50 protein-coding genes and 1 other RNA gene (1 of these 51 running past the window's edge) are annotated in these 57671 nt (G+C 45.9%); 28 read left to right on the top strand and 23 right to left on the bottom strand.

Annotated elements, in window-relative coordinates; all coding sequences use genetic code 11:
- Positions 1–430: 430 nt before the first annotated feature.
- Entirely contained in the window at positions 431–1705 is a 1275-nt protein-coding gene (locus FS373_RS25370) for a CinA family nicotinamide mononucleotide deamidase-related protein (RefSeq protein WP_144044536.1), read from the top strand.
- An 80-nt stretch (positions 1706–1785) separates the two neighbouring features.
- Here FS373_RS25370 and FS373_RS25375 read toward each other — a convergent pair whose 3' ends face one another.
- The 3 genes from FS373_RS25375 to argE form a co-directional block, all read right to left on the bottom strand.
- Entirely contained in the window at positions 1786–2328 is a 543-nt protein-coding gene (locus FS373_RS25375; protein ID WP_144044537.1) for a DUF1439 domain-containing protein, read from the bottom strand.
- Positions 2328–4961: a phosphoenolpyruvate carboxylase gene (gene ppc / locus FS373_RS25380; protein ID WP_144044538.1), complete on the bottom strand. Its 2634-nt coding sequence runs from the start codon at positions 4959–4961 to the stop codon at positions 2328–2330. Before ppc ends, FS373_RS25375 begins: the two co-directional genes overlap by 1 nt.
- Positions 4962–5117: 156 nt before the next feature.
- Complete coding sequence (gene argE / locus FS373_RS25385; protein WP_144044539.1) at positions 5118–6269, bottom strand: acetylornithine deacetylase; 1152 nt, start codon at positions 6267–6269, stop codon at positions 5118–5120.
- 264 nt (positions 6270–6533) lie between these two features.
- Between argE and argC the strand changes: the two genes are divergently transcribed.
- The 5 genes from argC (at position 6534) to argH (ending at position 12073) form a co-directional block, all read left to right on the top strand.
- Positions 6534–7514 carry an N-acetyl-gamma-glutamyl-phosphate reductase gene (argC, locus tag FS373_RS25390; protein WP_144044540.1) on the top strand — a complete coding sequence of 327 codons (981 nt, stop codon included), beginning with the start codon at positions 6534–6536 and terminating at the stop codon, positions 7512–7514.
- Positions 7515–7537: 23 nt separating this feature from the next.
- Positions 7538–8323: an acetylglutamate kinase gene (gene argB / locus FS373_RS25395; protein WP_144044541.1), complete on the top strand. Its 786-nt coding sequence runs from the start codon at positions 7538–7540 to the stop codon at positions 8321–8323.
- A gap of 105 nt (positions 8324–8428) precedes the next feature.
- On the top strand, positions 8429–9337 hold the full coding sequence (locus FS373_RS25400; RefSeq protein WP_144044542.1) for an ornithine carbamoyltransferase: 909 nt from the start codon (positions 8429–8431) through the stop codon (positions 9335–9337).
- Positions 9338–9413: 76 nt separating this feature from the next.
- Positions 9414–10637, top strand: a complete 1224-nt coding sequence (locus FS373_RS25405) for an argininosuccinate synthase (RefSeq protein ID WP_152830872.1) — start codon at positions 9414–9416, stop codon at positions 10635–10637.
- A 71-nt stretch (positions 10638–10708) separates the two neighbouring features.
- Positions 10709–12073 carry an argininosuccinate lyase gene (gene argH / locus FS373_RS25410; protein WP_144044543.1) on the top strand — a complete coding sequence of 455 codons (1365 nt, stop codon included), beginning with the start codon at positions 10709–10711 and terminating at the stop codon, positions 12071–12073.
- Positions 12074–12230: 157 nt separating this feature from the next.
- Here the strand turns inward: argH and FS373_RS25415 are convergent, their stop codons facing one another.
- Positions 12231–14759, bottom strand: coding sequence for a penicillin-binding protein 1A (locus tag FS373_RS25415; protein WP_144044544.1), 2529 nt, complete (start codon positions 14757–14759; stop codon positions 12231–12233).
- Between the two features lie 186 nt (positions 14760–14945).
- Here FS373_RS25415 and FS373_RS25420 point away from each other — a divergent pair, with 186 nt between their 5' ends.
- The 9 genes from FS373_RS25420 to FS373_RS25460 all read left to right on the top strand — a co-directional run bounded on the left by FS373_RS25420 (position 14946) and on the right by FS373_RS25460 (position 23944).
- Positions 14946–16025, top strand: coding sequence for a pilus assembly protein PilM (locus tag FS373_RS25420; RefSeq protein WP_144044545.1), 1080 nt, complete (start codon positions 14946–14948; stop codon positions 16023–16025).
- Positions 16013–16588, top strand: coding sequence for a PilN domain-containing protein (locus FS373_RS25425; protein ID WP_144044546.1), 576 nt, complete (start codon positions 16013–16015; stop codon positions 16586–16588). The genes FS373_RS25420 and FS373_RS25425 overlap by 13 nt, the downstream gene beginning before the upstream one ends.
- On the top strand, positions 16585–17202 hold the full coding sequence (locus tag FS373_RS25430) for a type 4a pilus biogenesis protein PilO (RefSeq protein WP_144044547.1): 618 nt from the start codon (positions 16585–16587) through the stop codon (positions 17200–17202). The genes FS373_RS25425 and FS373_RS25430 overlap by 4 nt, the downstream gene beginning before the upstream one ends.
- Entirely contained in the window at positions 17203–17721 is a 519-nt protein-coding gene (locus FS373_RS25435; protein ID WP_144044548.1) for a pilus assembly protein PilP, read from the top strand.
- 20 nt (positions 17722–17741) lie between these two features.
- On the top strand, positions 17742–19787 hold the full coding sequence (locus FS373_RS25440; protein ID WP_152830874.1) for a type IV pilus secretin PilQ: 2046 nt from the start codon (positions 17742–17744) through the stop codon (positions 19785–19787).
- A gap of 218 nt (positions 19788–20005) precedes the next feature.
- Positions 20006–20521 carry a shikimate kinase AroK gene (gene aroK, locus FS373_RS25445; protein WP_144044550.1) on the top strand — a complete coding sequence of 172 codons (516 nt, stop codon included), beginning with the start codon at positions 20006–20008 and terminating at the stop codon, positions 20519–20521.
- 8 nt (positions 20522–20529) lie between these two features.
- On the top strand, positions 20530–21606 hold the full coding sequence (gene aroB / locus FS373_RS25450; RefSeq protein WP_152830875.1) for a 3-dehydroquinate synthase: 1077 nt from the start codon (positions 20530–20532) through the stop codon (positions 21604–21606).
- A 15-nt stretch (positions 21607–21621) separates the two neighbouring features.
- Entirely contained in the window at positions 21622–23055 is a 1434-nt protein-coding gene (locus FS373_RS25455; RefSeq protein ID WP_322619567.1) for an AAA family ATPase, read from the top strand.
- Positions 23056–23104: 49 nt separating this feature from the next.
- Positions 23105–23944 (top strand): Dam family site-specific DNA-(adenine-N6)-methyltransferase, encoded by an 840-nt coding sequence (locus tag FS373_RS25460; RefSeq protein WP_144044551.1) that lies wholly within the window; start codon positions 23105–23107, stop codon positions 23942–23944.
- Positions 23945–23984: 40 nt separating this feature from the next.
- Here the strand turns inward: FS373_RS25460 and FS373_RS25465 are convergent, their stop codons facing one another.
- Together FS373_RS25465 and FS373_RS25470 are read right to left on the bottom strand one after the other, a co-directional pair.
- Positions 23985–24170 (bottom strand): DUF2970 domain-containing protein, encoded by a 186-nt coding sequence (locus tag FS373_RS25465; protein WP_185976936.1) that lies wholly within the window; start codon positions 24168–24170, stop codon positions 23985–23987.
- A gap of 11 nt (positions 24171–24181) precedes the next feature.
- On the bottom strand, positions 24182–24538 hold the full coding sequence (locus FS373_RS25470) for a hypothetical protein (protein WP_152830876.1): 357 nt from the start codon (positions 24536–24538) through the stop codon (positions 24182–24184).
- Between the two features lie 205 nt (positions 24539–24743).
- Between FS373_RS25470 and rpe the strand changes: the two genes are divergently transcribed.
- From rpe to trpS, 3 genes are read left to right on the top strand one after another with little or no spacing between them, the layout of a single operon-like run.
- Entirely contained in the window at positions 24744–25418 is a 675-nt protein-coding gene (gene rpe / locus FS373_RS25475) for a ribulose-phosphate 3-epimerase (protein ID WP_144044553.1), read from the top strand.
- Between the two features lie 3 nt (positions 25419–25421).
- Positions 25422–26129: a phosphoglycolate phosphatase gene (locus tag FS373_RS25480; protein ID WP_144044554.1), complete on the top strand. Its 708-nt coding sequence runs from the start codon at positions 25422–25424 to the stop codon at positions 26127–26129.
- Complete coding sequence (gene trpS / locus FS373_RS25485; RefSeq protein WP_144044555.1) at positions 26126–27133, top strand: tryptophan--tRNA ligase; 1008 nt, start codon at positions 26126–26128, stop codon at positions 27131–27133. The genes FS373_RS25480 and trpS overlap by 4 nt, the downstream gene beginning before the upstream one ends.
- Before the next feature lie 277 nt (positions 27134–27410).
- Here the strand turns inward: trpS and FS373_RS25490 are convergent, their stop codons facing one another.
- Positions 27411–28292, bottom strand: coding sequence for a LysR substrate-binding domain-containing protein (locus FS373_RS25490; protein ID WP_144044556.1), 882 nt, complete (start codon positions 28290–28292; stop codon positions 27411–27413).
- A 126-nt stretch (positions 28293–28418) separates the two neighbouring features.
- Here FS373_RS25490 and FS373_RS25495 point away from each other — a divergent pair, with 126 nt between their 5' ends.
- Entirely contained in the window at positions 28419–29330 is a 912-nt protein-coding gene (locus tag FS373_RS25495; RefSeq protein ID WP_152830877.1) for a DMT family transporter, read from the top strand.
- Between the two features lie 149 nt (positions 29331–29479).
- On the opposite strand, the gene FS373_RS25500 is transcribed toward FS373_RS25495, so the two are convergent.
- The 4 genes from FS373_RS25500 to FS373_RS25515 all read right to left on the bottom strand — a co-directional run bounded on the left by FS373_RS25500 (position 29480) and on the right by FS373_RS25515 (position 33270).
- On the bottom strand, positions 29480–30049 hold the full coding sequence (locus FS373_RS25500; protein ID WP_144044558.1) for a BON domain-containing protein: 570 nt from the start codon (positions 30047–30049) through the stop codon (positions 29480–29482).
- 298 nt (positions 30050–30347) lie between these two features.
- A complete protein-coding gene (locus tag FS373_RS25505; protein WP_144044559.1) occupies positions 30348–30938 on the bottom strand; it encodes a phosphoheptose isomerase in 591 nt (196 codons plus the stop codon).
- A 79-nt stretch (positions 30939–31017) separates the two neighbouring features.
- Positions 31018–31368, bottom strand: a complete 351-nt coding sequence (locus tag FS373_RS25510; protein WP_144044560.1) for a YraN family protein — start codon at positions 31366–31368, stop codon at positions 31018–31020.
- A 12-nt stretch (positions 31369–31380) separates the two neighbouring features.
- Complete coding sequence (locus FS373_RS25515; protein ID WP_144044561.1) at positions 31381–33270, bottom strand: penicillin-binding protein activator; 1890 nt, start codon at positions 33268–33270, stop codon at positions 31381–31383.
- An 87-nt stretch (positions 33271–33357) separates the two neighbouring features.
- Between FS373_RS25515 and rsmI the strand changes: the two genes are divergently transcribed.
- Entirely contained in the window at positions 33358–34203 is an 846-nt protein-coding gene (rsmI, locus tag FS373_RS25520; protein WP_144044562.1) for a 16S rRNA (cytidine(1402)-2'-O)-methyltransferase, read from the top strand.
- A 189-nt stretch (positions 34204–34392) separates the two neighbouring features.
- Positions 34393–34752, top strand: an RNA gene (rnpB, locus tag FS373_RS25525) — RNase P RNA component class A.
- Positions 34753–34827: 75 nt separating this feature from the next.
- On the opposite strand, the gene FS373_RS25530 is transcribed toward rnpB, so the two are convergent.
- The 12 genes from FS373_RS25530 to nadC all read right to left on the bottom strand — a co-directional run bounded on the left by FS373_RS25530 (position 34828) and on the right by nadC (position 47018).
- Positions 34828–36090, bottom strand: a complete 1263-nt coding sequence (locus FS373_RS25530; protein WP_152830879.1) for a quaternary amine ABC transporter ATP-binding protein — start codon at positions 36088–36090, stop codon at positions 34828–34830.
- Complete coding sequence (locus FS373_RS25535) at positions 36083–36982, bottom strand: ABC transporter permease (RefSeq protein WP_144044564.1); 900 nt, start codon at positions 36980–36982, stop codon at positions 36083–36085. Before FS373_RS25535 ends, FS373_RS25530 begins: the two co-directional genes overlap by 8 nt.
- An 85-nt stretch (positions 36983–37067) precedes the next feature.
- Positions 37068–38072 (bottom strand): ABC transporter substrate-binding protein, encoded by a 1005-nt coding sequence (locus FS373_RS25540; protein WP_144044565.1) that lies wholly within the window; start codon positions 38070–38072, stop codon positions 37068–37070.
- Between the two features lie 487 nt (positions 38073–38559).
- Positions 38560–38970 carry an 8-oxo-dGTP diphosphatase MutT gene (mutT, locus tag FS373_RS25545; RefSeq protein ID WP_144044566.1) on the bottom strand — a complete coding sequence of 137 codons (411 nt, stop codon included), beginning with the start codon at positions 38968–38970 and terminating at the stop codon, positions 38560–38562.
- Positions 38971–38975: 5 nt separating this feature from the next.
- Entirely contained in the window at positions 38976–39188 is a 213-nt protein-coding gene (yacG, locus tag FS373_RS25550; protein WP_144044567.1) for a DNA gyrase inhibitor YacG, read from the bottom strand.
- Between the two features lie 113 nt (positions 39189–39301).
- A complete protein-coding gene (zapD, locus tag FS373_RS25555; RefSeq protein ID WP_152830880.1) occupies positions 39302–40036 on the bottom strand; it encodes a cell division protein ZapD in 735 nt (244 codons plus the stop codon).
- Positions 40037–40044: 8 nt separating this feature from the next.
- Entirely contained in the window at positions 40045–40650 is a 606-nt protein-coding gene (gene coaE, locus FS373_RS25560) for a dephospho-CoA kinase (protein ID WP_152830881.1), read from the bottom strand.
- A gap of 44 nt (positions 40651–40694) precedes the next feature.
- Positions 40695–41606 (bottom strand): prepilin peptidase, encoded by a 912-nt coding sequence (locus FS373_RS25565; protein ID WP_152830882.1) that lies wholly within the window; start codon positions 41604–41606, stop codon positions 40695–40697.
- A gap of 59 nt (positions 41607–41665) precedes the next feature.
- Positions 41666–42937, bottom strand: coding sequence for a type II secretion system F family protein (locus tag FS373_RS25570; protein WP_152830883.1), 1272 nt, complete (start codon positions 42935–42937; stop codon positions 41666–41668).
- A gap of 29 nt (positions 42938–42966) precedes the next feature.
- A complete protein-coding gene (pilB, locus tag FS373_RS25575) occupies positions 42967–44676 on the bottom strand; it encodes a type IV-A pilus assembly ATPase PilB (RefSeq protein WP_152830884.1) in 1710 nt (569 codons plus the stop codon).
- 92 nt (positions 44677–44768) lie between these two features.
- Positions 44769–45182 (bottom strand): type IV pilin protein, encoded by a 414-nt coding sequence (locus FS373_RS25580; RefSeq protein ID WP_152830885.1) that lies wholly within the window; start codon positions 45180–45182, stop codon positions 44769–44771.
- 918 nt (positions 45183–46100) lie between these two features.
- Positions 46101–47018 carry a carboxylating nicotinate-nucleotide diphosphorylase gene (gene nadC, locus FS373_RS25585; RefSeq protein WP_144044574.1) on the bottom strand — a complete coding sequence of 306 codons (918 nt, stop codon included), beginning with the start codon at positions 47016–47018 and terminating at the stop codon, positions 46101–46103.
- Positions 47019–47346: 328 nt separating this feature from the next.
- Between nadC and ampD the strand changes: the two genes are divergently transcribed.
- The 7 genes from ampD to FS373_RS25620 form a co-directional block, all read left to right on the top strand.
- Entirely contained in the window at positions 47347–47922 is a 576-nt protein-coding gene (gene ampD, locus FS373_RS25590; RefSeq protein WP_227993265.1) for a 1,6-anhydro-N-acetylmuramyl-L-alanine amidase AmpD, read from the top strand.
- A gap of 96 nt (positions 47923–48018) precedes the next feature.
- Positions 48019–48870: a beta-lactamase regulator AmpE gene (gene ampE, locus FS373_RS25595; RefSeq protein WP_144044576.1), complete on the top strand. Its 852-nt coding sequence runs from the start codon at positions 48019–48021 to the stop codon at positions 48868–48870.
- Between the two features lie 216 nt (positions 48871–49086).
- Positions 49087–49839: a pyruvate dehydrogenase complex transcriptional repressor PdhR gene (pdhR, locus tag FS373_RS25600; protein WP_144044577.1), complete on the top strand. Its 753-nt coding sequence runs from the start codon at positions 49087–49089 to the stop codon at positions 49837–49839.
- 111 nt (positions 49840–49950) lie between these two features.
- Positions 49951–52611, top strand: a complete 2661-nt coding sequence (gene aceE, locus FS373_RS25605) for a pyruvate dehydrogenase (acetyl-transferring), homodimeric type (protein ID WP_144044578.1) — start codon at positions 49951–49953, stop codon at positions 52609–52611.
- A gap of 13 nt (positions 52612–52624) precedes the next feature.
- Positions 52625–54511 carry a pyruvate dehydrogenase complex dihydrolipoyllysine-residue acetyltransferase gene (aceF, locus tag FS373_RS25610; protein ID WP_152830887.1) on the top strand — a complete coding sequence of 629 codons (1887 nt, stop codon included), beginning with the start codon at positions 52625–52627 and terminating at the stop codon, positions 54509–54511.
- A gap of 423 nt (positions 54512–54934) precedes the next feature.
- Positions 54935–56365, top strand: coding sequence for a dihydrolipoyl dehydrogenase (gene lpdA, locus FS373_RS25615; protein WP_144044580.1), 1431 nt, complete (start codon positions 54935–54937; stop codon positions 56363–56365).
- A gap of 190 nt (positions 56366–56555) precedes the next feature.
- Positions 56556–57671: the 5' portion of a bifunctional diguanylate cyclase/phosphodiesterase gene (locus tag FS373_RS25620; protein WP_152830888.1), read on the top strand. 3363 nt of this gene lie beyond the right edge of the window; only the first 1116 of its 4479 coding nucleotides appear in the window; the start codon lies at positions 56556–56558; its stop codon lies beyond the right edge, outside the window.

Here is a 57671-nt window from a genome sequence, read left to right on the forward strand (position 1 = left end):
GCTTTTGAAATGAGCTTCTCACATGGGGAATATAGATAGCGTATGCGCAGCATGCATCCTTTTATATGCTAGTAGGGGGAAGCTCTTGCCCGAAGCCGGGCCATTGGAAGGCGCCTCCGCTCTTTGTTTCCGCATCCAAAGCGCTACTTCTCCGCCCCCATGTGGTTCGGCCTTCGGCAAGTATCATGACGATTCCAAGCCGGGCCATTTCCAGACACCCATGTGGCTTGCTCCCCAGCTGCAGCAAACCTGCTACGCGCTACGACTGTATGTTCGTCATTTTTACTTTTGACCAGCCTTGCTGATCTATTAAATCTCTCTGTCATTTTAAATGAACGTATTCTCAATTAAATCCTTAGCAGGTATTGCTATTGATAGTGGGCTTGTTACTTTAACTGCTATTAATGGATTGCTGGTTTATGGTGTATCGATGAAGCTAGAGATGATATGTACGGGCGAAGAGGTGTTAGCGGGACAGATAGTGGATACCAATGCCGCCTGGTTTGCTAATACGCTTATGGACAAGGGAATTGAGTGTCAGCGACGGGTGACTGTCGGTGATCGCCTGGAAGATCTGATTGCGGTGTTTAAAGAGCGTAGCTTAGAAGCGGATATCATACTGGTTAATGGTGGCTTAGGCCCGACGAGTGATGATCTTTCTACTGAGGCTATGGCCTTGGCTATGGGGGTTCCTTTAGTCGAGAATACCGAGTGGCGTACTAAGCTTGAAGATTGGTACGCCCGTAATGGCCGAGTTATGGCCGAGAGTAATCTTAAGCAGGCATTCCTACCTGAGTCAGCTCTGATGATTGATAACCCGGTTGGCACAGCTTGTGGCTTCGCCGTAAAGTTCAATCGTGCCTGGTTGTTCTTTACCCCTGGGGTACCATTTGAATTTAAGCGCATGGTCACTGAGCAGTTTATTCCCTTCGTTGAGGATAGGTTTGCGGCTTCGACTTCGGTTGCTGTGAAGAAGCTGCTCACTCTGGGTAACGGTGAGTCTGCACTCGCAGATCGATTGGAGGCTATTCCTTTACCCGAAGGAATCATCTTAGGTTATCGCTCTTATATGCCTTATATCGAGATTAAGCTGTTTGCACGAGGTGCAACTGCAATCACTTCTTTGCCTAGAATTGAATCTGAGATCAAGGCTTTATTGGGTAATGCGGTTGTGGCGGAAAATGTCACTACACTGGATCAAGAGATCCATAATAAATTAGTAAACTCAGGACTTAGTCTCAGCGTTGCCGAGTCATGTACCGGTGGCATGATCACCAGTGGCTTGGTTGCATTCCCTGGTAGCTCCTCATACTTAGATCATGGTTTAGTCACTTATAGCAATGAAGCTAAGGTCAAAGTTCTCGGGGTTAATCCTCAGACTCTGGATGATTACGGCGCAGTATCTATTGCAACTGTGGAAGAGATGGCCAAGGGAGCCCGTAATATATTAGGTAGTAATTACGCACTTGCGACCAGTGGCATTGCTGGTCCGGAAGGCGGATCGGCAGATAAGCCAGTTGGGACTGTAGCGATAGCATTGGCAACTAAATATGGTGTACATAGTCAGATGCTGAAACTGCCGAGTCGTTCCCGTGCATTAGTGAGAGCATTAAGTACTGCAGTGGCTTATGACATGCTAAGGCGTGAGCTCTTAGGTGAGGCTGTTATCGTGGATTACTCGTCTTTTAGCAGATTCAGTAAGTAAGGTTGGAACAGGAAATAGCCTAAAAGATAGCAGATTGCAATCAAGCGAGTCTTGATTGCAATCTGCTTAGATAATTGAACTCATTCGTCAAAGATTAACTGAAGTTTTCCTGGTTGTACCTGGATGCGTTTAGTCATCTCAGCAATGAGTGCCTGATTAGATTCATTGGTATCGAGCACATAGACAGGCTGAGTTTCCAGAAACTGAGTTAAGAAGAGCATCAGTTGGGGAGAAAACTGTTGGATGGCCTTATCGAAGTCTTTTGGGCTAGATTTTATCTCGACTAGCTTAAGATCTTTGAGATAGACGCTATGGTTCGCAGCGTCATACCAAGGCTTTGCCTCAAAGGTCGTTTCCAGTTCGGCTTTGAATGGCATCAAGGGGTTACGTACCTTGATGATACTCAAAGCCGAGACCGCCATAATATCTGCTTTATGTCCCAATTTGACTTCGATATTATTGATGCGCATATCGATTCCAAAGAGTTGATTACCCTCTTTAATTTCGAAATGAATCTCATCCGATAGATAATCTTCTAACTCGCTCTCTGTGATGCTGTATTGACTGACGCAGCCAGTCAAAAGCAGCAAGATAAAGCCAACTGTAAGGCTGAGTATTTTCATCAACCTGTGTTTCTCATGCCAGCAGCAACACCGGCAATGGTGAGCATTAAGGCGAGTTCAACATTAGTCGATGAATCTTCCTTGCGTGTTCTGGCTAATAATTCGGCCTGCATGAAGTTCAGTGGATCGATATACGGGTTACGTAAGGTAATCGACTCCTTGTTCCATGGAGTATGGGACATCAAGGTGTCAGATTGAGTCAATTCTAATACGGCCTTAACACCCGTGGCCAATCTTTCACGTAATGCTTCGCCCAGGTGATGAAGGTTCTCCGGTACCAGACAGGTCTCGTAGTATTTAGCCAAATTAGGTTCGGCCTTGGCATAAACCATCTCTAGCATAGATATACGGGTCTTAAAGAAGGGCCATTCTTGCTCCATCTCTTGTAGTAAAGCCATATCACCTCTGTCTATTGCAGCCTGAAGTGCCTCACCAGCACCTAGCCAGGCAGGTAACATCAAGCGATTTTGCGACCAGGCAAAGATCCATGGAATAGCACGTAAGCTTTCAATACCGCCGTCGACCTTACGTTTTGCCGGACGACTACCCAGAGGTAATTTCCCTAGCTCGACTTCGGGAGTCGCGGCGCGAAAATATGCCACAAAATCTGGCTCTTCTCTGACGATTGCACGATAGGCCTTCACCGATTCTTCGGCTAGCTGTTGCATACAGGCACGCCATTCTGGCTTAGGCTCTGGTGGTGGAAGTAAGGTCGCTTCCATTACTGCCGAGGTATATAAGGCTAAGCTCTGAACGGCTAATTTGGGTAAACCAAACTTGAAACGGATCATCTCACCTTGCTCGGTCACGCGGATGCGCCCATCGACAGATCCAGGAGGTTGAGACAGAATTGCTTCATGAGCGGGCCCGCCCCCACGGCCAATGGTACCACCTCGTCCATGAAACAGGGTGAGCTTCACATCGGCTTGTCGGCTTATCTCAACCAGTTGCTCCTGAGCATGATATTGAGCCCACGCCGCCGCCATAACGCCGGCGTCTTTGGCTGAATCTGAATAGCCGATCATTATCTCTTGATGGCCTTTGGTATATCCACGGTACCAATCGATGGCGAAGAGTGCCGACATACAAGTTGCAGCATTATTGAGGTCGTCCAGAGTCTCAAACAGTGGCACCACTCGCATTGGATGAGGGCAGCCTGTTTCTTTGAGTAGAAGTAATACAGTCAGCACGTCCGATGGCTTGCTTGCCATAGATATCACATAGGAACCAAGAGCCCTTGCAGGTTGGGTCGCTATCAGTCGACAGGTGCTTATGACTTCGGCGACATCGGCACTCGGTTGCCAATTCGTGGGGATTAACGGACGTTTACTGGTGAGCTCCCTTAAGAGGAATGCTTGCTTCTCATTTTCATCCCAGTGGTTGAAGTCTCCCATACCCAGATAGCGGGTCAACTCGGCAATAACATCACTGTGGCGTTCGGCGTCCTGGCGGATATCGAGTCTGAGCATATGTATGCCAAAACAGGCTATGCGACGTAACATATCTAACAAGAGGCCGTTGGCAATCAGGCTCATACCCGTATCGGACAGGCTCTTGTATAGCATCATCAGTGGCTCTTTGAGATCACTCTCATGCCAGATGATGGAGCTGTGATCCACTTCAGGATTATGGCCTTCGAGGCGCTCATTGAGGTAATCTATGGTGTTACGCAGTTTAACTCTGAGTTCGCGGAGCACATCTCTATAGGGCTCGTGGCTATTGTTAGTTAACGCGGATAGTTCATCGTTAGCCTCTTCCATAGAGAGGTCATTGACCAGTAAAACGATATCTTTCAGATATAAACGCGCCGCGGTGTGACGGTTTCTGTCTAGTACTTCTTGTGTGACTAGGGCCGTGACAAACGGGTTGCCATCACGATCTCCACCCATCCAGCTGGAGAATCGCACTGGTGAAATGTCGATAGGTAGCTGCTTGCCGGTACGTTCTTCTACTTGCTCATTGAGCTGTCTGAGAAAATCCGGTATAGCTTGCCAGAGAGAGACTTCTATGGTGCTAAGGCCCCATCTGGCTTCATCTACCGGAGTTGGTCGCTCGTGGCGTATCTCATTAGTATGCCAGATCTGAGCGATGAGTTGCCTTAGGCGAAGATGCTGTTGTTTCTTCTCTCGCTGGCTAAGTTGTGGGTTTTCAAGTGCGGCGAGACTATCGATAACCGATGAATATTTTTGGATCAGGGTTCGGCGGGATATCTCTGTCGGATGAGCGGTCAATACCAGATCGATATCTAGGTTCTGCAGGCAATCGAGCATCTTCTCTTGATCGATATTGCTGCTCAACACTCTACCTAATAACTGCTCTACTGGATCGGGAACACATACTAACTCGTCGCAATTGCGGCTGATGGTATGGAATTGCTCGGCGATATTGGCCAAGTTTAGAAATTGGTTGAATGCTTTCGCAAAGGGCACTAATTCTTTATCCGGTAGTGCGGTGAGTAACTTGAGCATCTCATCTCGTGAGGTCTCATCCCCTTGTCTGGAGCTTTTCGCTAATTGACGGATCTGCTCTATCTTATCGAGAAAAGCATCGTCTAAATTGGTGCGTATTGTGTCACCTAAAATCTGTCCTAAGGTACCAACGTTAGACCTTAAAGACGCATACATATCAGCCATACTTACTCCATAAAGAATTTCGCTAATCGACCACAATACCTAGGGTTAACGGCTTAGGTCAATATAGACAACCCAGATATTGTGAGCTTATGCGTGCCATATCACTTAAGACTGGAATAACAATTTAGTCTCGAGTGGCATTTAGTGCAAGAGAGCCTATTTAATACAGGCGTGATAGATGAGCTGTTTGAGCAGCTCGACGGTTTGTTTCAAATAGGCGGTGTCGAGAAACTCATCGGGCTGATGAGCCTGTTCGATACTGCCTGGGCCTAATACTAAGGTTTGGCAACCCAGTTTAGCAATATAGGGGGCTTCGGTCGCGTAGTTAACGACCTCTGGTCTGCTCGAAGATAACTCTGCCACCAGTTTACTCCAGCTGCTTTGTGCGTTGCCGGCGAAAGGCTCGGATCCTGGATAAAGCGGTGCAACTTGAATACTGCCGGGAAACTGAGCACTGATAGGTGCAAGGTAATTAAGGACTAACTGCTCGAGCTCTTCTAATGCCAGGCCAGGTAGTGGGCGAATATCGATATGCAGATCACAGCAGCCACAGATTCGGTTGGCTGCATCGCCGCCATGTACATGACCGAAATTCATCGTTGGATAAGGTACGCTAAATGCGTCTTCATGATAGTTGTCGGCTAGATGTTGCTTGAGTTTCAGCAGTTGTCCCATCACTTGATGCATTATTTCGATGGCATTTAGCCCTTTTGCAGGGTCAGAAGAGTGGCCACTTCGACCCGTGACTCTTATGCCTTGAGTCAGATGGCCTTTATGCATATAAACGGGTTTTAAGCTGGTTGGTTCGCCGATGATGGCGTAATCGGGTGAGATAGATTTTTCCTCGGCAAAGGCTTTAGCTCCATTCATGGTGGTTTCTTCATCGGCGCTGGCTAATATGTGTAGAGGACGTTTGAAATTCTTCAGTGGCATATCTTTTAGCGCTTCTAATATGAGGGCAAAGAATCCCTTCATATCGCATGTGCCAAGGCCGTACCAGCGGTTATCTTTTTCCGTTAGAGTGAATGGGTCTTGGCTCCAACGACCCTCATCGAATGGTACTGTGTCTGTGTGGCCGGCGAGTAGAAGACCACCACTACCAGCGCCAAAGGAGGCGATGAAGTTATGTTTATTACGGGAATTCGGTACGGCTTGAATCTTACATTGAAAGCCTAGATCATTGAACCAGGTATGCAATAGATCTATCACGCCTTGGTTACTCATATCTTGCTCGACTTCGAGAGCGCTAATTGAAGGTGTCGCTATGAGCTGAGTAAAACTCGTTTTCAGATCTGGAATTTGGGTCATATTTCACCTTTAAAATATATATTCAAATATATTGCATAAATAGTTAGCTGTGGTAGTCTAGCAAACAGCTAAGGCGAGTACCAGAATACAGTGCTAATTACTGAGAGTAAAAATGATAATTTCATACACTAAAATTAACAAAAAGGTCACATTAACAGACTTCCTGCGACGATAAACTTGTCAACATTGGTGTTTCTACCAGGGCTTAAGTTGTGCCCCCTCTTTTTCCTTTTATCTCGTTCAAAAATTAAGAAGTCATAGATTATGAAAAGCATTGCCATTATCGGCGCTAGTGGTTACACGGGCGCACAGATCACCTCTCTTATTTATGCCGATGCAAACTTGAAGATTCAAGGTCTGTATGTTTCTGAGAATAGCTTAGACAAAGGTAAGCCATTATCTGAGCTCTATCCCGTATATAGTCATATCTCATTATGCCTCTCTCCATTATCGCAAGAAGCTAAGACTTTAATTGTTGAACAAGCCGATGCAGTAGTATTAGCGACCGATCATAATGTCAGTTTACATCTGGCGGCCTGGTTTTATGAACAAGGTCTGGCAGTATTCGATTTAAGCGGTGCCTATCGGTTTGCCGATAAGGCTCTGTACCCCAAATGGTATGGCTTCGAGCATGACTATCCTGAAGTATTATCTAATGCCGTTTATGGCCTTGCCGAGTGGAATAGTGCCGAGATTGCCGACAGTAAGATGATCGCCGTCCCAGGGTGTTATCCAACTGCATCGCTCACCGCATTAAAGCCATTAGCATCTTTGTTAACCAGTACGCTGCCTGTGATCAACGCCGTGAGCGGTGTCACAGGAGCCGGTAGAAAGGCACAACTTCAAACCAGTTTTTGTGAAGTGAGTTTAACGCCCTACGGAGTATTGGGCCACAGGCATCAGCCTGAAATTGCCACTCAGCTAGGTCAGGAAGTGATTTTTACTCCACACTTAGGTAATTTTAAACGTGGCATACTCGCGACAATTACCACACAGCTCGCTGCGGGAACCACTGAAGCTGATATTGCCAAGGCATACTCATTTTATGATAACGCGCCTCTTGTTACGGTGAAGCACAACCAATTTCCTAAGGTGGATGATGTGGTCAATACACCCAATTGTCATCTGGGATGGAAGTTCGATCTCCAGACGGGTTATCTGGTGGTTGCGAGTGCAATTGATAATTTGATGAAAGGCGCAGCTAGTCAGGCTCATCAGTGCATAAAGATTCATTTTAAATACTAATTTCATTAGGCGAGTAGATAACTATGTCAACGAGTAACAAAACATTAGTGATTAAAGTTGGTGGTGCCTTACTGCAGTGTGAGATGGGCATGAACAGATTGATGGATACTGTGGCTAAGATGATTGCCAAGGGGCAGAAGATTATCTTGGTACATGGGGGCGGCTGCATCGTCGATGAACAGCTCACTGCCAATGGTATGGAAACTGAGAAATTAGACGGACTAAGGGTCACTCCTGCGGCACAAGTGCCTGTCATAGTGGGTGCACTAGCCGGAACCGCGAATAAATTGTTGCAAGCCGCGGCGATAAAGTCCGGTATTTCGGCCATCGGCATGAGCTTGGGTGATGGCGATATTGTAACGGCTCAGATTAAAGATGAAAGGCTAGGATTTGTCGGTGAAGTTTCACCTAAGAATGCGACTTATCTTGAATTTATTCTCTCTCAGGCTTGGTTACCGATTGTTAGCTCGATTGCAATCGACGCAAGTGGCCAGCAACTCAACGTTAATGCCGATCAAGCCGCGACCGTGTTGGCAAAACTTGTCGATGGTCAGCTAGTGCTGTTATCCGATGTCTCGGGTGTGCTCGATGGCAAGGGCCAATTAATTAAGAGTCTCAATAGGGCGCAGGTAGCAGAGCTCACTCATATAGGCGTTATAGAGAAAGGTATGAAAGTGAAGGTCGAGGCTGCACTGGACGTCGCCGAACTTATGGGCCAGCCAGTACAAGTGGCTTCGTGGAGAAGTGCAGAGCAATTGTTAGCCCTGTCAAATGGTCAGTCGGTGGGAACACAGATTCAACCTAACTAGTTTTCACTTTAAAATCATTATCATTAAATTTGAGCTAGCCGCGACGCAGCTAACTGAATACCAGAATAAGGGTTGGATTATGCTGCCAATCAGAGGAGAGTAACTATGAACCACCTGTTATCGATAAAAGATCTAACTCAAGAGCAACTGAAAGACCTATTGTCCCTGGCGAAAAAAATTAAGGCTAATCCAGCCGAGTATCGTCATGCCTTGGACGGTAAGAGTGTGGTGATGTTATTTGAGAAGCCTTCATTGAGAACTCGTGTTAGTTTCGATATCGGCATCAATAAACTTGGTGGCCATTGTCTCTACCTGGATCAGCAAAATGGTGCCTTAGGTAAACGTGAGCCGGTATCCGATTTTGCTGCCAATATATCATGTTGGGCCGACGCTATCGTGGCGAGAACCTATCTACATTCGACCATAGAAGGCCTGGCTGAGCATGGCAGTGTGCCTGTGATTAATGCGCTATCGGATCTCTACCACCCTTGCCAGGGCTTAGCAGACTTCCTCACTTTATCTGAGAAGTTTGACGATGTTAGTCAAGTTAAACTCGCTTATATCGGTGATGGTAATAATGTGACCCACTCATTGATGTTCGGCGCCGCAATTCTCGGCGCTAAGATGACGGTTGTTTGCCCTCCTGGGCACTTTCCCGATGGAGAAGTTGTGGTACAGGCGCAAGCGCTAGCGGCTAAGCATGGTGGCTCCCTGTTTCTGACCTCAGATATTGAGGCGATGGGTGAGCAAGATGCTATTTACACAGATACCTGGATCTCTATGGGTGACGAGACTGATATGGCCGATATCAAAACTAAGTTCGGTCCATATCAGGTCAATGCTGCTCTGATGGAAAAAGCGGGCGCTAACTTTTTCATGCACTGCTTGCCAGCATATCGTGAAGTCGAGGCTACAGCTGAGGTGGTCGATGGTGAGGGTTCACTTATCTTGCAGCAAGCTGAAAATCGAATGCATGCACAAAACGCCGTACTCGTGACCTTGCTGGGTCAGTAAGACAAGCTCTAGACGTAAACATATTTATCTCTCATCGAAGTTTCGGTGAGCAAGTATCAGGAATTAGGAAACAAAGATGTCGAATCAAGTAAAGAAAACAGATGTGAAAAAAGTTGTTCTGGCATATTCGGGGGGACTGGATACGTCGGCCATTATCCCCTGGCTAAAAGAGACCTATGATAATTGTGAAATTATTGCCTTCTGTGCCGATGTGGGTCAGGGAGATGCCGAGCTCGAAGGCCTCCATGCCAAGGCGATTGCTTCGGGTGCCTCCGAGTGCTATATCGTCGACCTTAAAGAAGAACTGGTTGCCGATTATATCTACCCAACCATAGCCACTGGCGCCATCTATGAAGGTACTTACTTACTCGGCACTTCTATGGCCAGACCTATTATTGCTAAGGCTCAGGTAGAAATCGCACGTAAGGTCGGCGCCGATGCCGTCTGTCATGGCTGTACCGGTAAAGGCAACGATCAGGTTCGTTTCGAAGGCTGTTTCGCCGCACTGGCTCCGGAGCTCAAAGTGATCGCTCCATGGCGTGAATGGGAGATGGTGAGTCGTGAGGATCTGCTCGACTACTTGGCCGAGCGTAATATCGAGACAAGCTCTTCGATAACCAAAATTTACAGTCGTGATGCCAATGCCTGGCATATTTCACACGAAGGTGGCGAGTTGGAAGATCCGTGGAACGAACCGTCTAAAGGTGTTTGGACCATGACAGTTGCACCTGAAGATGCACCGGATGCCCCGGAATATGTGACGCTGGAATTAGAGCAGGGCAAGATCACTAAGGTTAACGGTGAGGCCCTGTCTCCTTACGCGGCACTCATGGTGCTAAACGAAGTGGCAGGAGCCCATGGTGTAGGCAGAATAGATATCACAGAGAACAGGCTGGTAGGCATGAAGTCTCGTGGTTGTTATGAGACTCCAGGTGGCACTGTGATGTTTGCGGCGCTACGTGCCATCGAAGAGTTGGTACTCGACAAGACGAGCCGTGAGTGGCGTGAGCAAGTTGGCGCGCAGATGGCTCAGCTGGTCTATGACGGACGTTGGTTCACTCCTCTTTGTGAGTCCTTACTAGCAGCTTCCGGGCCCTTAGCTAAGTTAGTTAATGGTGAAGTCGTTATTAAGCTCTACAAGGGTCAGGCTCAAGCGGTTAAGAAGCGCTCACCTAACAGCCTGTATTCTGAAGAATTTGCGACTTTTGGTGAAGATGATGTGTATAATCAGAAAGATGCTGAAGGCTTTATTCGTCTCTACTCGCTCTCTAGTCGCATCAGAGCACTGAAAGCTCTGTAAATCGCGGCAGATTATTTAATTTAAATAAAGGGCGCTAAGCGTCCTTTTTTGTAAAAAATGAGGATACCAGCATGGCATTATGGGGCGGAAGATTTAGTCAGGAAAGCAGTGCACTGTTTAAATTATTCAATGATTCACTGCCTGTGGATTACCGTTTGATTGAGCAGGATATTGTCGGTTCGATAGCCTGGGCCGAAGCCATTACTCAGGTCGGTGTCTTGACTGAGCAAGAGTGCACTCAGTTACAGCAGGCGTTGAAAGACCTATTAGCCGAGGTTGAAGATAAGCCAGAGTTGATCTTGGCATCGGGCGCCGAAGATATTCATAGCTTCGTCGAGCAATCACTTATCGCTAAAGTAGGTGATCTGGGTAAGAAGCTACATACAGGTCGCTCCCGTAACGACCAGGTGGCTACCGATCTTAAGCTATGGTGCAAGAAGGAGGGTCAACAGCAGCTCGTATTGCTAAAGGGCTTGAAACAAGCACTTCTCGAACTTGCCCAAAGAGAGCTCGATGCTGTTATGCCAGGTTATACCCATCTGCAGCGTGCTCAGCCCATTGCATTTGGTCATTGGTGTCTAGCCTATGTAGAGATGTTTGAGCGTGATATTAGCCGCTTAGAAGATGCCCTCAAGCGGGCCGATACCTGTCCTCTAGGGACCGGGGCACTTGCTGGTACGGCTTATCCCATGGATAGATACAAGTTAGCCGAAGCATTAGGATTTGCCTCTCCGACCCTTAACAGTTTAGATTCGGTATCCGACAGAGATCATGTGATTGAGATCTGTAGCGATGCCTCAATCAGCATGATGCACCTTAGTCGTATGGCAGAAGATCTCATCTTCTTCAACAGTGGTGAAGCGGGCTTCATCGACTTAGATGATGAAGTGACTTCGGGCTCATCTCTGATGCCACAGAAGAAAAATCCCGATGCTCTGGAGCTTATTAGGGGCAAGACAGGACGAGTGTACGGTAGTCTGATTGGCATTCTTACGACGATGAAGGCGCTTCCTCTGGCATATAACAAGGATATGCAGGAAGACAAGGAGGGACTGTTTGATGTTATGGATAGCTGGGCTATCTGTCTCGAGATGGCGGCACTCGTCTTGAGTGGCCTCAAGGTTAATCGTGAGAATACCTTAAGAGCCGCCCAACAAGGTTATGCAAATTCGACCGAACTAGCCGATTACTTAGTGGCTAAGGGGATGCCTTTCAGAGAAGCGCATCATGTAGTGGGTGAAGTGGTGGTTAAAGCCATAGCGTTGAAGAAACCCCTAGAGGATTTTGAATTAGCGGAGCTACAAGCCTTTTCAAATATTATAGCCGATGATGTGTATGCCTGTCTGACCATAGAGTCTTGTCTGGCAAAAAGAGAAGCCCTTGGAGGTACTTCGCTGCCTCAAGTGAAAGCGGCACTGACCAGTAAGTTGACTTGAAAACTGAATAAATAGACCAAAATAAAAATATTCTTAGTCTATGTCAAAATTAAGTCACTAATTTTAAACATATATAACTAAAAAAGCACTATTGAGTTAATCACTCTATAGTGCTTTTTATTTAGTGTTTTATACTGGTTTTGTGAGCGAGAGACCTTTATTGGAATAGTTCATCGGCCGAATCTTCGATGAATATATCGTTTGACTCATTGGTCCCTGTGGCAAATTCTTTTGGCTCAGTTCCGGAGACAAAATACTCGAATGAGCTAGTGTAATCCGTTTTTCTGGTTAATTTACCCGTGGCCAAATCTATTCTGACAGAAATGATGCCCTTGGGAGGAGTCGTTGGGATCTCGGGCGTGCCAGCGAGTGCATCCTTCATAAACTCATTCCAACCCGGTCCTGCGGTTTTTGCTCCTGCTTCGGCAGCCGAGATCTGATCCTTAGCCCCATTGGCATCCCAGCTGGTTCTGCCAAGTTCCTTGCTGTGATCATCAAAACCAACCCATACGGTTGTTGCAAGCTTAGGGTTGAAGCCACTGAACCAGGTATCCCTAGATTCGTTGGTAGTACCTGTTTTTCCCGCAATATCACGGCGCTTAACCACGCGTGAGGCTCGCCAAGCTGTACCATTCCAGCCAGTACCCTTGCTCCAGTTACCGCCGCCCCAAATTACACTCTTTAACGCTTCCGTGACCAAGAATGCGGTTTGCTCCGAGATGATCCTCTTTGCATAGCGAGCATCGGGACCACCGCAACTATCTGCATCTGTAACCTGTTCAGCCTGTTTAAATTCTTCAGCCATAGCGGCAAAGGGATCATCACTGATAGGCAGTGGCTCGGCATTAGGGGTACAGGCTAATGTCGGGCTAGATTGCTCAATCACAGTGCCGTAGGAGTCTTCAATGAGTTCGATAAAGTAAGGTTCGACCTTGTAGCCACCGTTAGCGAAGGTGGAGAAAGCGGTGACGACCTGCAGCGGTGTTACAGAGTTCGAACCTAGCGCGATAGATTCGTTTCTGGGGATATCGTCACGGGTGAAACCAAACTTGACTAAGGTATCGATAGCCTTATCCAGACCAGCATAACGCATGGTCCTCACCGACATGACGTTGATGGATTGAGCTAGTCCTACACGTAATCGAGTCGGTCCCGTGTAGCGATCTGGGGAGTTCTTAGGGCGCCATGCGGTACCTTGTCTGGTATCTGCATTATTGATGGGTGCATTGTTGATGAGCGTCGCTAGGGTATAACCTTTCTCAATTGCAGCGGTATAGATGAATGGCTTAATATTCGAGCCTAACTGCCGCTTGGCTTGGGTGACACGATTATATTGGCTGGTGTGAAAACTAAAACCACCTACTAACGCCTCTATCGCACCATTCTGTGGGTCGAGCGACACGATTGCACTGGATACGACTGGGATCTGGGATAGCTGCCAGAAATCACCATTATTGCGTAACCAGACCTGTTCGCCAACTTTTAGTACTTGACCTGCCGTTTTAGGCGCTCTTCCTTGTCGTTTGTTGCTAATGAATTTTCGTGCCCATTTCAAACCTTGCCAATCTATCTGGATTGTTTCCCCTGAAGAGGTGAGCAAGGATGCACTCTGCTCTTCGATACCCATTACGGCGGCGGGCACCAAGCCTTGGAAAGCCTGAGTCTGTTTGAGTCGCGTGAGTAAATGAGAGGTTTCGAGTGGAGTATCTGTCCATAAAACAGCGGTAGCACCACGATAGCCGTGTCTTTGATCGTAGGAATAAACGTTATTTCTAAGTGCATGTTGGGCGTCTAGCTGTAGCTTGGAGTCTATGCTGGTGTAAACATTATAACCTCCGGTATAGGCCTCCTCTTCACCAAATTTATCAACCAGATAATCTCTGGCCATCTCAGAAATATAGGGGGCATATAAGCTGATTTCTGCTCCATGGTATTTTGCCGTTATGGGAGCCTGAATAGCTTCAGTATATTGTGACTGAGTAATATTCTTTTTCTCCAACATACGGCTTAATACCCAATTGCGCCGATTGGTTGCCCTGCTAGGGTTTCGGATTGGATTTGCTGCCGATGGTGCTTGAGGAAGACCGGCAATCATGGCCATCTCTGGTAAGTTGAGCTCTTCGAGCTCTTTACCATAATAAACTTGTGCCGCAGCCCCTACGCCATATGCACGGTTTCCTAAGAAAGAACGGTTCAGATAAAGCTCTAATATCTGCTCTTTCGACAGTGCTTTTTCAATTTTTATCGCTAGAAATATCTCTTTAACTTTGCGTATGTATGTCTTTTCTCGAGAGAGGAAGAATCCGCGTGCCACCTGTTGGGTGATCGTACTGGCTCCCTGGCTCTTTTTTCCTGTGGTGATCAATATGATAGCTGCGCGAGTTATACCGATAGGGTCTATGCCATGATGTTGGAAGAAACGGGCATCTTCTGTGTCTAAAACTGCATCGATAAGTAATGGTGGAACATCCTCAAAGGCAACGGGGATACGCCTTTTCTCACCAAATTGTGAGATCAGTTTTCCGTCACTGCTATAGATGCGCAAAGGAGTCTGTAGCTTAACTGTTTTCAGTGTATTTACGTCAGGTAGATCGGGTAATACATAGAAATATGCTGCAGCAATGGCGCCTATTCCTAATAGGATTAAACTAAAAATAGCGATGACAATACGTTTAAACCACTTCACCAGATAATTCCAATATTTATAGCAGGGACAACAGTATATAAGGGGATAGCCCAATGGTGAAGTTAAAAATAGTTGTCAAAAAAATGGCAATTGTAAAATCAAGAAACATTCTGTACAAATATCTATAACGAGTTGATTTTGTGCTAATCTAATTCCTGAACAATAACAAAAAAGTGACAATTGATTATGCTTTCGAAATTATGGAAGCGTCAGGCTCCGCAGATGGTTGGGATCGATGTTGGTTCCCACGAAATTAAGGCGATACTGCTGAGCAAGACGGCCGACGGGTATAAAATTGTAAGTCATGCAGCTGTACCTGTTAAAAAGGGTGCCGTTAATGATCATGAGATCAGAGATAATGATGCAATTACCGAGTCATTGAGGCAAGTAAAACGTAGCCTGCCTAAAAATGCTAAATTTGCTGCGGTAGCGGTATCTGGATCTGCAGTAATGACGAAAGTCATTTATATGGATGCGACCTTGAGTGAAGAGGAGATGGAAGCTCAAATTGATATCGAGGCAGATAACCTGATTCCATATTCTTTGGATGAAGTGAGTATCGATTTTGAGACCTTGAGTGTGAATAGCACGGACCCTACGAAAGTTGATGTCTTGTTAAGTGCGTGTCGTACGGAAAATATCGATGCTCGTGTCGATGCCCTAGATAATATCAATATAGAAACTAAAGTGGTCGACATCGAAGGTTATGCGTTAGGGCGATCATTTGAGCTTGTTGCAGCTCAACTGCCTGGTAAGGCCGAGAATAAGGTGGTTGCACTTGTCGATATAGGCGCCAATATCACGACCTTCGCGGTAGTTGAAAATGGCGAGACAAGTTTTATTCGGGAGCAAGCATTCGGTGGAGAACTATTTACTCAGTCGATACTCTCTTTTTATGGCATGTCTCATGAGCAAGCCGAAAAAGCCAAGATAGAGGGAGATCTTCCCCGAAATTACATGTTCGAAGTCTTATCCCCGTTCCAAACGCAATTATTGCAGCAGATAAAGCGGACATTACAGATTTACTGTACTTCAAGCGGGAAAGATAAAGTTGATCACATAGTGTTATGTGGCGGTACTTCTAAACTTGAGGGGATGGCCAACCTGTTAACCAATGAATTGGGTGTTCATACCATCATAGCGGATCCGTTTCAGGGGTGTTTGCATGCCGAGGATGATGTGAAAAATAGATTACAGCCCCATATCAGTAAATACATGGTGGCTTGTGGGTTAGCACTGAGGAGCTATTCTCAATGGCGAACATAAACTTACTACCTTGGCGTGAAGAAGCGCGAGAGAAGCAGAAAAAAGATTATATTGGCATTTTAGCTTTGGTTTTTTTGGTGTCTTCTCTAGTGGTTTATCTGGCACTGGGTTTCGTCGACATGATGACAGATAACCAAAAATCCAGGAATGCTTACTTACAATCTGAGATTAGCTTGCTAGAGAAACAGATCGCCGAAATTAAAGAGATTAAAACCCGAAAGAAAGATATCGAGCGGCGCACCGAGATTATTTTGAACTTGCAACAATCAAGAAATTTGCCGACCCATGTTCTGGATGAGTTAGTCAGGATTATTCCGCCGGGGATCTATCTTTCCAGTATCGAGAAGAAGGGAAGCTTGTTGTGGATTGAGGGGCGCAGTGAATCGAATAACAATGTCGCCAATATGATGAGAAAAGTAAAAACTTCAATGTGGCTACACAATCCAAATATGCAGTCTATTGTGGCTCAAAATATAGAACTGAGGCAGTTACAACGCTTTAGCCTGAAAGTGACTATCAAAGAAAGTGATCAAGCTGAAGCGGTACAAGGAGCGAGTAAATGAACCTCGATCTGGAGCAGTTTAATGATATTGACTTTGAGAATATAGGTGGCTGGCCGTCACTGGTTAAACTTGTATTCGCAGCCTTACTTGCCGTCTGTATTTTTGTTGCGAGCTATTTTCTGTTTATCTCGGATGCGATCGATCAACTCGATACAGAGCAGAGAGCTGAAACGACCTTAAAAAATGACTTCAAATCTAAGTACCAGCTGGCAGCAAACTTGAAACTCTATCGAGAGCAGCTTGCCAAAATGGAAGTGCAATTTGCAGAACTTCTTAAAATGTTACCTTCTCAGAATGAGATGCCTGGACTGGTCGATGATATTACCTTTGTGGCAACAGACTCAGGTTTGAGGATCGACAGCCTAGATTGGCGTGAAGAGATACAAAGAGACTTCTATATTGAGTTTCCTATCAGCATGTCGGTAAGTGGCGAGTATCATGAGTTAGGTCAGTTTGTCAGTGGTGTGGCTAAATTGCCGCGTATTGTGAGTTTACATGACTTTGTTATCAAGAAAACAGACGACGGCACCTTAGGCATGGAGATACTCGCCAAAACATACCGCTTCAAGGAGGGGGCTGATTTGCCACCAGAAGATAAGAAGGGGGCTAAATAGATGATGAGACTCCTTTCTTTAAGTATTTTAATACTTTTTTTATCTGGTTGTGTTGGCGATCGCAGTGATCTTGAACTATTCGTCACTTCGACTAAGGCACAGCATGTTGCTCATATCCCACAACTGAAAGAGACGCCTAAGTTTGAACATTTTGTGTATCACGCCAATCTGATGCGTAGCCCATTTGTTCCTCCTTCGCGTGAGTTGACGGAAGAGCTGATAGATACGACTAAAGATTGTCTTCAACCGGATCTTAAGAGGCGAAAGGGGCGACTGGAAACCTATGCGCTGGACAACTTAAAGATGCGTGGAACCTTGAGTGAAACAGACATCATCTGGGCCTTAGTTGAGACCAATGATGGTAGTGTTTACCGCTTAGGTATTGGTGAGTTTTTAGGACTCTATAATGGTCGTATTGCTAAAGTTACTCAGCAAATGGTCGAAATAATTGAATTAATACCAGACGGTTCTGGTTGCTGGACTGAAAGGTTAAGCAACATGGAACTTACTGGCGAATAACAGCGAAGGATGAGGGAATAATGGAATCTTCTGCCGCGATAAAAAACGTTTTTAATAAATCTTCTCTTTTTAGAGTTTTTGGCGCTTTTGTGCTGATTGTGAGTGCCTCATACGCTGCGGCCGAAAACCGCCTGGTGGATGTTAAATTCCACTCAGTTGTCGATCATCAACTGGAGCTGCAATTAATCTTCGAACATGAAGTGATGGCACCTGAAATCGATCTCAATGCATCACCCGCTGAAATTATCTTAGGTTTTAGCGGCAGTATCTCTGGGTTAGAGAAACAGACAATGCCAGTAAATACTGTCGGAGTTGAGAATATCAGTGTACGTCAAGTCGATGGCATGATGCGGGTGATAGTTACGCTGAATAAGGTCAAAGCCTATAAAGGCAAGCTTAAGGGCAATACCTATAATCTAACGATAAATGATGAGGTTGCCGATCGTAATGCCACGGCAGAAAATCCATTTATTAACGGGATTACAAATATCGACTTCAGACGAACTTCTGAAGGCGGCGGAGAATTATTAGTTAAGTTAAATAATAGTTCGGTGGCGGCTAACGTGAAGCAGGTTGGTTCTAAGCTAGAGCTGCAGCTTTATAATACCGATATTGGTTCAGATCTCTTGTATGTGATGGATGTACAAGATTTTGCAACTCCAGTGCGTAGCTTTGAAACTTTTAAAGAAGAATTAACGACGCGAATACTCATAGATATCTCAGGCCAATATGAATATAACTACAAACAAGAAGGCAGTCTGTTTCGCCTCAGCGTTAAGAAGGCTGATAAGCTGGCGGTAGTTAAAGAGGAGAAAAAATATGATGGACGCTCACTGTCTCTAAATTTTCAAAGTATCTCGGTGAGAACCGTGCTACAGATTATCGCGGATTATAACGACTTTAATTTAGTCACCAGTGATACCGTCGAAGGTGATATTACCCTGCGTCTGGATGATGTTCCCTGGGATCAGGCTCTGGACCTTATTTTGCAGACTAAAGGACTGGATAAGCGCATCGAAGGTAATATTCTTATGATAGCGCCAAGTGAAGAGTTGGCAATTCGAGAGAGTCAGCAGCTAAAAAATCAGCTTGAAGTAAAAGAATTAGCGCCATTATATTCTGAATACTTGCAGATAAATTATGCTAAAGCATCTGATATCGCTGAATTGTTGAAGAGTGAGGATTCGAGCCTGCTGACTTCACGGGGAAGTGCTGCCGTCGATGAACGTACCAATACTCTTTTAGTTAGAGACACCGAAGAGACGTTAGAGAATGTACACAGGTTAATCGAGGTACTGGATATACCTATTCGTCAGGTTCTCATCGAGGCTAGAATGGTGACGGTGAAAGATGATGTTTCGGAAGAGCTTGGTATTCAGTGGGGCATCACAGATCAACAAGGTGACAGAGGTACTTCGGGAAGTCTGGAGGGGGCCCAGAGTATAGCAAATGGCATCATCCCCGCTCTCGCTGACCGGCTAAACGTAGCATTACCCGCCGGAGCGGGGTCTGCAAGTATCGCGTTTCATGTCGCCAAGCTTGCCGATGGCACCATACTCGATATGGAGTTGAGCGCCTTGGAGAAGGAAGATAAGGGAGAGATCATCGCGAGTCCACGCATCATGACCTCTAATCAAAAAGCAGCTTATATCGAGCAGGGTGTTGAGATTCCCTATTTAGAGGCCAGTTCCAGCGGTGCTGCAACGATTAGCTTTAAAAAAGCAGTGTTGTCACTGCGGGTGACACCACAAATCACTCCTGATAATAGGGTTATATTGGATTTAGAGATCACTCAAGATTCTCAAGGCAAGGTGGTTTCTACCCCTCTGGGTGAAGCTGTTTCTATCGATACCCAGAGAATCGGTACTCAGGTACTGGTGAACCATGGTGAAACCATAGTCTTAGGTGGTATTTATCAACAAAACTTGATCAGCCGTGTGAGTAAAGTACCGATACTGGGTGATATTCCCTTCCTTGGTTTTCTTTTCAGGAGCACTACAGACAAGAATGAAAGGCAAGAGCTCTTAATTTTTGTTACGCCAAAAATTATCTCTGAAGACCTATAATATTAAATTATAACAAGTGGTTAGTCAGTACTTTGGTGCTGGCTATTTTGTTGGGTTAAGACTAATTTTACAATATGTGCGTACATGACTTGCCTTATGTGGTGTTTAACTGAGATAATCTGCGGTCAAGTCTCATTAGAGCAAGGTAACATTTTAGGTCGATTTTATTTTTCGAATCGACATCGGCAAACTTCATATAAGATTCAGACGTAATAGCAATGGCTGAGAAACGTAATATTTTTCTAGTAGGCCCTATGGGGGCTGGTAAAAGCACAATAGGCCGTCATCTAGCACAGATGCTGCACTTAGAGTTCCACGATTCAGATCACGAAATTGAGAAGCGTACTGGTGCTGATATCGCGTGGGTTTTTGATGTCGAAGGTGAAGAAGGTTTTCGCGTTCGTGAAACACAGGTCGTCGCTGACTTAACTGAGAAACAGGGTATTGTTTTAGCGACTGGCGGTGGTTCTATTCAGAGTAAAGAGATACGTAATAACCTCTCTGCTCGTGGAATCGTTGTCTATCTAGAGACCACAATTGATAAGCAAGTTGCTCGCACACAGCGAGATAAGCGTCGTCCACTGTTACAGGTTGACGATCCAAGAGAAGTCCTTGAAAATCTGGCTGTTACTCGTAATCCTTTGTATGAAGAGATTGCAGATGTCATCGTTAAAACCGATGAACAGAGTGCGAAGGTTGTGGCAAACCAAATCATCGAACAGTTAGGTTTCTAGGCGGAAAAATGAAGCAGATTCAGGTTGAACTAGGTGTAAGAAGTTACTCTATCGTTATTGGCCAGAATTTGCTGACTGGTGGTGAGCATCTTGCCCGTTACCTCCAAGATAGAAAGATTCTAATTGTTACGAATGACACTGTAGCGCCTCTTTATTTAGAGTCGCTACAGTCTCTCTTATCTGATTTTGACTGTGTTGAACCTGTCATCTTACCCGATGGCGAGCAATACAAGACATTAATTCAGATGGATGATATTTTTACCTCTTTATTGCAGCAAAACCTAGGCAGAGACACAGTTCTTGTTGCCTTAGGTGGTGGTGTGATCGGTGATATGACCGGCTTTGCCGCCGCGAGCTATCAAAGAGGCATAGATTTTATTCAAGTACCCACCACACTTCTCGCCCAGGTTGATTCATCTGTTGGCGGTAAGACGGCGGTGAATCATATTTTAGGTAAGAATATGATAGGTGCTTTCCATCAGCCTAAACTCGTGTTGATCGATACCAACTGCTTAGACACACTCCCCCCCCGAGAATTTGCTGCTGGTATGGCTGAGGTCATCAAGTATGGGATTATCTGGGATGGTGAGTTTTTTCAATGGCTAGAGAATAACGTTTCTCAGTTAAAGTCATTGGATAAAGAGTCACTAGAGTATGCCATAGGTCGATGCTGTGACATAAAAGCTGATGTGGTTGCCCAAGATGAAACTGAGAGAGGAGTGCGTGCACTGCTTAATTTGGGTCATACCTTTGGTCATGCCATCGAAGCTGAGATGGGTTACGGTGTCTGGTTACACGGTGAAGCAGTCTCTGCTGGCACAGTACTTGCTGCTAATACTGCAAGTCGGATGGGATTGATCGATGAGTCAATTGTTTGTCGAATCATTAAATTGTTCCAGGCTTTTGATCTACCTGTGGCCCCTCCGGAGTCGATGGATTTTGAACAATTCATCAAGCATATGCGGCGTGATAAGAAGGTACTTAAAGGTCAACTGAGGCTCATTCTTCCTGAAGCTATCGGTAAGTCAGGAATATACAGCGACGTGACCGATGAGATACTGGAACAGGTTCTTCGCCGCCCTTAGATTTTAGGTGTGTGAGTGATTTTAAACGACTCGATTTTACTACCTAGCCAAGAGACCTTAGTACAGAGGTTGCAACATGTTAGCCTCTATGGTCAACAGCTGATTGTTGTGACTGGCGGGCGAGGTTCAGGTAAGACAAGATTAATTACCTCGCTGGTTAATGAGCTGGAAGAGTTTAGCTCCGCGTTGGTAACTTGCCCCAAACACTGTGATAGCAGTGAAATTCGTCGAAAAATTTTAATTCAATTATTTTCAGAGCCAGTCTTTGATGATGAAATTTCTCTGTCTGAAACGATCCTCAGACTCGTATCATCTATGCCACAGGCGTCTTTTATTGTCTTGGACGATGCTCATTACCTTCCGATGGAACTCGTTGCTGAATGCATCGTGTTGAGCCAACTAAGGCTACCAGAGAAAACCATCTCCTTGACGTTAACCTGTGAGCTGGATTTTTTCGATGAGTTGGAGAGTCAGCTACCTGAAACCCTGAAAGAATCATTGCTGTCGATAAATATCGATCCACTCCTGATACAGGAGCGTGAAGCTCTGTACTACACTTTGCTGAGTCGTAGCGAACAAGATCCTTTTACTCCGCGAGAAATAGTCAGAAATCAGCTGGAGAAACAGACAGGGACGCCTCAAGAGGTAGTGAATTTATTAGAACTTTCTCTCAATGGGCTTACGGAGAAGGTGGTTGCAAACAAATGGTCTAAGCCTGTGATAGCAGGAGTATCAATACTCTTTTCCTTGTTACTCGCGAGTTATTATCTGTTTTCCCCTTCCGAGGTAAATGGCACATCGAGCGTCGCTCTAACAGTCATTGAACCTGATAGTGCGTCTTCCCCTTTGTCTCTATACGGGGAGCGGGTCTTAGCGGGTTATTTTGTTCTACATCACAGGCTAGCAGAGGGAAGAGAAGATTCTCAGGTTCCTGAGCCTGAGGAGCTAACCGAGCTTATTACTGGATCACTGGAGGGGGATAGCCATGAGGCTCAAGTTAAAAGCTCAGAAGAACAATCGCAATCAGCGGCCGATATTCAAGCAACTGGTGGCGGTGGCCCAGAAAGCTTCAAGATGGAAACCTTTAAAGGGTTAGAGGAGTTTGAGGCAATAGAGCTTGAGAAAGAGGAAGATAATTTCCCCATCGAAGAGGTCCATGAAAAGCGTACTCTTACCGGCTATACACTTCAACTTGCAAGTGTTAGAAAGATTAAATCCCTCAACAATATTTTAGCCGAGATAGAAGGAGAGCAGGATATTCAGCTTGCACGTCATGGAGAACGCTGGATAATACTCCTTGGTCACTTTCAAACTTTCGCTGCTGCGAATGAAAAATCCCGGGCGTTAATGCAAAAGTATCGTTTGAACTCTCTCTGGACCCGAGAATGGAAAAATTTAGTCGAATATCAGCTAGAAGAAGGGCTTGATGCTAATGATATTCCCCACTAAACAGAGTACAATCGTCACCTTCTTTTTTCTTAGCAATCAATCAATTTAGATGAGTAAAAAACAGAGAGCCTTTCTCAAATGGGCTGGTGGAAAATTTAAACTGATTGAAGCACTCTCAAAGCATCTTCCCGAGGGAGATCGTCTGGTAGAGCCTTTCGTAGGTGCAGGATCGGTATTTCTTAATACTGATTATACTACTTATCTACTATGTGATATTAATCAAGATCTTATTAATCTTTATAAGATAGTTCAGACCGAACCTGATAAATATATAGCCGCAGCTAAGGCCATGTTTGTACCTGAGATGAATGATAAAGAAGCTTATTACAAGGTGAGGACTGAGTTTAATCTCACCAAAGATCCTTTCATTCGCTCAGTTTACTTCCTCTATATGAACCGTCACGGTTTCAATGGCTTGTGTCGCTATAATCGAAAGGGCGGTTTCAATGTACCTTTCGGTTCCTATAAGAAGCCATACTTTCCCGAGAAAGAGCTGCGGGCTTTTTCAGAGAAAGCACAAGCTGCCGAGTTTAAGTGCGTAGGTTATGAGGAAGCATTCGAACTCACGGTTCAAGGAGACGTGGTGTACTGTGATCCCCCATATGCGCCATTGCCGTCTAAAGCGAGTTTTACTACCTATGTCGGTGCAGGTTTTTCCCTGGATGATCAGGCCTTGTTAGCCAGAAAGTCGAGACATACTGCTATTGACCGAGGTATTCCCGTATTGATCAGCAATCATGATACACCTCTAACCAGAGAGCTATATCATGGAGCGAGTTTAGATACGATTAAGGTACAGAGAAACATCAGCCAGAAAGGCAGTGCCAGAAAGAAAGTTGATGAGTTGATGGCCTTGTATGACCAACGCTACCACGGCGAGAATGACTAGCTTGGGCTATATACTTTGTGCTGAAGCTGGTTGTGAAGTACTAGCTCAGTACTAGCTTAACAATGAAGATAAGTGATAGTACCAGCCCAATCGCTAAGATAATTCCCATAATAATGAAAGGCAAAGGGGAGCTGCTTTGAAAGTCTCTTTGTCTGTTCTGCTCACTCTGAACACCCAGAAAAGCCGCTAAGGTACTCATAAAAAGTCGAAAGAGATTCGTTAGCACGACCGAGTAGTCTAGAAGCTATGTTGTGTATTGTTTGTCGGGGGGACATCGTCGAGTGGGCTCTCACTATGACCGTACAGCAGTTCCAATAGATCGACAAAATGTAGCTGGTTAGAACGACTCTTGCCCGCAAACCAAGTGGTCCAGCTCAGATCTTCTGTCTGACGTGCACAGCGGTTATTAGGATGGCTGGCTGGTAAAGAGGAGTTATAGCTGGAAGTGGAGCTGCTGCAGACGCAAGCTGAGGCCGACTCGGAAGCCGATAGGCTCTGGACACTCATCGCTGTGATTGCAATCGCACATGCAGTAACGGCAAGAACACTAGCAGATTTTATACTCGCTGTGAGCTTCTTTCCCTTTTCCATCATATTTCCCTTTATTCAACAGCCCTCGCAGGTCGCGTAATTATAACAAAGTAGATTGTATTTTGAACATATTTTTAAGCTGATTCATAATATCATATAAAGGTATGACTTTTTTGTACATGATCTTGTTTAATTTGACATCGGCTCTAGAGGCTTATGTCCGTAGAAGGTAGAATAGCGTACTTCTTAGACACTGTATGAGTTTGCTATGCGCCCTTTTCTTATCGCTCCCTCTATTTTATCTGCTGATTTTGCCCGTTTAGGCGAAGATGTAGATGCTGTTCTCAATGCCGGTGCCGATGTTGTTCATTTTGATGTTATGGATAATCATTATGTTCCTAACCTGACAATTGGTCCTATGGTATGTAAGGCATTGCGCGATTATGGTGTCACCGCCGATATTGACGTGCATCTGATGGTTAAGCCTGTGGATCGTATGATTGGCGATTTTGCCAGAGCAGGAGCATCGATCATCACATTCCATCCAGAAGCGACAGAGCATTTAGACAGAAGTCTGCAGTTGATCAAAGAGTCAGGCTGTAAGGCTGGTCTGGTATTCAATCCAGGTACACCATTACATTATCTGGATCATGTGATGGATAAACTCGATGTCATCCTATTGATGTCGGTTAATCCGGGTTTCGGTGGGCAATCTTTTATCCCCTCAACTTTAGATAAATTACGCCAAGTGAAGAAGCTGATCGATGCTAGCGGCTTCGATATTCGTCTTCAAGTCGATGGTGGCGTCAAGGTAGATAATATTGGCGAAATTGCCGCAGCGGGCGCAGACATGTTCGTCGCTGGATCTGCTATTTTCAATAAGCCGGATTATAAAGCCGTTATCGATGAGATGCGCAGTGAACTCGCTAAACTTGAGTCTTAATTTATGACATGTTGGAAAAACCTTAAGGCGATCGCATTCGATCTCGATGGTACACTCATCGACAGTGTTCCGGATCTTGCCGCCGCCACTCAGGCGACTCTGTCTGAGCTCGACTTACCAGCTTGTACTGAAGACCAAGTGCGCGGCTGGGTGGGGAATGGTGCTCAGATGTTAATGAGCCGGGCGCTAACTCATGCTCTGGAGCGAGAAGTCCTGCTGGATGAGTTAGAAAATTCCATGCCCAAGTTTATGCATCATTATCAAGATAATTTGCAACAGCATAGCCAGCTCTACCCCTATGTGAAAGAGATCTTAGCGCAATTAACGGCTCTTGGTTTTCCTCTGGCGATTGTCACCAATAAGCCCCATAGGTTTACCCTGCCACTGCTGGAAGCGTTCGACATCAGTCAACACTTCTCTCATGTTCTAGGTGGTGACTCTCTGGAAAGAATGAAGCCGGATCCCATGCCATTAACTCACCTTTTATCTCATTGGCAGCTCGAGCCCGATGAGCTCTTGATGGTTGGGGATTCAAAAAATGACATTTTAGCCGCAAAAGCCGCTGGTATTGCCTCGATAGGCTTGACCTATGGGTACAATTACGGTGAAGATATTGGGCTAAGTGACCCAGATGCGGTCTGTGAACAATTTAGTGAAATCATGGCGCTGGTAAACGGTAGCCTCAAAGTAACGGAGCAAGAAAACCTATGACTAACCCCGCAAAGCCCATAGTACTCAGCGGCGCACAGCCGTCTGGAGAGCTAACCATAGGTAACTACATGGGTGCATTGAAACAGTGGGTTGCTCTGCAAGACAGTCATGACTGTCTCTACTGCGTTGTCGATCTGCATGCCATCACAGTGAGACAAGATCCTAAAGCGCTCAGGGAAGCCTGCTTGGACACCTTGGCCTTATATCTTGCCTGTGGCGTCGATCCTAAGAAGAGTACGGTATTCATCCAGTCTCAGGTTCCCCAGCACACTCAATTAGGTTGGGCGCTGAATTGCTATACCCAGATGGGCGAGCTGAACCGCATGACTCAGTTTAAAGATAAGTCGCAGAAGCATGCTAGCAATATCAATGTGGGTCTGTTTGCCTATCCGGTACTGATGGCCGCCGATATTCTTCTGTATCAAGCCAATGAGATCCCTGTCGGTCAAGATCAGAAGCAACACCTAGAACTGACACGTGATATCGCGACTCGTTTCAATAATGCCTACGGTGAGACTTTTACCATTCCTGAGCCATTCATTCCTGAGCTTGGTGCTAAGGTTATGTCGCTGCAAGATCCGCTTAAGAAGATGTCTAAGTCTGACGATAACCGTAATAACGTTATTGGCCTACTGGAAGATCCTAAGAAGATCATGAAGAAGATTAAGAAGGCGATGACAGATAGCGATGAGCCACCTGTGGTTCGTTTCGATATCGAGAACAAGCCAGGTGTATCTAACTTACTCAGTTTGATGTCAGGTGTTACGGGTAAGAGTATTGCCGGTCTCGAAGCCGAATTTGAAGGCAAGATGTACGGCCATCTAAAAACTGCAACGGGCGAAGCGGTAGTGGAGATGTTAGAGCCACTTCAGGTGCGTTATCGTGAATTTAGAGAAGACACTACATTCTTGCATCAAGTGATGCGTGAAGGGGCTGAGAAGGCACAGGCTCGCGCCGAAGTTACCGTGAAGAAGGTTTACGAGAAAATAGGCCTTATTGTTTAGTCAGCCTATTTTCAGAGAAGTTAAGCTTGTCTAGCCTGACTTTATCAAATGAGTAAAACCAGTAGTCAGCACTACTGGTTTTTTATACAAAACTTACAGTTAGATTAATCCAGTCTCAGCGACGCTTTAACTACTGTAATCACTTCAGCTTACCGAGTATGAAGCTCATCTTATTTATTGTGTTAGTCATGTCACGATAGCGTGCGTGTATGGTGACCCATTACAATTTTAGTGTAGCCTTTTCCCTTGTCAAAGTGACCTTTATCTAACTCTAACTCTAATTCTGGCTCTGCTGGCTTAGCCAGTTGATGAAAGCGGCAATAGCGGGTTCTCTTACCCTGTTTTTTTTACAGCTAAAGTTAAATTCAAACCCGGTATAGATATCCGGTAGTTTTGGGCTGATAAGCCGGCCATCGGCAATATCTTTCATCACCATAAAATCTGAGGCTAGCGCAACTCCCTGTCCAGCAATCGCAGCCTCTATAGCAAGCAGAACGTGGCTGAATATATGTTCTTGCTGCGAGTCTGGAAACGACACCTTATTTTCCAATCCCCAGCGTTGCCAGTCGAGTCCAAGCGGCCCCTCATCTACGGTAAGTAGAGGCTGTTTAAATAAAGATGTGACTTCAATTGATTCACTTCTTTCGAAAAGTTCAGGACTACACACAGGAATGAGCCGTTCTTGGTGAAGCCGTTGATGCCAAAAACCTGGGTGGCCACTCTGACCGCTGATAAACATATCGGCGACGCTATCGGATAGCTCAGGATCATCGGTGATCATATTGAGTCTGATGTTGATGTCAGGGTGCTGTCGCCTAAAATCGCTAAGGCGTGGGATTAACCACTTTACGGCGAATGAGCTATAGACTGCGAGCCTGAGATCTTGGCTGTAACCACCGGATATTTTCTGATTTAATCTGCTTATGCTGTCGAGAATATGGCTCAATTCCTGATAAAGTAACTTGCCTTTCGATGTTAGTTGCAGCTGCCTTCCCTTCCGGATAAATAGCTTCTCAGAAAAATGCTCTTCGAGGACTCGTACCTGATGTGATACGGCGCTCTGAGTGATAAACAATTCATCGGCGGCACGGGAAAAGTGTTCCTGTCTGGCGGCGGCTTCGAACACTTGAAGTGCACGTAAAGGTGGGATTTTTCGCATATGTGAGTCCGGTATACTGGCCTTAGTATGAATCTAATTCATATAAGATGAGAAAGCATCATTTCAGCTTAAGTTTTTGTCTGGTTAACATGCCCCCCATTACACATAGATAATTTGAGAATTAACATGAAACCAACTGTCATGCTGGCACTAGGCTTACTCATCGGGGGCAATGTGTTTAGCGCACTCTATGATGTGTCCATAAAATGGCTTCCCGATGAGGCAAGTGCCGCGACTTTTTTGTTAGTCAGACAAGTGACATCGATCATGATGCTATTGCCCTTATGGTTTATTCTGGGTAAGCCTAAATCCAGTCATATAAAGCTGCATCTGGTTAGGGCGAATATTGGGGCTATTGGGGCTTTGTTGCTGATTATGGGGCTTATGTCGCTGCCACTCGCTACGGTAAGCTCACTATTTTACACGGCCCCGCTGATGATAGTCTTGATGGGCGCCTTGTTTTTAAAGGAGAGAATAGGGCCGATATCGAGTATCTCTAGCGCACTGGGGTTTATCGGTATACTCATCATACTAAGACCGAGTGAGATGAACTTATTCGGCATCTTGGTTCTGGCCGCGGCGCTAACATTTGCGATAAATCAGTTATTGTTGAAAAAGCTATCGGGGAGTGAGTCGCCTGTGGTGACGCTTATCTTGTATAACCTATTAAGTGTCCCCCCTGTGTTGGCTCTGGTGTTTTATCAAGGAATATCGGGACTCAGTTGGACTCTGGTGGGTATTGCTGTCGCTAGTAATCTATTCTTACTCCTGTACCAATGGCTGAGTGTTTTAGCCTATAGACGGGCTAAGGCGAGTGAAGTCGCCATTGCCGAGTACACGGGTCTAGTATTCTGTGTCTTCTTCGGTTGGTTGTGGTTTGGTGAGTGGTTAGATGGGCTGAGCTGGCTTGGCGCGGGATTTATTGTCTTGCCATCCCTGTTGTTGCCTTGGATATTTTCTGGCGTCAGCAAGCGTCAACTGATGGCTCGCATCGGTCAGTTTTATCCGAGCCAGAGAATGACTAAGAGGCGAAGCTAGAAAAGTAGAGGGTTAAGAATGGCTAGCAACCTGTAGATTCAAATCTGTTTGCTGTTTTCTGGCGTCAGCAAGCGTCAACTGACAGCTCGCATCGGTTAGTTTTATCCGAGCCATCGAATGACCAAAAAGATAGCGGCTACTGAGAGTGGTTAGGAGCCGGGAGACTCAAAGACCTTGACGACCTTGCGGACACCGGCGGTATTTCTGGCCACGTCGACCGCTAGGTCAACTTGATTTCTGGCTACAACACCGAGCAGGAAGACTTCGCCGTTTTCCGTGATCACCTTGATGCGTGTCACATCCAAATTGTCGGTATTTAACATCCGGCTTTTGACCTTAGTAGTTATCCAAGTATCATTACTTCTGGTGGTGAAGGAAGTTGGATTGCCTATGCGGATCTGATTGTGGATCTTACCGCCTAGCTTTAACTCCTGTACGGCACGGATCGCCTTATCCCTCAACATGGAATTTGGCGCCTGGCCGATCATCAATGTGTTACCGTTCATCACTACACCAGTAATGTTGGCCTGGTTTTTTACATCTTCAAGCTTGGCCAATTCACTGGAGATCTGGAAGTCTGCATTGGTATCATCGATCTGGGTCTGAAAACTCCGTTCATCGTTGACCATCATAGCGCCGCCGACCGCACCGAGCATTACGGCACCGGCGCAGCCTTGTAGCATGAGGATAACTGCCATTAACGGTAGTAATCGTCTCATGCTATTCTACCATTCCGAGTAAGTATCTGATCATTCAGCGGGAGTTCAAAGCGCTGTAGGCAAGGCGGATGTTTGAAGCTAATAGTTATTCTATATCGAGAACATGTAACGCAGCATAAAGGGCTTTGAAACCCGTACTGCGTGAGGCTCTCAGTGTTTCCACTTCGGTGTTGCATTGACTTAAAAGGGAATAACCATTTCCTCATCAATGCGCCTTGAATTGAAAAAAATGAGAGTCTCTGAACTGACCAGATACTTATATGGAATGGTATTAATCCTTGAATTGGCAGGTTTTGCATTACTGCTCATCCTGTGGGAAAAGAGTGCGATCTATGTTGTCACACAAGCAGTGAATGACAAGCAGGTGAACTTCTTGGATACGTGCCGTGCTGTTTGAAGGTACGCGTATCTCTACATCGTTGATACTAAGCAGGCCAGCCATAGGGCCGCCATCTTTACCCGTCAATGCTACGATAGTCATGTCTCGGCTTAATGCGGCTTCTATCGCTTTTATTACGTTGCCTGAGTTACCACTGGTTGAGATCGCCAGCAAAATATCGCCAGATTGTCCCAATGCTAAGATCTGCTTGGAGAAGATCTCGTCATAGCTGTAGTCGTTAGCTATGGCTGTAATAGTAGACGTATCGGTTGTCAGTGCAATTGCAGGTAGTGGCGGACGCTCCACTTCGAAACGATTTAATAGCTCGGCAGAGAAGTGTTGTGCATCTCCAGCGCTACCGCCATTACCACAGGCGAGGATCTTATTGCCAGCCAGCAGGCATTGAACCATCATCTGTGCCGCTTTCTCGATGGACTCAGGCAGAGCCTCAGAAGCATCGATTTTGGTTTGGATCGAATGAGTGAAGCTATCTTTAATACGTTCTAACATGGGGAAATCCTTAACTATATATCTGTTTGCTATCATGCCATAAGTCATTAGCTGCTTTGACATCAATGATTAAATTTTTTTAAAAAGCGTTCTTGAGCCAATATATTTGTGCTGGCTCTATCCCGATGAGATCGAATCGACAGATCACATCGAGATGTTTGAGCTGCATATAATGCTCGGCTGCCCGCCTCAATCTCTTTATTTGCTTCGCGCTCAGCGCATGTAACGGACCACCAAATTGACTCTTAGTGCGATATTTTACTTCGACAAAAATTAACGCTTTACCTTGGCGCATAACGAGATCGATTTCGCCAAATTTGTATCTGACATTTTGTTCGACGAAGGTCAGCCCCTGTTGTTCTAAGTATTTTCTCGCCTGGCTTTCGCCTAGCTGACCATGCTCATGTGGAATATGATTTTTATCGTCCATGATAAAGAGCCTTTATTGCGGGCGTAGACTGCCTCTCTGGTAACGACCCCAGCTGAGCTTGCGGTTAACCGTGCCATCTGGAGCCACAGATAGCATGCCGCTTCGACCCGAGAATTGGTAACCGGGTAGTGCACGCATCTGGGCAAGTTTCCCAACTAATTCCAGCGCATCATAACCCATGATGTAGAGTCGTTTCTGACCAAAACTCCAGGTTGGCCAAAGCTGCTCCACTAATTGAGTCTCGTTATTGCTGCTGATCAACCAGGGAATATCGCTGATGATCAGGTTGTTGAGTTCTTGAGATACTTCTCTCGAAGTATTTTCTACCCGACTGCGGCTGGTGGTGTAAAGTGGCACCGGCTCGGCGAACACACTGAAGTTGACGTCGATAAAAGGCTTTAACAGAGGTAGATCTTTATTGCCGGAGATCATGTAGATGGCATCTATATCACGGCGTGACCGAAAATCGGCTTTGACCTTGCTGCCCAATAATGCCTTGATCCGTGCGATTCGCTCCTTGCTGTCGATAACGCCAAGTGATTTTTGTACCGTGACTTTCATCTTATCGCCGGGATCGTAATAATGGACCTCGGCAGGTTTCTGGGTTAACTCTGCCCATGCCTCGCTGAAGCTGTCAGCCATTCTATGGCCAACCGAATTGTTACTGGCTAACACCAGAGGAGTGGTGATGCCATCGGCAAATAACTTCTCGGCTGCATCGCTTGCCTCATGGGCTGGGGATAAGGCGAAATAGAACTGGTCATCGTCAGGCGTAAAGTCATCTACATGGTTTAAATATAGCTGGGGTACTCGCTTTAACATGACTGGCGCTGGTGTTGCTAATTTACTTGTCTGCTCGCTATCGCTGGCAGGCGTGACAACGACGGCAGGAATTGGCTGTTGCAACTCTTCGACCTCAGATTGTAGCAAGGGGCCTATGATAAATTCGGCGCCTGCAGCAACGGCTTGTTGATAGGCGAGTTGAGCGCCATTGGCGGTATCGTAAAAATTAATCGAGACCTTATCATCCGGGTTGGCCAAGTAACGTGACATTATGCCATGCTTGACTGTGCTAGCGACCCGGGCTCTAGGGCCTGTCAATGGCAGCAATACGGCGATGTTATGTGGATTATAAGGTTTAGTCGTTAAGGCTTTCTCGAGATCCGTTGGCAATTTGATCGAGGCTGGGTGTGTTGGGTTGGTATGTTGCCAATTACCTAGGTGCTTCACTAGTTCATTGGGGTTGATAGCATAATGTTTGGCTATATATGCCAGCTGTAACCAACCAGAAAAAACCGGATCTGAAGAATCCTGGCTAAAACTCAGTAAAGTTTGTTCATGCAATGGCTGTAAGATGCGCCAGATACTGTTATTGACTTCACCAGCTTGAGCCGTTGGCAAAAGAGTGCTCAAGAGACTCAACTGTCTGGCTTGCTCTATGGGCTGTTTCGTCAGCTGGTATAAACGGGCTTTAAACTGGTAGTAGGCCACCATCTGCCAATCGGCAAGTTGCCATTTAGTCGGATAATTCAGTTCACGCAGGGCATCATCATAGGTCGATGTGAGCTCGAGTGCCCTTGCGGTTAAATATTTATGCTCGGCAACTAGCTCTGTTTTTTGTACCAGATTCGATTTAATTGAGGCTAATGTCTTATTCGCGGCATTTCCATCACCTTGATTGATAAAGGCGTGGGCGGCAAGGAGTGCGTATCGATTTTGTATTTCTGCGTTATCGGCACTCGAGGCCTTTGTCAGGTAATCTGCGGGCTGCAGAGGTGCACTAACCAAAGATACCTGAGTGTCCTTTGGTTTTATTTGACTTGGCGTTGACCCACAACCGATCAAAATAGTGGCTAAAACCGCAATAGAAATAAATTTAGTTGTATTCAGTCTTTTCAACACAGGTCTTCACTCTGGTAAGATGCAGCCAATAGTTTAACCTTCTCTTACGCTTGACGAAAGTCTTGTAATAGTCAAACTGAGGTAGATATGGATCTGGCGGTCGCTCTTTACATAGTTCCAACCCCAATCGGCAATCTTGCCGATATTAGTTCTCGCGCCATAGATGTGCTTAATAGTGTCAAATTAATCGCCTGTGAAGACACGCGTCACAGCGGTAAACTTCTGAGTCACTTCGGCATAGAAACCAGAAAAACGTCGCTGCATGATCATAATGAGCGAGACAGAGCCGATTGGATCATTCAAAAGCTTAGTAATGGTGAGCCTGTTGCGCTGATCTCAGATGCCGGCACTCCCTTGATCTCAGATCCCGGTTATCATCTGGTTTCTGCAGTGAGAGCGGCGGGATACGATGTCACTCCTTTACCAGGGCCATGTGCCGCTATTACCGCGTTGAGTGCTTCAGGCTTGCCATCGGATCGCTTCTCTTTCGAAGGCTTCCTACCATCAAAAGAGAAAGGTCGATTTGATAAGTTGACGGCCCTAAAAGAAGATCCAAGAACCTTGATCTTCTATGAGTCACCTCATCGCATTGTTCAGAGCCTCGAGTCATTTTTGGCGGCTCTGGGTGAGGATCGACAGATAGTGATGGGCCGTGAAATCACTAAGACCTTCGAAACCTTTCTTTCGGGGACAGTGGCTGAAGTGCTTGAGATTGTTAAAAGTGATTCTAACCAGCAGCGTGGTGAAATAGTGCTGATGTGTCACGGTCATCGTAGCGCGAAAGATGATGCAGATATTCCAACTGAAGTGATTAATACCCTTAAGTTACTTGTAGAAGAGCTCCCCTTGAAAAAAGCGGCGGCAATCGCTGGACAGATCTACGGGCTAAAGAAAAACGCACTCTACAAATATGGTTTAGAGATAGGTTTGTAAAAGCGGTTGCGAGCGCGGCCTAAGGCCTTCGAGGGCACGACTGTGTCGCTTCGAGAGAAAGACAATGTTGCTGTTATTTTTTCTTATATGACAAAAAGTCCCTTCGAAGTGAGCTTGTGACGGCCCAGGTTATTAACACTGGGCATTTAACAACTTGCCGTAATCGCCAACACTCGCTATAATCCGCGCCGAGTTGGCCAGACAGTTGCCGCGTTCGCAAGAGCGGGGAGGAAAGTCCGGGCTTCATAGAGCAGGGTACCAGGTAACGCCTGGGCGGTGTGAACCGACGACAAGTGCAGCAGAGAGGAGACCGCCAATCTTCGGATTGGTAAGGGTGAAAGGGTGCGGTAAGAGCGCACCGCACGGCTAGTAATAGTCTGTGGCAAGGTAAACTCTACCCGAAGCAAGACCAAATAGGGTTCCAGTACTTTTAATAGTTAATGCGCGGCTCGCGTTGGAACCGGGTAGGTCGCTTGAGCCTGTGAGCGATTGCAGGCCTAGATGAATAACTGTCCACGACAAGACCCGGCTTATCGGCCAACTCAACCTTTTAGAAAAGCCCGCCTATCGAAAGATAAGCGGGCTTTTTGCTGTTTGGTTATGAGATCTTGTGTCGCTTTTTAATCATTTATCCTTGGAGGTTGATCTTGGCTTTTTTGCGTCTGCGTTGTCGTCAGCATCATCACCCGTGTAGAAGTCCGCTAGTACGTCGGCCAGATGAGTACGGGAAAGCTCACCTTGTAAGTCGCCATCGGCATCGACAACAGGCAGAGGAAAGTCTGATTCCATGGTTGCTGGTATGATGCTTTCGAGCAGTGCATCCGGCGATATCGGCTCCAACTCTTCTACCTTAAACTCATCCATCGGCGCTTCTTTATCTGTCTTGACAGCATCTTCCAGTGCTACCTGACACACGACGCCCTGAAAACCCTCATCGGTAACGTAATAGGCATAGTTAGCCGGGATACGTTTCATCTGTTTGAGCGCTTCACCTATCGTGTCGGCGGTTAGGCGATATGCAGGCGGCTTCATGACTGTCTCGACAGTTAGTGCTCTTGGCCGATTTACGTCCTTTACGAAGGCTTCGACATAGTCGTCGGCAGGGTTGAGCAAGATGTCCACCGGCTCACCTACCTGGATCAGATTGCCATCTTTGAGGATCGCGATCCGGTCGCCAATTCGCAGCGCTTCATCGAGATCGTGGGTAATGAAAATGATGGTCTTATGCAGTTCTTTTTGCAGTTCAATCAGTTGGTCCTGCATTTCACTGCGTATCAGAGGATCCAGTGCCGAGAAGGCTTCATCCATCAAGAGGATTTCAGCATCGGTACACAGGGCTCTCGCCAAGCCGACGCGTTGTTGCTGACCACCGGAAAGCTGAGCGGGGAACTGCTGCTCATATCCGGTCAGACCGACGGTCTCAAGCCATTGTTTGGCTTTGGCATTTCTCGTGGCTTTATCTATCCCTTGTACGCTGAGACCATAGGCCACATTTTCCAGTACGCTTCTGTGGGGCATTAAACCAAAGCGTTGGAATACCATTGCCATTTTCTTGCGACGAAATTGCTCGAGCTCCTTGGTATTGAGCTTCATTACATCCACGCCTTCAACTAGGATTTGCCCTTCAGTAGGATCGATAAGCCGATTGAAGTGACGGATCAAGGTCGATTTCCCCGAACCTGATAACCCCATAATCACAAAGATCTCTCCCTTGTGAATGTCGAGGTTGATGGCTTTAAGGCCCACTGTATGGCCAGTTTTCGCCAGGATGTCATCCTTGGATAAACCTTCTCTAACCATAGGCATGACCTTGGTTGGTTTTTTACCAAAGATTTTGTAAAGATCCTTTATCTGAATAAGTGGCTGAATTTGTGATCCGTTAGTCATGCTGTCCACCCTGCATATGTTGCTGAGATCGCTTTGCGTAGGCTTGAGAGGTGCGATCAAAAATAATGGCCAGAGCGACGATGGCTAAACCGTTAAAGAGCCCCAAGGTGAAATACTGGTTGGTGATAGACTTGAGGACAGGCTGACCCAGGCCCTTGACGCCAATCATAGACGCAATCACGACCATCCCCAGTGCCATCATAATGGTCTGGTTGATACCTGCCATGATAGTGGGAGAGGCTAGTGGTAACTGAACCCCCATCAGACGTTGCATCGAATTGGCGCCATAGGCAGTGGCTGCCTCCAACACTTCTTTGTCTACCAAACGGATCCCCAAGTTAGTCAATCGAATGACTGGCGGGATAGCATAGATGACAACGGCTATTACCCCTGGCACCTTGCCAATGCCAAGTAACATGACCACAGGGATCAGGTAAACGAAGGCGGGCATGGTTTGCATCACGTCCAGAATTGGTGTCACTACCGCTTGGGTGCGATTGTTGCGGGCCATTAAGATACCAATGGGGACGCCCAGTACGATGGCCATTAGCGTACATACGGTAATGATACTAAGGGTGCGCATGGTATCTTCCCACATGCCGAAATAGCCGATAAGCAGAAATGAAACGACGACGCCCAAGGACAATTTCCATGAACGACTGGTGAAGTAAACCAAAGCGGTAATAGAGAGCAATACTGCCCACCAGGGGGATTGCACCAACAGCTTTTCAAACCAGATAAGAAAGCCGAGCAGTGGATCGAAGAAAGACTCGATGACATCGCCATACTCTCGGGAAAAGTCCCGAAAGCTGCTGTCCAAATATTTACGTATTTCCACCAAAGTGGCACGGTCCATTTTCGGAAACTTGCTGAACCAAGAAAAGTCAGCCATTACTACCTCTATCGTTTTTTACACGGGATAATCTAGATGGGAGCAAAAATGCGAGGCTCTGTAGGCTTCGCATTTTTGTTTGGGGTTATAGTGCTTCGATTGCCGATTTCACCTTTGCGGCGACATCGGCGGGAACCCATTTAAGCCAGATATCTTCATGATTCATTAGGAAGTACTCGGCTGCGATATTACCGTCTGCCTGATTATCTTCCATCCAAGCGAGCAAGCCGTTCATTTGGGCATTGGTCAGAGAGCGTTTACCAAGATACTCAAATCCCTGGGGTGATTTTTCAGCGAAAGCTGTGGTGGTGACAGTTTGTACCAGTGCCGATGGGTACATGGTGACCTTAGGCTCGGCGCACTCAACTTGTGAAATACAGTCGCGAAAATGCTCTGCATCGATGCCGGTACCAAAATCCACTTTGGCCATTTTGTATTTACCTAATATCGCTGTGGGTGCCCAGTAGTAACCAAACCAAGGCTTTTTGCGTTCATAGGCACGGGCGATGGATCCAGACAGGCCCGCTCCTGAGCCGGGATCGATAAGATCAAACCCTGCTGCATCGAGCTTTAGCGCTCGATATAGATTTTCGGCCGAGATTTGACAGCCCCAACCCGCAGGGCAGCCATAAAATGCGCCACGTTCGGGATCTTCCGGGTGTTTAAAGCTTTTTACTTTGGCGATAATACCTTCAATGGTTTTTAGGCTGGGGTCTTTGTCGACCATATATTGGGGAACCCAAAAGCCTTCTTCACCGCCATCGGAGAGTGAATTACCTGCGATAGTCAGCCGCTTGTCACTGACACCACGTTGGATAAGCTCTTTGACATTGTTGCTCCAGATCTCCGGCGCGATGTCTGGCTCACCTTTTTCAACCATTGAAGTACTGGTCGGCATAGTATCGCCAGGGATCAACTCGGCTTCACAGCCATAACCATGTTCTAGAATAAAGCGATCAACATTAGCGATTAATGAAGCCGAGCTCCAATTCATATCTGCGATAGTGACCTTACCGCATTGTTCTTCGGCAAAGGCTTGATGTGTAGCGCTACTTAGGAGTAATCCAGCAATTAAAATTATACTTTTCATAAGAACTCAGTGCTCGAGGTTAGAAGTTTTGGTGCTCGTGCCTTTCACTAACAATTGTTAGAGTTCAAACTTGGGGTCGTACTTAGGTGTTGCAGGCAACGGCGTGATTACAAACTCCTTACCAAAAGTAGTCCGATGGTAAACAATTCGATGTGGTTAAGTTAGCATGGTAAACGCATTGTTAACAGTCTTGTAGGGTATGGCCATCGAGTTTAATCATCTTGCTGGCATCATTCCAGCCACACTTTTGTCCCCTATCTGGCTCAGTATGCCTGTTCGCCAAAGGGTCAATTAATCTGCAGTCTAATCAATAAAAATTATGATTAATATTCTAAATGTAAGGATTGGTATTCGTGGGGAATAGAAGTAGAAAATCGTTTTTTGAGCTTAAATAGCAAACTAAAATTCAGGAGCTATTCGATTTCTAGTGAAATTAAATATCCCCTCAATACTGAATCTTATATCTTAGTTATTGCTAGAGTTGCAATTAACTCTCTAAAATCTTGTCGATTATAGGCTTGTTGGCTTCAGGGAAGTCGTAGTTTTGTAAATCTGACTTAGCGACCCACTTAACTTCTTGCCCTTCAAGCCCGTGAGCCTCTCCTGTGAAGCAAGTTACCCAATGGATATCCAAGAGCACTTGCTTATCCGGGTAGTCGTGACTGATGCTCATTAGGGAGCTTGTATCTGTGATGGTTAAATCAACTTCCTCTTTCAGCTCTCGCGCTAATGCTTGGGTCACAGATTCGCCCTTTTCGACTTTACCGCCGGGGAACTCCCACTTTCCACCTTGATGTAGATGGGTGAGGCGTTTGGCCAGCAGGATCTGCTCATCAGCATTCATGATCACGCCTACAGCAACATGTACTCTTTTAGTTGTAGCTATCGAGACTGACAATTGGATTAATCCTCTTTGAAGAAACCTGATTCATCATATCCCTGGGCATCCAGAGTCTCGTGATCAAATTCTGGCTTGACTGGGATTGCATGTTTTTCGGATGCCCAGTCGCCTAGGTCGATTAGCTTACAGCGATCACTGCAGAAAGGTTTAAACTTGGACTCTGAATTCCAGATCACTTCTGTTTGGCAGGTGGGACACTTTACTCGGGTTGTCATTGTTCGGTCTCTACAAGGTACGCGTGCAAACTTGGCTTAACTTTGGGCTCAGGGCCTAGCTTAAGTTTAGCTGTTTAAGCATGATGTTTGATATGAAACCTATAATACTGTCTTTAGATACAGGTTGCTAACTTAAACTCAATCGCTTTATCCGAGTGTTTTTGTTGGTCGAATTGTACGAAGTGAATCGCGTATCTATTTTTATGCCCACTAATGGTAGGGTAACAGCCTTGATGTGAGTCTAGTTGCACTCTAATTAATGACAGTGCCTGATTACTATTACCTTGATAGAACCCAGCTTTCGCCACGGCTGCAGTATATTCAGTCGTTAATCTGGTTAGTTCAAGAAGCAGGCTGATGGGGGTCAGTAACGCTCTAAATGTATCTAGCCACTGCGAGTACTCTTGTTGTCGAACATCCCAAGGCTTGGCTAACCAATAATGAAGTTGTGGCAAGTCAAAATTACAACATGCTCCAGGCATATTGAACCTCTGGCGTAGAGCCATTAAGAAACGATTCTGTTTTAGTTGGCTACCGGGTCTCTCGCTTATTTGAAGTGTGTCTCTAGCGTTAGATAGGAGGGATAAGTATTTATCGACTTGCTGTTTATCTATGTGGGGCAGGCTTTTCCAATTGGACAGTAATGAAATCTGCTTATCTAGGTCTTTGAGTACCTCGCCGCGGTAGTCGCATCGCTCAGCTAGCTCACATAATGAGAAAAGGGGGTAGAAACAACGATGTTGATGATCTTGATCCAAGTTCATTTGCAGTTGTTGTTCAAGATACTCAAGTCTAAGGTAGCTTCGAGTCTTCTCGTTTAGAGGCTGTTCATAGATCAATTCAGTCATGGCGTTTATTAAGCGTTATTGGACAATTTTAAATAATTATTATGTAGTGCAATTACTTTGCTTTTTAGCGCCGATATCTTTCCATGATTGTCTATGACATCATCAGCTTTAAGTAGTTTCTCGGCTCTTGGGGCCTGGCTACTTATAATTTTTTCAACTTGCTCGTTAGTTACCGAATCCCTGTTAATGGTACGCTTTCGTTGTTGTTCAGGTGAAATATCAATCAAAAGTGTACGGTTTACTAACCTATCTAATTCATTCTCAAATAGCAAGGGAGCGACGAGAATTGTGTAGGGTGATGACGTGGATGCTAATTGATTTAGCATCTCGGTTCGTATCATTGGGTGTAGTAAGTCATTGATCCAACGCCGCTCTTTCGGCCAGTTGAAGATTATTTCTCTTAGAGCGGCTCGATCTAAGCTGCCATCTTGGTTCAATATCTGTTTACCGAAATGGGCCGTTATTTGAGTTAAGCCGCTAGTGCCAATTTCTACTACATCTCGTGCGACGATATCGGCATCGACTAATTCGATGCCTAATTCTGCAAATAGATTAGCGACTGTGGTTTTACCGCTACCTATGCCGCCAGTTAAGCCTATTAAATATTTAGACATAATCCTACTTCTTACACCATTCTATGAAGAACACTAGCTTATACTTATAGGGTGGATAGATACCAAGTATTGATATCACTGCCCCAGATCATGGCTATCCAGCCCGCTAGCGCGATATAAGGGCCAAAAGGAATTGGATTACCTTGATTAAGTTTTTTACTGATGATTAGCATGATGCCAACTATCGCGCCGACTACAGATGATAGAAGTATTATGAGTGGCAGTAGCTGCCAACCAAACCAGGCCCCAAACACGGCTAAAAGTTTAAAATCTCCATATCCCATACCTTCCTTACCCGTTAACAGTTTAAATGCCCAGAAGACACTCCAGAGGCTCATATAACCCGCGGCAGCTCCGATTAGTGCGTCGGTTGGGCTGGTAAAAGTGCTGTTTAGGTTTATCAGTAAGCCTAGCCATAGTAGGGGGAGGGTGAGTTGGTCGGGAAGTAGCATCTCATCGAGATCTATGCCTGTTAGCGCTATCAGCACGAAGGTGAGTAATGTTGCGAAGGCAAATTCCCAGGTAGGGCCGAAATGAAGAGCGAGGAAAGCTACGGTTAAGCCCGTCAATAATTCTATTATTGGGTAGCGCGCCGATATAGCTGTGCTGCATGAGGCACATTTACCTCTTAGCATGAGCCAGCCAATAACAGGCAGGTTATGCCAGGGCTTGATATCGCTTTTGCATTTCGGGCAGGCTGAGCCCGGAACGATCAGGTTATATTTTTCTGGATAGCCATCTATGGCTCGCTCGAGCTTTTTTGAGATGGGAGCTATGAGCTCTTTATGATACTCGTTGAGGTATTGATTACATTCTTGCTGCCACTCGCGTTTCATCATCACGGGAAAGCGATGAATGACCACATTGAGGAAGCTACCGATAACGGCGGCAAAGATAAAAGCGATAGCGCTAAAGAGCCACAAGTTGTGGCTTAATATTGTTATGAATTCTGACATCTAGTTTGTTCTTCTATTAGGAGTCTTTTATTGATCTTGATAGTTACTTGCAAAGGATGCTAAATAATCTTACCCATTTCAAAGATGGGAAGATACATGGCAACGATCAAACCACCGACTAAGGTGCCGATCACTACCATCATGATAGGTTCAATCAGGCTTGATAGTCCATCTACGGCGTCATCGACCTGCATCTCGTAAATATTGGCGACCTTGTTGAGCATATCATCGAGTCCACCGGATTCTTCGCCTATCATCACCATCTGGATCAACATATCGGGGAATAGGTTAGTTGTGCGCATGGCAACATTCATCTGCATGCCCGCCATCACCTCTGTGCGGACCTTTATTACAGCTTTACGGTATACGGCATTTCCCGAAGCGCCAGCAGCAGATTCCAGGCCATCTATTAGGGGGACTCCGGCAGCAAATGTTGTTGCTAGTGTACGAGCGAAACGTGCCATAGCGGCTTTATGTAAGATTAATCCTATAGCTGGTATCTTTAAAATTAGCACATCAACCTTGTCCCGAAATTGTTGGGAGTGCAAATGTGCACGCTTAAATAGAAAGACGCTAACTATGATGATTACGGCAAATATATACCAAGACGCCTGTAATGCTTCAGAAATGCCGATGACGAATTGAGTAAAGGCTGGCAGCTCGGCGCCAAACCCCGCAAATATTTCCTCAAACTGCGGGACAACGAAGAGTAACAGCAAGGCTGTCACAGCTATAGCGACTACGACCACGGCAGCGGGGTAAAACATGGCTTTCTTGATTTTAGATTTAAGTGCCTCCGATTTCTCCCTGTAGGTTGCGACGCGATCGAACACGGCATCAAGCGAACCTGAATGCTCGCCTGCGGCTACCAAGTCTACGTACAGATCGTCGAAATATCGCCTATGGGGCCTTAATGCATCTGAGAGTGGGATACCGGCTTGGACATCATTGAGTATGGTGCTTAAGAGTTCACGCATCTTAGCCTTTTCATGGCCTCGGCCGAGCATATCTATGGTTGTCACCAGAGGCACGCCGGCAGAGAGCATAGTCGCTATCTGACGGGTGATCATGGCGATATCCATGGCATTTATCTTGGGAGCACCCAGTTGGAATAGACTCGCCGATTGCTTCTTGACTGATTTGGGGTTGACCCCCTGAGTTTTTAGTTGGCTGCGAACCTCCGCTGCGGAGGCACCTTTAAGCTCTCCGGAGGTTTTTTGACCGGATTTATTGACCCCTTTCCACTCGAAGGTAAAGATCTTAGTTTGGCTATTAGCATTGGCTTTCTTAGATCTAGCCTGTCTTTTTTTAATGGTACTTGCTGTTGCCATAGCCGTTCCTTAAGATAAAATTTGTGAACCTAAAAACTGGTGACTCGGTTGATTTCGGCGATGCTGGTGACGCCATGGATGACCTTGAGTAGCCCTGACTCCCGTAGGTCTCGCATTCCTTGCTCTTTAGCCATAGTAGCTATCTCTAAGGAGTTACCGCCTTCCATGATGATGCGGGCTATTTCATCTGATATCTTCATCACCTCATAGATACCGACCCGGCCCTTGTACCCGCCGGAGCAGAGATCGCAGCCCACAGGTTTATAAGTGGTGATGCCTTCATCTATGTTAGTTTGCCTAAAGCCTAGCCTCTCTAGTTCGTGTTCTGGAACATCTTCTGCTTGCTTACATTCCGGGCAGAGGCGACGTGCCAGACGTTGAGCTATGATGAGGTTTACCGAACTGGCTATGTTGTAGCCAGGTACACCCATGTTGATTAGGCGAGTCAGGGTTTCGGCGGCAGAATTAGTGTGTAGTGTAGAAAGTACCAGGTGGCCGGTTTGTGCCGCCTTGATGGCAATCTCGGCAGTCTCTAAGTCTCGAATCTCACCTACCATGACCACATCGGGATCTTGGCGCAGAAATGAGCGCAACGCAGAGGCAAATGTCAGGCCCGCCTTGAGATTGATATGGACTTGGTTAACTCCTTCGAGGTTTATCTCCACCGGATCTTCGACGGTAGAGATATTTCGAGCCTCGGTGTTGAGTATGTTGAGGCCTGTGTAGAGGGATACGGTTTTACCAGATCCTGTAGGGCCTGTAACCAGAATCATGCCTTGGGGTTTTTCCAGCATCTCCTCGTACAGCTCGCGCTGATCGTCTTCATAGCCGAGCTTCTCGATGCCAAGTTGTGCCGAGGAGGAGTCTAGGATACGCATCACTATCTTCTCACCCCAGATAGTGGGGAGAGTACTGACACGAAAATCGATAGACTTAGTGCGTGATAGCTTCATCTTGATGCGGCCATCTTGCGGGACTCTTCGTTCGGCGATATCTAGCTTGGACATCACCTTGAGTCGAGCCGAAATTCGATTAGACAAGTTTACTGGAGGCTCAGAGACTTCATGCAAGATACCATCGATACGAAAACGGATACGGTACCGTTTCTCATAGGGTTCAAAATGCAGATCCGATGCGCCTTTGCGTATGGCATCGGTCAAAATCTTATTGATATAGATGACGATAGGCGCATCATCACCACTCTCGCCTTTTTGCTCCTCCTCACGTTTACTGGGATCATCTATCTCAATATCGGCGAGGGCAGACTCATCTATGCCACTGATATCCAGTGCGGAGATATCCTCCTCGAGTACCTTATCTATGGCCTTGGTGAGCTTGTCATCTTCGACCAATATGGCTTCGGCATGTAGACCCGCGCTAAATTGAAAGTCTTCCAGCGCTGCGATATTGGTGGGATCTGAAGTGCCTATGTACAGACGATTTCCACGCTTAAACAGTGGCAGACACTTATGTTTCTCGATCAACTTTTTATTGAGGAAATCTTCGGGAATGCTGGCAATGTCAAACTCATCGAGATCCAGCAATGGGGTACCGTATTCCTCATAGCAGAGCTCGGCTATTTCACGGGCGGAAATAAGGTTTTCTGAGACTATGGTGGAGACGAGAGCTTGTTTATTTTGGCGAGATTTGGCTATAGCTGTTGCTATCTGCTCTTCGCTGAGCAAATTTTTACGAATAAATAATGTTGATAAACCTAAATGAAGACCAGTCGTGGGCATGAGTTACTCATAAGTGATTTCAGCTAGTAAAAACAAATTTGAGCGAAAGATTATTAACTCTTTCGCTCAAATTAATTAGCTAGTCGCTCTAATTATAGACCAGCACCTTCAGTACAAAGCGCATCATCGGTAGAGTCTACGCCAGTAGCCCCATAACTTACACTACCATCTGCAAGGATAGTGGCTTCAACAATACATTTATCACCTGTAAAAATTATATTTGAATCCACTCCAGTTGCTACTGTGCCAGTTAAACCCATGGCGGTCATGTTTGTGCCTACGCTAGCACAAGCAATATCTGAAGTCACACAGGCTGCTGCAGTTGATGTCAGTGAGCTAACGGCCTTCATCGAGGCACCACCACCAGCCGAGACTATGTAATCTTTATACGCTGGTAGTGCAATGGCGGCGAGAATACCGATAATTGCAACAACGATCATTAATTCAATCAGAGTGAAACCCTGAGCCTTCTTGTTTAGTCTGTTTTTCAAGTTAATGCCTTTCATTTTCTCTCTCCGTTGACCTAAATCGTTCGACCCACTTTACTCATGCTAACTTAGACTCATCTAACCTAGAATCAGCAAAGTAACTTAATTATAGACGTCTTAGCCGTATTGCTCCTGCGCTAGCTAAACTTTCCCTACTAATCCATTAAGACTAATTCTAAGAACTCTAAAACAAATTCTAAGAGCATCTCTAAGATAAACGTTAAAATTAAGTGTTTGTTACTATTTCTCATCTTGCGATCAGAAATGGGGTCTTACTTTTCGTGTCATTTTGCTAAATAATTAAAGTTAGTGTATAGAAAGCTTAAGCTTCGATTATTCTCGAACGTAAGTTAATTCTACTCTTGCTGCTTTTATTTACTGCTGGTTATGTACCGCTAGCTATGTGCATTCCGGCAAACCGCACCTTATGTTCTCCTCCTACTCTTTGCTCGACTCTTAACCCGTTAATAGCGGCTTCGAAAGCTTGTTCGGCTTTTTCAAGTGGCTCTTTTTAAGGAACCTAAGTGAACCTAAGGTGAGGTCGGCCGAAGTGGCCATCTCGCCTACGTCCAAAGTTAGTACAAAGTTAATGTAAATGGAACTGTAAATTACAACAAAGTACTAATTTGACGATGATTTAGTCTAAAAAGGTTGAATTTATGTTAATTGGGTTCTAGCGTTTTTTTGGCTGTGCATGAAAAACTGTCACTTTAGCTTGAGGTGTCAATTTTTGGGCGCTTTTGAAACGGCAGGTGCAGTTTGTTTTTTAATCATAGATAGCTTGCTGGATACAGGTGTTGCGCACTTTCTGTTTGAATGAGCGAAGGGGTAACAAATGCAAGGTGAGCTTAGTTGTTATATTTAGTTCTTATAAAAAAGGTGACTCAGCGTCTGCGAATCACCTTAAAATCTGATGGCAAGATCTATGACTTGCGATTAGTGTTTCAAGCGAAGAGACAGGTCGAGTGCATGGATATGCTTAGTTAGCGCGCCAACAGAAATATAGTCGACGCCAGTTTTTGAAAAGTCGGCGATAGTGTCTATAGTGACGTTGCCCGACACTTCGAGTTTGGCTTGCTTATCGTCGGCTAGACGCTTATTGATTTCTACGGCTTCTAGCATCATGGTCACGTCGAAGTTATCCAACATGATGATATCCGATCCCGCTTCCAGTGCTTGTTGTAGCTCTAAGATGCTCTCTACTTCTACCTCGACAAGTTTATCTGCGTCTAGCTCTCTGGCCTTAGAGATCGCTTGGGCTATGCCGCCACAGGCCATGATATGGTTTTCCTTGATAAGGAAGGCATCGAACAAGCCGATCCTATGGTTTTTCCCGCCGCCGCAGCTAACTGCATATTTTTGAGCGGTACGCAGGCCAGGAATGGTTTTACGTGTGTCGAGTAGTTTAGTATTGGTACCGGCTATCTTATCTACATAATGCTTGGTGAGTGTTGCGACACCGGACAAGGTCTGAATGAAGTTCATTGCGGTGCGCTCGCCAGTGAGTATGGCGCGCGCTGGGCCTGAGAGTTCACACAGCACTTGATTGGCGACTAACAGATCACCATCATCTACATGCCAGTGGAGGGCGACTTCTCCACCGAGTTGGTTGAAGACCTGTTCAGCCCAAGCCTTGCCACAAAATACACCCTCTTCACGAGTGATTAAGCTTGCTTGTGCATGCTTGTCTGCCGGGATGAGTTGCGCCGTGATATCTGCATTAGCCTTATCAGCGCTACAGATATCCTCCAGGCTATTAACATCATGGCTGGTCGCAGCTTGAATCGGGGCTTGATAGCCTAAGTCTTCTTCGAGTGCGGCTTTTACGGCAAGCCTAATATCATTTTCCAACATTATCGGGATCCTTGATGAGCTTAATTTATAAGCTGGTACAACAGGGGAATGATTTAGATTATAAATCGGCTGTCATGCTTGGTAAGAGTAATAATAACAAATTTGATCTATAAAGGTAGAGTCTAGCGATCATACTCTATGGCTTGTTGTTTCATTAGCTAAAGAGGTCGTGGTCGATTCATTATTTGAGCTACAACTTTTTCAAGTTGCTACACTTGTTTTAGATGTGATCGCCTGTTATCCAGTATGAGTTCGATGGGTCTTTTCAGTGAGAGGTCTAACTGATAGAGTGCTAATAAGATATGGCGGATTCTAGGTTAACTTCTTGTTGATAAAAGCTAAACTAATTCCTAGTTTTGAACTGGGGTGGGCCGAAGGGGTGAAGCTGTGTGTGTCGCCTCATTTTAACTCAAGGCCGGATAATGAGGTTAGTCTGTTAGTTATTCATAATATTAGCCTGCCAGCCGGCTGCTTTGGTACACCTTATATAGATCAGCTGTTTCAAGGTTGCTTAGATATAGCTGCGGATCCCAGCTTTGAAGCTCTTAAAGGTCTCGAAGTCTCGGCACATTTCCTTATTCGCAGAGATGGGGGAATCATTCAGTATGTCTCTTGCGATGAACGCGCCTGGCATGCCGGGGTATCAAGTTTTCAAGGGCGACAAGGTTGCAATGATTTTGCTGTCGGCATTGAGCTCGAAGGCACAGATAGCCAAGATTATACCGAGCTACAATATCAAGAGTTGGTTAGGCTGACGCTTGGTTTGATGACAAGATATCCCATGTTGAATTTGGATGCTATTGTCGGTCATTGTGACATAGCGCCGGGCCGGAAAACCGATCCCGGCGACTGTTTCGATTGGAACAGGTATAAACACGAGCTAACCTTGGGTCTGAGCTGGTAGTACCTCTACAGTTTATAGCTGAGCATATCTTAGGCTTGGCGAGATAAATGAGCCCAAATGCTAGATGTTTAAATTTGAGTAAAAAGGATGGACTAAATGGCACTGTTTTCTTTATTAGTGGCGATAATGGTTGAGCGATTAAAGCTGCTCCCTAAGTCATGGCAACTCGAATCATTTCTAGATCTGTATTCTGCCAATTTGTTTGGTAAGAAGCAGCTCAACTCAGAAGCCATGATGGCGTTGGCGCTTCTTCTACCGGCAATAACCGTTTTCGTGACCACTTGGGCTGTAAGCGGCATGCTATGGGGAGGGGTGAGTTTATTACTTTGGGTTGGGATCTCTATTCTGTGCTTTAGTCACCAGAAACAAAGAACGGCCTTTAAGCGATACATGCAGGCGGCTTGTCGAGGCGATGCTCAAGCTTGTTATCATTTTGCCGAAGAGCTAGATTGTAAGCGTTCTATTGAGGCCGTAAGCGAGAGTGATCTAGGCGCTAAGGTGGGCCAAAGCGTCACTTGGCTCAATTATCGTTTTTATGGAGCGGTTGCCCTTTATCTCATCTTCTTCGGTCCTGCGGGCGCAGTCTTATACTGTACCGTACGTTATTTCAGTGACCTAAGTCATCAGGAGTCGCTCGAGTTACCCTTGGTGGATAAAGTGCTGGCACTTTTAGATTGGTTACCGAGCCGTATTTTTTCGTTCGGTTATGTACTCAGTGGTCAATTCTCTCAAGCCTTTAGCAGTTGGCGAAAGCTGGGCTTAAGTCTGGATCATAGCGCCAGAGAGATAGTGACTCAAGTGGCCTTAGCCGCAGAGCCAAGACCTGAAGCCTCGTCAACACCCATTTGTGTCCAGGCTACATTGGCATTGCTGCAGCTGAGTAAACGTAATTTCATTTTACTGTTAACCACGCTTTCTCTTTTGACCATCTTTGGGGTGGTGGCGTAAATACAGCTTCGCCAGAGTTATATTCTCTTAGTCTCTTGTTAGTGACTCTATGTTAGTTAAATGGTCTGACCTTTCTCGGTTAAATTTCCGCTATGCTCACACATCGTGAGTATCCCTGACTCAGGTCACAAACTGGACTTTCAAAATGTGATTTGCTAAAGTGCGCTCAGTCAACTAAATTGGTAAGACCAATTTACAATAGGAGCTGAGGGCCACATGGCTTATAACAAAATAAACCAGCCAAAAATTTCTGACGTCATTATGGGTCAGTTAGAGCAGATGATTTTGGAAGGTAGCCTCCAACCGGGTCAGAAGCTGCCTCCTGAGCGTGAGCTGGCACTCCAATTTGAAGTCTCCCGTCCCTCGTTACGTGAAGCCATTCAAAAATTAGAAGCTAAAGGCTTGCTGTTGCGTCGTCAAGGCGGTGGTACCTATGTCAAAGAGCAGCTTTGGCGAAGCTTGGCCGATCCCATCGTTGAATTGATGCATAGTGACTCTGAGAGTCAGTATGATCTACTCGAATTTCGTCATGCCACAGAAGGCATGATGGCTTATTTTGCCGCACTTCGTGGTACCGATGCCGATATGCAGAATATCAAACGCACTATCATGGATGTAGAAGCGGCTAAAGAGATTGAGCAGCAAGCGGAAGCCATCGTACATTTCTATCGTGCCATAGCAGAGGCGTCACATAACGTGGCCATGTTGCATCTGGTACTGAGTTTAGCTCCTGTGCTGCATAAGAATGTGGCACAGAACCTGGAACTGCTGAATCGAAGAGAGGAAGCATCCACAAGGGCAAACGAACATAGGCTGGCATTGCTAGCCGCAATCGTTCGCCGTGATCCTGACGCAGCTCGTGAAGCCTCGAATGAGCATTTAAGCTATATCGAGGAAGTGATGTTGACCGTTAGGAAAGAAGATAGTCGGTTGCAGCGCAGTCTGCGCCGTTTAAAAAGTGGTGACTAGGCGTTCTCAATGAGAGAGCAAGCCAAGCACCAAACCATATTTTAATATTTTTAATATCACTAAGTGCTGAGATTCGGTGCTTGGGTATTACATATAGGAAAGGACTGCGAAATGTCTGAACATATGCTACAAGATCTGGATCCATTAGAGACTCAAGAATGGTTATCTGCTCTAGAATCGGTTGTTCGTGAAGAAGGTGTTGAGCGTGCTCAATATCTACTGGAACAAGTTCTCGATAAGGCCCGTTTAGATGGCGTCGATATGGCGACTGGTATCAATACCAGCTATATCAACACCATACCAACCAGCCAAGAACCTGCATATCCGGGTAATACTACGCTAGAGCGCCGTATTCGTTCTATCATTCGCTGGAATGCGATCATGATCGTGCTTCGAGCTTCTAAGAAAGATCTGGACTTAGGTGGCCATATGGCTTCTTTCCAGTCTTCAGCTGCATTTTATGAAGTGTGTTTTAACCACTTCTTCCGTGCGCCAAACGATGTTGATGGTGGTGATCTAGTCTATTACCAAGGTCATATCTCTCCGGGTATCTATTCGCGTGCATTCGTTGAGGGTCGCTTAACTGCAGATCAACTCGATAACTTCCGCCAAGAAGTTGATGGTGAAGGTATCCCTTCATATCCACACCCTAAGCTAATGCCTGAGTTCTGGCAGTTCCCGACCGTTTCTATGGGTCTGGCTCCTATGTCTTCTATCTATCAGGCTCGCTTCCTTAAGTATCTCGATGGCCGCGGCCTTAAAGATACCTCGGCTCAGCGTGTCTATGCCTTCCTGGGTGACGGTGAGATGGATGAGCCTGAATCACGTGGTGCGATTTCATTTGCGGCTCGTGAAAAGCTAGATAACTTATGCTTCCTGATTAACTGTAACCTACAGCGCCTCGATGGTCCTGTTATGGGTAACGGCAGTATCATTCAGGAACTTGAAGGTCTCTTCAGAGGTGCCGGTTGGAACGTCGTCAAGGTGATCTGGGGTAACAACTGGGATTCACTGTTAGCCAAAGATACTACTGGCAAGTTGCTACAGCTGATGAATGAGACTGTAGATGGTGATTACCAGACATTTAAGTCAAAAGACGGTGCCTATGTACGTGAGCACTTCTTCGGTAAGTACCCTGAAACAGCGGCGCTTGTTTCAGATATGACAGATGCCGATATCTTCGCACTTAAGCGTGGTGGTCATGAGTCATCTAAGCTTTATGCTGCATTTAAGAACGCTCAGGATACTAAGGGTAAACCGACAGTGATCTTGGCTAAGACCGTTAAAGGTTATGGCATGGGCGGCGCAGCCGAAGGTAAGAACATAGCGCACCAAGTGAAGAAGATGGACATGAGCCATGTGCTTCAACTGCGTGACCGTCTAGGTCTTCAAGACCTGCTTACTGATGAGAATGTTGCTGAGTTGCCTTACCTATCTTTAGAGGAAGGTTCAGAAGAGTACAAGTACCTGCATGCGCGTCGTGATGCTTTGCATGGTTACACGCCTCAACGTCTGCCTAACTTCACTAAAGCATTAGAGCTACCTGAAGTTGAAGATTTTAAGCCTTTGCTTGAAGAACAGAAGCGTGACATCTCCACCACTATGGCATTTGTTCGCTCGCTAAATATATTGCTTAAGCACAAAGGTGTGAGCAAGAATATCGTCCCTATCATCGCTGATGAGGCGCGTACATTTGGTATGGAAGGTCTGTTCCGTCAGATCGGTATCTATAATCCTCAGGGGCAGAACTACACCCCACAAGATCGTGAAATTGTTTCTTACTATAAAGAAGCAACTTCGGGTCAAGTATTGCAGGAAGGTATCAACGAGCTAGGTGCTATGTCTTCATGGGTTGCTGCGGCAACATCATATAGCACTAACGATCTGCCTATGATCCCATTCTACATCTACTACTCTATGTTTGGTTTCCAGCGTGTTGGCGACATGGCATGGATGGCGGGCGATCAACAGGCGCGTGGCTTCTTGTTAGGTGCTACAGCCGGTCGTACAACCTTGAACGGTGAAGGTCTGCAACACGAAGATGGTCATAGCCATGTTCAGGCCAACACGATTCCAAACTGTATCTCTTACGATCCTACATATGCCTACGAAGTAGCAGTCATCATCCAAGATGGTATGCGTCGCATGTATGGCGATCAGGAAAATGTGTTCTATTACCTGACGCTGATGAATGAAAATTACGCCATGCCAGCTATGCCTGAAGGTGCTGAAGACGGTATTCGTAAGGGTATCTATAAGCTTGAGTCATACCAAGGCAGTAAGCAGGTTCAGCTGATGAGCTCAGGCACTATCATGAATGAAGTGCGTAAGGCAGCGAAGATTCTCAGTGAAGAATATGATGTTGCGTCTGATGTTTATTCGGTCACTTCTTTCAATGAATTGACTCGTGAAGGTCAGGATGTCGAGCGTTACAACATGCTGCATCCTGAAGCTGAGCAGAAGCAAGCCTATATTTCTCAGGTAATGGGTACAGCCCCTGCAATTGCAGCTACAGATTACATGAAGAACTACGCCGAACAAGTTCGCGCCTTCATGCCATCAGAATCATTCAAAGTACTGGGTACCGATGGCTTCGGTCGCTCTGACAGCCGCGATAACTTGCGTCGTCACTTCGAAGTGAACGCTGGCTATGTGGTCGTCGCAGCACTGACTGAATTAGCTAAACGTGGTGATGTTGAAAAATCTGTCGTGGCTCAGGCCATCGCTAAATTCAATATCGACGCAGACAAGATCAACCCGCTATACGCGTAAGAGGCAATACAATATGACAATCGAAATTAATGTACCTGATATTGGTGCGGATGAGGTTGAAGTCACCGAGATTCTGGTTAGCGTAGGCGACAGGGTTGAAGAAGATCAATCGCTGATTGCTGTCGAAGGCGATAAAGCCGCGATGGAAGTACCAGCATCTCAATCGGGTGTAGTTAAAGAAATTAAAGTTGCGGTTGGAGATAAGGTGGCTACCGATTCGTTGATCATGGTCTTCGAAGACGATGCAGCATCGGCTCCAGTAGCCCAAGCTGCGGCCGCTCCTGCGCCAGTCGCGGCAACAGTCGCTCCGGCATCTGTTGAGCTAAAAGAAGTGAATCTGCCTGATATCGGTGACGATGAAGTCGAAGTGACTGCAATATTAGTCAACCTAGGTGACAGCATCACAGAAGATCAGCCAATCTTAAGTGTCGAAGGTGACAAGGCGTCGATGGAAGTGCCGGCTCCTTTCAATGGCGTCTTAAAAGAGATTAAAGTTGAGATTGGTGACAAGGTTTCTACCGGCAGTTTAGTACTGGTCTTCGACGTTGCAGGTTCATCTTCTGTGCCTGTAGCCGCAGCGCCAGCAACTCCTATTCCTGTAGCAGCTGCGGTTGCCGCCGTTGCAACTGTATTAGAAGTAGCTGTTCCTGATATCGGTGATGATGAAGTCGAAGTTACCGAGATAATGGTGAAAGTCGGCGATACAGTGACCGAAGAACAGTCACTTATCAGCGTCGAAGGCGATAAGGCTGCCATGGAAGTACCAGCTCCCTTTGCTGGCACCATTAAAGAGATCAAAGTAGCTATTGGTGACAAGGTGTCTACTGGCTCGTTAATCATGATCTTCGAAGTGGCTGGCCAAGCGCCTGCTGCAGCACCTGTAGCCACGGCGCCAGCTCAAGCAGCAGCTCCAGCAGCTCCTGTATCGGCATCTTCGACTAAGCCTGCTAAGACAGACTTTGTTGACAATGAAGCCTATGCCCATGCATCTCCCGTTATCCGCCGCATGGCTCGTGAACTTGGTGTTAACCTTGCTAACGTCAAAGGTACGGGTCGCAAGAGCCGCGTCATTAAAGAAGATGTGCAGAGCTACATAAAGGCTGCGATTAAGCAGGTTGAATCGGGTAGTGTTAAAGCTGCCGCTGGTGGCAACGAGCTTAACTTATTGGCATGGCCAAAGATCGATTTCAGCAAGTTTGGTGAGACCGAAGTTAAGCCCTTATCTCGCATCCAGAAGATCTCTGGTGCTAACCTACACAGAAACTGGGTGAAGATCCCCCATGTTACTCAGTGGGATAATGCGGATATCACAGAACTCGAATCATTCCGTAAGGCACAAAATGCGGCGGAAGCGAAGAAAGATTCTGGCATGAAGATCACTCCATTGGTGTTTATCATGAAGGCGGTTGCTAAGGCTCTCGAAGCTTTCCCTACGTTCAACTCATCTCTGTCGCAAGATGGTGAGAGTTTGATCATGAAGAAGTACGTCAATGTCGGTATTGCCGTCGACACGCCAAATGGCCTGGTTGTCCCTGTTTTCAAAGATGTGAACAAGAAGGGCATCCATGAATTATCGGATGAGCTAAAGCTGATATCTAAGAAGGCACGTGGCGGTAAGCTAACGGCTTCAGACATGCAAGGTGGTTGTTTCACTATCTCTAGTCTGGGTGGCATAGGTGGAACGGCATTTACACCAATCGTTAATGCACCTGAAGTGGCAATTCTCGGGGTGTCTAAGTCTGAAATGAAGCCAGTATGGAATGGTAAAGATTTCGAGCCTCGCTTGATGTTGCCTCTGTCACTGTCTTACGATCATAGGGTCGTAGATGGCGCCGAAGGTGCACGTTTCATTAGCTATTTAAACAGCTGCTTATCAGATATTCGTACCTTAGTGCTTTAAAAAATGGGCTGCTTATTACAAGCAGCCTTTTATACCCAAACTACTTCAAAATGCAGGATTCAGCATGTCGAGAAGTGACAGAGTTCAAGGCATGAAAGAGTAGGACTAGTTATTCTAATCCGAACTTTCATAACGCAGAAAAATGTTGCTTCTCACCTTGCCCTGCGGGAGCTCCCGTAGAATAGCTGCACTGCGTTAGTGATATCGACAAGGGAATAACCATTCTCTCAATCACTGCCTTGTTCAGCTATCCTACGGGGGCTCTGAAACGAGCACCTTGAGGTAGGTTGGGTATATATAGTAAATGTATGATTGTGATCGGTATCAAACAAAGGTTAAAATGCGGCCACCTTACAAGATTTGGCAACATTTTATTTTTGCGCTACTCGTTAGTGCAAGAAAATGAAAAGAATAGAGGAAATCATGAGCAACGAAATCAAAACTCAGGTAGTGGTATTAGGCTCTGGCCCTGCTGGCTATTCGGCGGCATTCCGTGCGGCTGACTTAGGACTAGAGACTGTCATCATCGAACGTTTTAGTACCTTAGGTGGTGTTTGTCTGAACGTAGGTTGTATCCCATCGAAGGCACTTCTACACGTATCTAAAGTGATCGAAGAGGCGAAAGCTGTTGCCGATCACGGTGTGGTTTTTGGCGAGCCACAGATCGATTTGGAGAAGCTACGTGGTTTCAAAAATTCGGTTATCAGCCAGTTGACAACAGGATTGGGCGGAATGTCCAAGATGCGTAAAGTCGACGTGGTTAATGGTTTCGGTAAGTTTACCGGCCCTAACACTATCGAAGTTGTTGGTGAAGATGGCGTTAAAGTGGTTCATTTCGAGCAGGCAATTATCGCCGCAGGCTCTCGTCCTATCGAATTGCCATTCATTCCACATTCAGATCCACGTGTTTGGGATTCTACCGATGCGCTAGAGCTTAAAGAAGTTCCGGGTAAGCTACTTATCATGGGCGGTGGCATCATAGGTCTTGAGATGGGTACTGTTTACGCTTCTCTGGGTAGCCAAATCGACGTGGTTGAGATGCTGGATCAACTGATCCCGGCAGCAGACAAAGATATCGTTCGCGTTTATACCAAGAAGGTTAAGAGTAAGTTTAACCTTATGATGCAGACTAAGGTGACAGCCGTAGAAGCCAAAGATGATGGCATCTATGTGACTATGGAAGGCAAGAAGGCACCGACTGAAGCTATTCGTTACGATGCAGTGCTAGTTGCAATCGGTCGTGCACCAAATGGTAAGTCGCTCGATGCCGAGAAAGCCGGAATTAATGTCGATGAGCGTGGCTTCATCAATGTCGATAAGCAGATGCGTACCAATGTACCTAACATCTATGCTATCGGTGATATTGTCGGTCAGCCTATGCTTGCGCATAAAGGCGTGCATGAAGGCCATGTGGCTGCAGAAGTTATCTCAGGCTTGAAGCACTTCTTCGATCCTAAAGTGATTCCTTCGATTGCCTATACAGATCCTGAAGTTGCTTGGGTTGGTCTAACTGAGAAGGAAGCCAAAGAGCAAGGTATCGCCTACGAGACTGCAAGTTTCCCTTGGGCTGCTAGTGGCCGTGCAATCGCTTCAGATTGTAGCGATGGTATGACTAAGCTGATTTTCGATAAAGAGACTCACAGAGTCATAGGTGGTGCTATCGTCGGTGTTAACGGCGGTGAGCTTCTAGGTGAGATCGGCTTGGCAATCGAGATGGGTTGTGATGCAGAAGATCTAGCGTTGACGATTCATGCTCACCCAACCTTGCATGAGTCTGTAGGTCTGGCGGCTGAGATCTATGAAGGTTCGATCACCGATTTGCCAAATCCTAAGGCAAAAAAGAAGAAAAAATAATATTTTATTAGAGTCATGAAAAGGCGCTCATTTGAGCGTCTTTTTTTATGCCTTGAAAAAGGAGCTAAAATTTAGTGTTAATAAATTGCTATTAAGCAGGTGTATTAGCTTTAATGAACTGATACATTCAAAGTAAGTATTATAATAAAGTGGACCCGATACCAATTTGTATGAATAGTGCTAATTGCTAATGCTATTAACTAAAATTATAAAAATAGCCTTCTTACTTCTACTCATCAGCACTTGCCTGACTCCTGTTGCTGCAAGTGATTTTGTTATGCGTGTCTTTGGGGAAACTGAAGGTTTAGAAACTGGCACAATAAACGATATTAGCTTCGACTCCTATGGCTTCGTATGGGTGGCTACAGAGCAAGGGCTATTTCGATTAAGTAACTCTAAGATAAGACGTATTGATAAAGAGGCGTTCGATCTCAGACTTTCCGGTGAATATATCAATATGGTTGAGCCGCTGAGCGAGCAGCATCTGCTCGTCAGTAATTATTCAGATACTTACCTGTACGATATGTTGCAGAATACGTTTGTTCGTTTCGGTAGCGAGTCACTTTTTCCTGACTATAAGGGCGGTGGGATTATCGCTCAAGTGAAGCAAGGTGATCATTTTATTTTTCTGACCTTAGATGGTGAATTACTCCAATATTCCTACGAAAAGACCTTACTCGAACGGATCAATTTTCTCCCGACTAATGCAGATATACCTTGGGGTAATTTAGTCGCCTTAGATGATGGCCGCATCATAGTCGGCACAGAATACGAGTTACAGCTGAGAGATAGCCAAGGTCTGAGAATTGCTGTTTTTCCCTGGGGAGAGGAAAACGGCTTGATGAAGCAGTTATTTAAAGATTCTCAGGGGCGAATTTGGCTGAGTTCGAGTGAAGGAGTATATAGAGTCTATGCTGACACTCTCAAAATTGAAGCTGTCGAGGCTCTCTCCTTTTATGCCACCAATATTGCCGAAGATAACGAGGGCAGTTTTTGGATATCAGGAAGAGTAGGATTGATCAAATGGAAGCCGGGAGACACTGAGTACCTTTTATATAAAGAGCAACTTAAACAAAATGCAGACATGGATTATATCTATGATATTGAAATAGATGAGTCTGGATTGATTTGGGTCGGAGGCGCCGGAGAGGGCCTGGCCATAGTCACAAGCGAGCCTGATTTCTTACTCGATACCTTTACCGCTAAGCCACCATACTCCATGAGTAATGAGATGATTTGGGGGACTTATGGGGAGGGGAGTCGAGTTTGGTTTGGTACCGATAATGGCTTGCTATTGATAGATAAG

The organism is Shewanella sp. YLB-07 (assembly GCF_009377275.1).

Bases quoted from the DNA above. Each gene is read 5' to 3' on its own strand.
- FS373_RS25370 (WP_144044536.1), top strand. From the start codon at position 431: ATGAAGCTAGAGATGATATGTACGGGCGAAGAGGTGTTAGCGGGACAG.
- FS373_RS25375 (WP_144044537.1), bottom strand. From the start codon at position 2,328: ATGAAAATACTCAGCCTTACAGTTGGCTTTATCTTGCTGCTTTTGACT.
- ppc (WP_144044538.1), bottom strand. From the start codon at position 4,961: ATGGCTGATATGTATGCGTCTTTAAGGTCTAACGTTGGTACCTTAGGA.
- argE (WP_144044539.1), bottom strand. From the start codon at position 6,269: ATGACCCAAATTCCAGATCTGAAAACGAGTTTTACTCAGCTCATAGCG.
- argC (WP_144044540.1), top strand. From the start codon at position 6,534: ATGAAAAGCATTGCCATTATCGGCGCTAGTGGTTACACGGGCGCACAG.
- argB (WP_144044541.1), top strand. From the start codon at position 7,538: ATGTCAACGAGTAACAAAACATTAGTGATTAAAGTTGGTGGTGCCTTA.
- FS373_RS25400 (WP_144044542.1), top strand. From the start codon at position 8,429: ATGAACCACCTGTTATCGATAAAAGATCTAACTCAAGAGCAACTGAAA.
- FS373_RS25405 (WP_152830872.1), top strand. From the start codon at position 9,414: ATGTCGAATCAAGTAAAGAAAACAGATGTGAAAAAAGTTGTTCTGGCA.
- argH (WP_144044543.1), top strand. From the start codon at position 10,709: ATGGCATTATGGGGCGGAAGATTTAGTCAGGAAAGCAGTGCACTGTTT.
- FS373_RS25420 (WP_144044545.1), top strand. From the start codon at position 14,946: ATGCTTTCGAAATTATGGAAGCGTCAGGCTCCGCAGATGGTTGGGATC.
- FS373_RS25425 (WP_144044546.1), top strand. From the start codon at position 16,013: ATGGCGAACATAAACTTACTACCTTGGCGTGAAGAAGCGCGAGAGAAG.
- FS373_RS25430 (WP_144044547.1), top strand. From the start codon at position 16,585: ATGAACCTCGATCTGGAGCAGTTTAATGATATTGACTTTGAGAATATA.
- FS373_RS25435 (WP_144044548.1), top strand. From the start codon at position 17,203: ATGATGAGACTCCTTTCTTTAAGTATTTTAATACTTTTTTTATCTGGT.
- FS373_RS25440 (WP_152830874.1), top strand. From the start codon at position 17,742: ATGGAATCTTCTGCCGCGATAAAAAACGTTTTTAATAAATCTTCTCTT.
- aroK (WP_144044550.1), top strand. From the start codon at position 20,006: ATGGCTGAGAAACGTAATATTTTTCTAGTAGGCCCTATGGGGGCTGGT.
- aroB (WP_152830875.1), top strand. From the start codon at position 20,530: ATGAAGCAGATTCAGGTTGAACTAGGTGTAAGAAGTTACTCTATCGTT.
- FS373_RS25460 (WP_144044551.1), top strand. From the start codon at position 23,105: ATGAGTAAAAAACAGAGAGCCTTTCTCAAATGGGCTGGTGGAAAATTT.
- FS373_RS25470 (WP_152830876.1), bottom strand. From the start codon at position 24,538: ATGATGGAAAAGGGAAAGAAGCTCACAGCGAGTATAAAATCTGCTAGT.
- rpe (WP_144044553.1), top strand. From the start codon at position 24,744: ATGCGCCCTTTTCTTATCGCTCCCTCTATTTTATCTGCTGATTTTGCC.
- FS373_RS25480 (WP_144044554.1), top strand. From the start codon at position 25,422: ATGACATGTTGGAAAAACCTTAAGGCGATCGCATTCGATCTCGATGGT.
- trpS (WP_144044555.1), top strand. From the start codon at position 26,126: ATGACTAACCCCGCAAAGCCCATAGTACTCAGCGGCGCACAGCCGTCT.
- FS373_RS25490 (WP_144044556.1), bottom strand. From the start codon at position 28,292: ATGCGAAAAATCCCACCTTTACGTGCACTTCAAGTGTTCGAAGCCGCC.
- FS373_RS25495 (WP_152830877.1), top strand. From the start codon at position 28,419: ATGAAACCAACTGTCATGCTGGCACTAGGCTTACTCATCGGGGGCAAT.
- FS373_RS25500 (WP_144044558.1), bottom strand. From the start codon at position 30,049: ATGAGACGATTACTACCGTTAATGGCAGTTATCCTCATGCTACAAGGC.
- FS373_RS25505 (WP_144044559.1), bottom strand. From the start codon at position 30,938: ATGTTAGAACGTATTAAAGATAGCTTCACTCATTCGATCCAAACCAAA.
- FS373_RS25510 (WP_144044560.1), bottom strand. From the start codon at position 31,368: ATGGACGATAAAAATCATATTCCACATGAGCATGGTCAGCTAGGCGAA.
- rsmI (WP_144044562.1), top strand. From the start codon at position 33,358: ATGGATCTGGCGGTCGCTCTTTACATAGTTCCAACCCCAATCGGCAAT.
- FS373_RS25530 (WP_152830879.1), bottom strand. From the start codon at position 36,090: ATGACTAACGGATCACAAATTCAGCCACTTATTCAGATAAAGGATCTT.
- FS373_RS25535 (WP_144044564.1), bottom strand. From the start codon at position 36,982: ATGGCTGACTTTTCTTGGTTCAGCAAGTTTCCGAAAATGGACCGTGCC.
- FS373_RS25540 (WP_144044565.1), bottom strand. From the start codon at position 38,072: ATGAAAAGTATAATTTTAATTGCTGGATTACTCCTAAGTAGCGCTACA.
- yacG (WP_144044567.1), bottom strand. From the start codon at position 39,188: ATGACAACCCGAGTAAAGTGTCCCACCTGCCAAACAGAAGTGATCTGG.
- zapD (WP_152830880.1), bottom strand. From the start codon at position 40,036: ATGACTGAATTGATCTATGAACAGCCTCTAAACGAGAAGACTCGAAGC.
- coaE (WP_152830881.1), bottom strand. From the start codon at position 40,650: ATGTCTAAATATTTAATAGGCTTAACTGGCGGCATAGGTAGCGGTAAA.
- FS373_RS25565 (WP_152830882.1), bottom strand. From the start codon at position 41,606: ATGTCAGAATTCATAACAATATTAAGCCACAACTTGTGGCTCTTTAGC.
- FS373_RS25570 (WP_152830883.1), bottom strand. From the start codon at position 42,937: ATGGCAACAGCAAGTACCATTAAAAAAAGACAGGCTAGATCTAAGAAA.
- pilB (WP_152830884.1), bottom strand. From the start codon at position 44,676: ATGCCCACGACTGGTCTTCATTTAGGTTTATCAACATTATTTATTCGT.
- FS373_RS25580 (WP_152830885.1), bottom strand. From the start codon at position 45,182: ATGAAAGGCATTAACTTGAAAAACAGACTAAACAAGAAGGCTCAGGGT.
- nadC (WP_144044574.1), bottom strand. From the start codon at position 47,018: ATGTTGGAAAATGATATTAGGCTTGCCGTAAAAGCCGCACTCGAAGAA.
- ampE (WP_144044576.1), top strand. From the start codon at position 48,019: ATGGCACTGTTTTCTTTATTAGTGGCGATAATGGTTGAGCGATTAAAG.
- pdhR (WP_144044577.1), top strand. From the start codon at position 49,087: ATGGCTTATAACAAAATAAACCAGCCAAAAATTTCTGACGTCATTATG.
- aceE (WP_144044578.1), top strand. From the start codon at position 49,951: ATGTCTGAACATATGCTACAAGATCTGGATCCATTAGAGACTCAAGAA.
- aceF (WP_152830887.1), top strand. From the start codon at position 52,625: ATGACAATCGAAATTAATGTACCTGATATTGGTGCGGATGAGGTTGAA.
- lpdA (WP_144044580.1), top strand. From the start codon at position 54,935: ATGAGCAACGAAATCAAAACTCAGGTAGTGGTATTAGGCTCTGGCCCT.